56 protein-coding genes and 1 riboswitch (2 of these 57 cut by a window edge) are annotated in these 57,671 nt (G+C 52.8%); of the genes, 8 read left to right on the top strand and 48 right to left on the bottom strand.

Features of this window, described 5'->3' with window-relative positions; genetic code table 11:
• The 3 genes in view from egtD to ACO0LM_RS14905 are tightly spaced (at most 19 nt apart) and all read left to right on the top strand, a layout consistent with a single transcriptional unit that may run on beyond the window.
• Positions 1-405 carry the 3' portion of an L-histidine N(alpha)-methyltransferase gene (gene egtD, locus ACO0LM_RS14895; protein WP_423038062.1) on the top strand. It extends 564 nt beyond the left edge of the window, so only the last 405 of its 969 coding nucleotides appear in the window; the start codon falls outside the window, past its left edge; its stop codon occupies positions 403-405.
• A gap of 19 nt (positions 406-424) precedes the next feature.
• Positions 425-1,636, top strand: a complete 1,212-nt coding sequence (egtB, locus tag ACO0LM_RS14900) for an ergothioneine biosynthesis protein EgtB (RefSeq protein WP_423038063.1) — start codon at positions 425-427, stop codon at positions 1,634-1,636.
• A gap of 5 nt (positions 1,637-1,641) precedes the next feature.
• Complete coding sequence (locus ACO0LM_RS14905; protein ID WP_423038064.1) at positions 1,642-1,932, top strand: DUF427 domain-containing protein; 291 nt, start codon at positions 1,642-1,644, stop codon at positions 1,930-1,932.
• Positions 1,933-1,991: 59 nt separating this feature from the next.
• On the opposite strand, the gene ACO0LM_RS14910 is transcribed toward ACO0LM_RS14905, so the two are convergent.
• The 4 genes from ACO0LM_RS14910 to ACO0LM_RS14925 all read right to left on the bottom strand — a co-directional run bounded on the left by ACO0LM_RS14910 (position 1,992) and on the right by ACO0LM_RS14925 (position 5,191).
• Positions 1,992-2,501, bottom strand: a complete 510-nt coding sequence (locus ACO0LM_RS14910; protein WP_423038065.1) for a DUF1269 domain-containing protein — start codon at positions 2,499-2,501, stop codon at positions 1,992-1,994.
• Between the two features lie 152 nt (positions 2,502-2,653).
• On the bottom strand, positions 2,654-3,568 hold the full coding sequence (locus ACO0LM_RS14915; RefSeq protein ID WP_423038066.1) for a hydroxymethylglutaryl-CoA lyase: 915 nt from the start codon (positions 3,566-3,568) through the stop codon (positions 2,654-2,656).
• Between the two features lie 160 nt (positions 3,569-3,728).
• Positions 3,729-4,643: a fatty acid desaturase family protein gene (locus tag ACO0LM_RS14920; RefSeq protein WP_423038067.1), complete on the bottom strand. Its 915-nt coding sequence runs from the start codon at positions 4,641-4,643 to the stop codon at positions 3,729-3,731.
• A 14-nt stretch (positions 4,644-4,657) separates the two neighbouring features.
• Positions 4,658-5,191: a hypothetical protein gene (locus ACO0LM_RS14925; protein ID WP_423038068.1), complete on the bottom strand. Its 534-nt coding sequence runs from the start codon at positions 5,189-5,191 to the stop codon at positions 4,658-4,660.
• A gap of 225 nt (positions 5,192-5,416) precedes the next feature.
• Between ACO0LM_RS14925 and ACO0LM_RS14930 the strand changes: the two genes are divergently transcribed.
• Positions 5,417-7,306 (top strand): ATP-binding protein, encoded by a 1,890-nt coding sequence (locus tag ACO0LM_RS14930; RefSeq protein ID WP_423038069.1) that lies wholly within the window; start codon positions 5,417-5,419, stop codon positions 7,304-7,306.
• Positions 7,303-8,646, top strand: coding sequence for a sigma-54-dependent transcriptional regulator (locus ACO0LM_RS14935; protein ID WP_423038070.1), 1,344 nt, complete (start codon positions 7,303-7,305; stop codon positions 8,644-8,646). The genes ACO0LM_RS14930 and ACO0LM_RS14935 overlap by 4 nt, the downstream gene beginning before the upstream one ends.
• 6 nt (positions 8,647-8,652) lie before the next feature.
• On the opposite strand, the gene ACO0LM_RS14940 is transcribed toward ACO0LM_RS14935, so the two are convergent.
• The 32 genes from ACO0LM_RS14940 to ACO0LM_RS15095 all read right to left on the bottom strand — a co-directional run bounded on the left by ACO0LM_RS14940 (position 8,653) and on the right by ACO0LM_RS15095 (position 42,502).
• On the bottom strand, positions 8,653-9,090 hold the full coding sequence (locus tag ACO0LM_RS14940) for a chemotaxis protein CheW (protein WP_423038071.1): 438 nt from the start codon (positions 9,088-9,090) through the stop codon (positions 8,653-8,655).
• Positions 9,091-9,092: 2 nt separating this feature from the next.
• Positions 9,093-9,551: a chemotaxis protein CheW gene (locus tag ACO0LM_RS14945; protein ID WP_423038072.1), complete on the bottom strand. Its 459-nt coding sequence runs from the start codon at positions 9,549-9,551 to the stop codon at positions 9,093-9,095.
• Between the two features lie 23 nt (positions 9,552-9,574).
• Positions 9,575-13,579 carry a hybrid sensor histidine kinase/response regulator gene (locus tag ACO0LM_RS14950; RefSeq protein WP_423038073.1) on the bottom strand — a complete coding sequence of 1,335 codons (4,005 nt, stop codon included), beginning with the start codon at positions 13,577-13,579 and terminating at the stop codon, positions 9,575-9,577.
• Positions 13,580-13,684: 105 nt separating this feature from the next.
• The gene (locus ACO0LM_RS14955; protein WP_423038074.1) at positions 13,685-15,490 is read right to left on the bottom strand and encodes a methyl-accepting chemotaxis protein; all 1,806 of its coding nucleotides are present in this window, start codon (positions 15,488-15,490) and stop codon (positions 13,685-13,687) included.
• Positions 15,491-15,603: 113 nt separating this feature from the next.
• Positions 15,604-16,149 (bottom strand): chemotaxis protein CheW, encoded by a 546-nt coding sequence (locus ACO0LM_RS14960; protein ID WP_423038075.1) that lies wholly within the window; start codon positions 16,147-16,149, stop codon positions 15,604-15,606.
• Positions 16,150-16,169: 20 nt separating this feature from the next.
• On the bottom strand, positions 16,170-16,535 hold the full coding sequence (locus tag ACO0LM_RS14965; protein WP_423038076.1) for a response regulator: 366 nt from the start codon (positions 16,533-16,535) through the stop codon (positions 16,170-16,172).
• Positions 16,536-16,608: 73 nt separating this feature from the next.
• Positions 16,609-17,547 (bottom strand): response regulator, encoded by a 939-nt coding sequence (locus tag ACO0LM_RS14970; protein ID WP_423038077.1) that lies wholly within the window; start codon positions 17,545-17,547, stop codon positions 16,609-16,611.
• A gap of 39 nt (positions 17,548-17,586) precedes the next feature.
• Positions 17,587-17,671, bottom strand: a riboswitch (cyclic di-GMP riboswitch).
• Between the two features lie 188 nt (positions 17,672-17,859).
• A complete protein-coding gene (locus ACO0LM_RS14975) occupies positions 17,860-18,588 on the bottom strand; it encodes a pyridoxine 5'-phosphate synthase (RefSeq protein ID WP_423038078.1) in 729 nt (242 codons plus the stop codon).
• A gap of 254 nt (positions 18,589-18,842) precedes the next feature.
• Positions 18,843-20,861 (bottom strand): acetyl/propionyl/methylcrotonyl-CoA carboxylase subunit alpha, encoded by a 2,019-nt coding sequence (locus ACO0LM_RS14980; protein ID WP_423038079.1) that lies wholly within the window; start codon positions 20,859-20,861, stop codon positions 18,843-18,845.
• Positions 20,862-21,004: 143 nt separating this feature from the next.
• Positions 21,005-22,033, bottom strand: coding sequence for a biotin synthase BioB (bioB, locus tag ACO0LM_RS14985; RefSeq protein WP_423038080.1), 1,029 nt, complete (start codon positions 22,031-22,033; stop codon positions 21,005-21,007).
• A gap of 11 nt (positions 22,034-22,044) precedes the next feature.
• Positions 22,045-22,752 carry a dethiobiotin synthase gene (gene bioD, locus ACO0LM_RS14990; protein ID WP_423038081.1) on the bottom strand — a complete coding sequence of 236 codons (708 nt, stop codon included), beginning with the start codon at positions 22,750-22,752 and terminating at the stop codon, positions 22,045-22,047.
• Positions 22,752-24,038, bottom strand: coding sequence for an 8-amino-7-oxononanoate synthase (bioF, locus tag ACO0LM_RS14995; protein ID WP_423038082.1), 1,287 nt, complete (start codon positions 24,036-24,038; stop codon positions 22,752-22,754). Before bioF ends, bioD begins: the two co-directional genes overlap by 1 nt.
• Entirely contained in the window at positions 24,035-25,372 is a 1,338-nt protein-coding gene (gene bioA / locus ACO0LM_RS15000) for an adenosylmethionine--8-amino-7-oxononanoate transaminase (RefSeq protein ID WP_423038123.1), read from the bottom strand. Before bioA ends, bioF begins: the two co-directional genes overlap by 4 nt.
• 60 nt (positions 25,373-25,432) lie before the next feature.
• Positions 25,433-25,960 (bottom strand): DUF1569 domain-containing protein, encoded by a 528-nt coding sequence (locus ACO0LM_RS15005; RefSeq protein WP_423038083.1) that lies wholly within the window; start codon positions 25,958-25,960, stop codon positions 25,433-25,435.
• A 35-nt stretch (positions 25,961-25,995) separates the two neighbouring features.
• Entirely contained in the window at positions 25,996-26,775 is a 780-nt protein-coding gene (locus tag ACO0LM_RS15010) for an enoyl-CoA hydratase/isomerase family protein (RefSeq protein ID WP_423038084.1), read from the bottom strand.
• 34 nt (positions 26,776-26,809) lie between these two features.
• On the bottom strand, positions 26,810-28,468 hold the full coding sequence (locus ACO0LM_RS15015) for a S1C family serine protease (protein WP_423038085.1): 1,659 nt from the start codon (positions 28,466-28,468) through the stop codon (positions 26,810-26,812).
• A gap of 4 nt (positions 28,469-28,472) precedes the next feature.
• The gene (locus ACO0LM_RS15020; RefSeq protein ID WP_423038086.1) at positions 28,473-29,033 is read right to left on the bottom strand and encodes a hypothetical protein; all 561 of its coding nucleotides are present in this window, start codon (positions 29,031-29,033) and stop codon (positions 28,473-28,475) included.
• A gap of 219 nt (positions 29,034-29,252) precedes the next feature.
• Complete coding sequence (locus ACO0LM_RS15025; RefSeq protein WP_423038087.1) at positions 29,253-29,510, bottom strand: hypothetical protein; 258 nt, start codon at positions 29,508-29,510, stop codon at positions 29,253-29,255.
• A gap of 40 nt (positions 29,511-29,550) precedes the next feature.
• The gene (locus ACO0LM_RS15030) at positions 29,551-30,483 is read right to left on the bottom strand and encodes an alpha/beta hydrolase family protein (RefSeq protein WP_423038088.1); all 933 of its coding nucleotides are present in this window, start codon (positions 30,481-30,483) and stop codon (positions 29,551-29,553) included.
• A 188-nt stretch (positions 30,484-30,671) separates the two neighbouring features.
• Positions 30,672-31,145, bottom strand: a complete 474-nt coding sequence (locus tag ACO0LM_RS15035) for a hypothetical protein (protein WP_423038089.1) — start codon at positions 31,143-31,145, stop codon at positions 30,672-30,674.
• Between the two features lie 15 nt (positions 31,146-31,160).
• Positions 31,161-32,783, bottom strand: a complete 1,623-nt coding sequence (locus tag ACO0LM_RS15040; RefSeq protein WP_423038090.1) for a carboxyl transferase domain-containing protein — start codon at positions 32,781-32,783, stop codon at positions 31,161-31,163.
• Between the two features lie 8 nt (positions 32,784-32,791).
• Entirely contained in the window at positions 32,792-33,175 is a 384-nt protein-coding gene (locus ACO0LM_RS15045; protein ID WP_423038091.1) for a YchJ family protein, read from the bottom strand.
• A 2-nt stretch (positions 33,176-33,177) separates the two neighbouring features.
• Entirely contained in the window at positions 33,178-33,573 is a 396-nt protein-coding gene (locus ACO0LM_RS15050; protein ID WP_423038092.1) for a rhodanese-like domain-containing protein, read from the bottom strand.
• A gap of 89 nt (positions 33,574-33,662) precedes the next feature.
• Positions 33,663-34,796: an acyl-CoA dehydrogenase family protein gene (locus tag ACO0LM_RS15055; RefSeq protein ID WP_423038093.1), complete on the bottom strand. Its 1,134-nt coding sequence runs from the start codon at positions 34,794-34,796 to the stop codon at positions 33,663-33,665.
• A gap of 58 nt (positions 34,797-34,854) precedes the next feature.
• Complete coding sequence (locus ACO0LM_RS15060) at positions 34,855-35,523, bottom strand: SDR family oxidoreductase (protein WP_423038094.1); 669 nt, start codon at positions 35,521-35,523, stop codon at positions 34,855-34,857.
• Positions 35,524-35,670: 147 nt separating this feature from the next.
• On the bottom strand, positions 35,671-36,852 hold the full coding sequence (locus ACO0LM_RS15065) for an acetyl-CoA C-acetyltransferase (protein ID WP_423038095.1): 1,182 nt from the start codon (positions 36,850-36,852) through the stop codon (positions 35,671-35,673).
• Positions 36,853-36,933: 81 nt separating this feature from the next.
• Positions 36,934-38,715: a bifunctional isocitrate dehydrogenase kinase/phosphatase gene (gene aceK, locus ACO0LM_RS15070; protein ID WP_423038096.1), complete on the bottom strand. Its 1,782-nt coding sequence runs from the start codon at positions 38,713-38,715 to the stop codon at positions 36,934-36,936.
• A 14-nt stretch (positions 38,716-38,729) separates the two neighbouring features.
• Positions 38,730-39,665 (bottom strand): pyridoxal-phosphate dependent enzyme, encoded by a 936-nt coding sequence (locus tag ACO0LM_RS15075; RefSeq protein ID WP_423038097.1) that lies wholly within the window; start codon positions 39,663-39,665, stop codon positions 38,730-38,732.
• Between the two features lie 26 nt (positions 39,666-39,691).
• Complete coding sequence (locus tag ACO0LM_RS15080; RefSeq protein ID WP_423038098.1) at positions 39,692-40,876, bottom strand: isovaleryl-CoA dehydrogenase; 1,185 nt, start codon at positions 40,874-40,876, stop codon at positions 39,692-39,694.
• A gap of 257 nt (positions 40,877-41,133) precedes the next feature.
• The gene (locus ACO0LM_RS15085; protein WP_423038099.1) at positions 41,134-41,604 is read right to left on the bottom strand and encodes a PaaI family thioesterase; all 471 of its coding nucleotides are present in this window, start codon (positions 41,602-41,604) and stop codon (positions 41,134-41,136) included.
• Positions 41,605-41,724: 120 nt separating this feature from the next.
• On the bottom strand, positions 41,725-42,039 hold the full coding sequence (locus ACO0LM_RS15090; RefSeq protein ID WP_423038100.1) for a hypothetical protein: 315 nt from the start codon (positions 42,037-42,039) through the stop codon (positions 41,725-41,727).
• Between the two features lie 67 nt (positions 42,040-42,106).
• Positions 42,107-42,502: a MerR family transcriptional regulator gene (locus tag ACO0LM_RS15095; protein ID WP_423038101.1), complete on the bottom strand. Its 396-nt coding sequence runs from the start codon at positions 42,500-42,502 to the stop codon at positions 42,107-42,109.
• Positions 42,503-42,699: 197 nt separating this feature from the next.
• Between ACO0LM_RS15095 and ACO0LM_RS15100 the strand changes: the two genes are divergently transcribed.
• Positions 42,700-43,773 (top strand): MBL fold metallo-hydrolase, encoded by a 1,074-nt coding sequence (locus ACO0LM_RS15100; protein ID WP_423038102.1) that lies wholly within the window; start codon positions 42,700-42,702, stop codon positions 43,771-43,773.
• A 38-nt stretch (positions 43,774-43,811) separates the two neighbouring features.
• Here the strand turns inward: ACO0LM_RS15100 and ACO0LM_RS15105 are convergent, their stop codons facing one another.
• The 7 genes from ACO0LM_RS15105 to ACO0LM_RS15135 all read right to left on the bottom strand — a co-directional run bounded on the left by ACO0LM_RS15105 (position 43,812) and on the right by ACO0LM_RS15135 (position 49,436).
• On the bottom strand, positions 43,812-44,285 hold the full coding sequence (locus tag ACO0LM_RS15105; RefSeq protein ID WP_423038103.1) for a nuclear transport factor 2 family protein: 474 nt from the start codon (positions 44,283-44,285) through the stop codon (positions 43,812-43,814).
• Between the two features lie 14 nt (positions 44,286-44,299).
• A complete protein-coding gene (locus ACO0LM_RS15110; RefSeq protein WP_423038104.1) occupies positions 44,300-44,647 on the bottom strand; it encodes a GFA family protein in 348 nt (115 codons plus the stop codon).
• A 71-nt stretch (positions 44,648-44,718) separates the two neighbouring features.
• Entirely contained in the window at positions 44,719-45,141 is a 423-nt protein-coding gene (locus ACO0LM_RS15115; RefSeq protein WP_423038105.1) for a VOC family protein, read from the bottom strand.
• 134 nt (positions 45,142-45,275) lie between these two features.
• Positions 45,276-45,788: a hypothetical protein gene (locus ACO0LM_RS15120; RefSeq protein ID WP_423038106.1), complete on the bottom strand. Its 513-nt coding sequence runs from the start codon at positions 45,786-45,788 to the stop codon at positions 45,276-45,278.
• A gap of 14 nt (positions 45,789-45,802) precedes the next feature.
• Positions 45,803-46,624 carry a glutaminyl-peptide cyclotransferase gene (locus ACO0LM_RS15125; protein ID WP_423038107.1) on the bottom strand — a complete coding sequence of 274 codons (822 nt, stop codon included), beginning with the start codon at positions 46,622-46,624 and terminating at the stop codon, positions 45,803-45,805.
• 479 nt (positions 46,625-47,103) lie between these two features.
• Entirely contained in the window at positions 47,104-48,360 is a 1,257-nt protein-coding gene (locus tag ACO0LM_RS15130; RefSeq protein ID WP_423038108.1) for a diguanylate cyclase domain-containing protein, read from the bottom strand.
• 227 nt (positions 48,361-48,587) lie between these two features.
• Positions 48,588-49,436, bottom strand: a complete 849-nt coding sequence (locus tag ACO0LM_RS15135; RefSeq protein ID WP_423038109.1) for a hypothetical protein — start codon at positions 49,434-49,436, stop codon at positions 48,588-48,590.
• 668 nt (positions 49,437-50,104) lie between these two features.
• Between ACO0LM_RS15135 and ACO0LM_RS15140 the strand changes: the two genes are divergently transcribed.
• Entirely contained in the window at positions 50,105-51,175 is a 1,071-nt protein-coding gene (locus tag ACO0LM_RS15140) for an aspartate-semialdehyde dehydrogenase (RefSeq protein ID WP_423038124.1), read from the top strand.
• A 77-nt stretch (positions 51,176-51,252) separates the two neighbouring features.
• On the top strand, positions 51,253-52,146 hold the full coding sequence (locus ACO0LM_RS15145; RefSeq protein WP_423038110.1) for a DMT family transporter: 894 nt from the start codon (positions 51,253-51,255) through the stop codon (positions 52,144-52,146).
• 106 nt (positions 52,147-52,252) lie between these two features.
• Here ACO0LM_RS15145 and ACO0LM_RS15150 read toward each other — a convergent pair whose 3' ends face one another.
• The 5 genes from ACO0LM_RS15150 to ACO0LM_RS15170 form a co-directional block, all read right to left on the bottom strand.
• Complete coding sequence (locus ACO0LM_RS15150) at positions 52,253-54,652, bottom strand: TonB-dependent receptor plug domain-containing protein (protein ID WP_423038111.1); 2,400 nt, start codon at positions 54,650-54,652, stop codon at positions 52,253-52,255.
• 247 nt (positions 54,653-54,899) lie between these two features.
• The gene (locus tag ACO0LM_RS15155) at positions 54,900-55,763 is read right to left on the bottom strand and encodes a helical backbone metal receptor (protein ID WP_423038112.1); all 864 of its coding nucleotides are present in this window, start codon (positions 55,761-55,763) and stop codon (positions 54,900-54,902) included.
• Positions 55,711-56,490, bottom strand: a complete 780-nt coding sequence (locus ACO0LM_RS15160; RefSeq protein ID WP_423038113.1) for an SDR family oxidoreductase — start codon at positions 56,488-56,490, stop codon at positions 55,711-55,713. The genes ACO0LM_RS15155 and ACO0LM_RS15160 overlap by 53 nt, the downstream gene beginning before the upstream one ends.
• Before the next feature lie 43 nt (positions 56,491-56,533).
• Positions 56,534-57,301, bottom strand: coding sequence for a thiol:disulfide interchange protein DsbA/DsbL (locus tag ACO0LM_RS15165; RefSeq protein WP_423038114.1), 768 nt, complete (start codon positions 57,299-57,301; stop codon positions 56,534-56,536).
• A 27-nt stretch (positions 57,302-57,328) separates the two neighbouring features.
• Positions 57,329-57,671, bottom strand: partial view of an SPOR domain-containing protein gene (locus ACO0LM_RS15170; RefSeq protein WP_423038115.1) — the 3' portion only. 299 nt of this gene lie beyond the right edge of the window; 343 of the gene's 642 nt are visible here — the last part of the coding sequence; its start codon lies beyond the right edge, outside the window; its stop codon occupies positions 57,329-57,331.

Here is a 57,671-nt window from a genome sequence, read left to right on the forward strand (position 1 = left end):
GGCGGCATTTTGATTGGGGTTGACCTGATCAAGGACAAGGCCTTGCTGGATGATGCCTATGCCGATACCCTGGGTGTAACGGCAGCCTTCAATCTCAATTTGCTGCGCCATATCAATCATTTGCTGCACAGCGATTTTGATGTGCGCCAGTGGCAACATGAGGCATTTTTTAATACCGCCAAATCACGCATAGAAATGCATTTGCGGGCGAGGGAAAATATCCACGTCAGTTGGCCAGGCGGATACCGGAATTTCATCAAGGATGAACACATTCATACCGAAAACAGTTATAAATACAGCATAGACAGTTTTGTGAACTTGCTGACGGAAGCAGGCTTTTCATATGTCAGCCACTGGACCGATACCAATGCGTGGTTTGCCGTGATTTATGCCAAAGCTGCCTGAACACCAGGAGAACCATCTCATGCAGTACGCAAACCTCATTGATCGCTGGCAGCAGGTACGTCAACGTTCGGTCAGCATTGCGGCCCCCTTGTCGGCAGAAGATTGCACGGCCCAATCCATGCCTGATGCCAGCCCCATCAAATGGCATCTGGCACATACCACCTGGTTTTTTGAAACCTTCATCCTGGAACAGTTTGAAGCGCATTTCCAGCCCTTTCACCAAGACTTCCGCGTCCTGTTCAATTCGTATTACAACGGCATAGGCGACAAACATCCGCGCCCGCAGCGCGGCCTGCTGACGCGGCCGGGGCTGGATATGGTGCTGGCTTACCGGCAGCAGGTGGATGCACGCATACGCCGATGTTGCGACAGCGTCACAGACCCGCATTTTTTTCAATTACTGGAACTGGGCCTGCAACATGAACAGCAACACCAAGAATTGATGTTGACAGATATCAAGCACCTGCTGTCCTGTAATCCGCTTTACCCTGCCCTGTATGCCAGCCCCGCCGACCTGCAACCTTCTGCGGCGACATGTACAGTGTTGACCTGGCAGAATTATGATGCCTGCCTGTGCGAAATAGGTCACCAGGGCAAAGGCTTTTGCTTTGATAATGAAAGCCCGCGTCACCGTCAATTTCTGGAACCCTTCCAGCTCGCTACCCGCCTGATCAGCAATGCAGAATACCTGGCCTTCATTGAAGATGGCGCTTACCGTCAAGCTGCGCTGTGGCTGGCCGAAGGCTGGGACTGGGTAGGCCGGCACAACTTGCAGCATCCACTGTACTGGCATGCAAATCCGCAAGGCTGGCAAGAATTTAGCCTGCATGGCCTGCAGCCCCTGCAACTGCAACAGCCTGTCTGTCACCTGTCGTATTTCGAAGCCAGTGCCTATGCGGTCTGGGCCGGGGCACGTTTGCCGACCGAAGCCGAATGGGAATACGCCGCCAGCCTACATGAAACAGAAGGCCAGTTGAGCCAGTTATTTGACTCTTGCTGGCAATGGACTTGCAGCAGTTACAGCCCCTACCCCGGCTTTATGCCAGCGGCTGGTGCAGTCGGTGAATACAATGGCAAGTTCATGGTCAACCAATATGTCTTGCGCGGCGCTTCTGCCTTTACCCCTGCGGGGCATAGTCGTAACAGTTATCGCAATTTTTTCCCGGCAACGGCGCGCTGGCAACTGACTGGCCTGCGCCTGGCCCGTTCACTGCAAGACCAAGAGGAGTAATCGTCATGCCCATCGCAAAATGGAAAGACACCGTCATCGCCGAGGCCAGTGATACCGAGATCGTGAAGGTTGAAGGCAATATATATTTTCCCATGCACCGAGTGCATCAGGAGTATTTGCGCGAAAGTGAAAAACACACGGTCTGCGGCTGGAAAGGCACGGCCAGTTACTATGATGTGATAGTCGACGGCCACACCAATACCGACGCCGCCTGGACTTATCCGGCACCCAAGGACGCAGCTAAAGAAATAACCGGTTTTATAGCCTTTTGGCGCGGTGTCGTAGTTATACCCTGACCAGTTAAACGCTAGTGCAGGACTAGTGTAGTGCTGCACTAGCTTCCAGCACATCCATTTCAGGGGAAAGCCGGAATATGTGGCTCTACCCCGCCATAACGAAAACCTGGATGCCTGGTGGCCATCATTTCTTCGGTCTGCACCACTTTGCTCAGTGGCACATCGACGATCAGCAAGACTTTCCCAGCTTCAATTTCTTCGGTAAAAGCTTTCAGGCGTGAATTGGGTATGGCAGCAGCAGCCATGCCCGACACCCAGGACCCAAATACGGCACCACCCAAACCTGCGACCAATAAGGCGATGGTGCGCATCTCCAGCCCTTCGGGCGGGAAAATCAATAGCAGACTACCCGCCAGCAAGCCGGTAGCCGCACCGATCACCATACCCAATTCCATGCCATGGATGAGATCGGTTTTTTGCAAAAAATTGGCTTCCGGCATGTCATGGGGCAAACTGTCTTTTGCCATGAAATGGATATATTTTTCCTCTATGCGTGCCAGTAATAACTCATCGAGTATGGCTCTGGCAGCAGGGATAGTGGGAAGCATGAAATAAAGACGACGGCGCATGATGGCCTCCTGTGATTTCAAAGGAGGCAGCAATGGAAGGATTGTTGCGACAAGGCAAAAGCAGGATGCTAGGCCTCCTGCTTAGTTATAGCAAAAATGGAGGAAAGATCAAAACATATCGCTTCCCTCTTTAGCCACTTCCCATGGATTGACTACGCTAGTCGTTTCGCTGCCAGTGCATTGCCAGCCCGGCTGACTGCCTTGCGCCCCAGGTGTGCAGAAATGAATTGCCCGGCGTCAACCACGGCATTCAAATCTATGCCGGTTTGTATGCCCAGGCCCTGCATGAGGAACAACACGTCTTCGGTGGACACGTTGCCGGTGGCCCCTTTGGCATACGGGCAGCCACCAAGGCCGGCGACGGAGGAATGGAAGATAGAAATCCCGACTTCCAGACTGGCATAGATATTTGCCAGTGCCTGACCATAGGTGTCATGGAAATGACCGGACAAGGCTGCGATAGGAAAATCTTCCGCTACGCGCTGCATGACAGTCTGCACCTGCCAGGCCGTGCCGACGCCGATGGTGTCGGCAATATCGATTTCATCGCAACCCAGGTCACGCATGCGTTTGACCACGTCAGACACACTATCTACCGCCACCTCACCCTGATAAGGGCATCCGAAAGAACAACTGATACTGCCACGCAGACGCAGCTTGTGCTGTTTTGCTGCCTGCGCCACATCACGGAAACGTTCTATCGATTCGGCAATCGAGCAATTGATATTTTTTTGTGCAAAAGCTTCCGAAGCTGAACTGAAAATCACCACTTCATCAGCACCAGCGGCCAGCGCAGCTTCAAAGCCCTTCATATTCGGTGTCAGCACAGAATAGATGACGCCAGGCTTGCGCGTGATGCCAGCCATGACTTCTGTCGATGTCGCCATTTGCGGCACCCACTTTGGCGACACAAAAGAGGCGGCTTCTATATTCACAAAACCGGCTGCAGTCAGGCGATTGACCAGCGCGATCTTGACGTCAGCAGGTATGCTTTCTTTTTCATTTTGCAAGCCATCACGCGGACCGACTTCAACGATTTTGACTTGCTGCGGCAATGATGCATTCATCTGGTTTTTCCTTTAAGTGCTGGCAGCGCTGGTAGCCACTCATGCTGTCCAGCTTGCGCGTCTCACCCGGTTTACTTAAATTAAGCTGAAATCAGTTGAAACGCGTTCTGTAGCTGCATTTTACCCGCAGACCAGTAATTTGCCCGCAACGAAAAAATAATTACACGACATGCAACAGCGACACACCCATTTTCTCAAAGTAAGGGTCCAGCTTTCCTGCCAGACGTTGCAAATTGTAGCTGGGCACCTGCGGATACAGATGGTGTTCAAGATGATAAGACAGGTTGCATAGCAGGGCAGGAATAAGTTTGCCACGCAAGCTCCTGGCCTGACCCAGGACCGCATTGTTGGGTCTGAAGTGAGGCAACCACGCGGTGGTGATGGGGTACAGACAGCTACCCAGCCACATGAACACAAAATAAATCAATGGTGCCATCGTCCTTGAAGACAGTGCGATAGCCATGATCAGGAACAGAACAGGAATAGCCAGTTCAACCAGCATCCAGCGCCTTTGCGGCCTGCTTTTGGCCAGCCCATACGCATGCCGCCAGTGTTTAGCCAGATATACCGGACCAATTGCCAAGGCTTGCAGAAAACTCATATGGGCAGGGCTGCCTTCAAAATCATCCTCTTCCAGGCAGTGGCTGTGATGATGCAGATGTGCCTGGCGGAAGGCATGGCCGCTTTCCAGCAATACCAGACTCATGCCAAACAATACCCATTCTGTAGTGCGTGGCTTGAATCCGGCGGCCCCATGCAGTACATCATGGGTGAAGGTGACGGACACCAGAAAATGCACCAGAAAAATCAAGGGCAAAAGCACATACAGTTGCTGGATGTAAAGTGCCATAAAAGCGGCCAGTGTCAACCAGGGTAATAGTGGCCATATCGCCCGTTGCATCCTGCTTGCTGCCTGCAGGTCGCCACCCAGTTTACCCAGACTGGGTAAGCCGGCTTCACGACGATTGAGATGACCGTTGCCATATTCTGCTCGCGCTATCGGGGTGACTGGATGTGGATTAGCAGCGCGAACGCTGGCGCTAGTCGCGGGGTGATGCAGGCTGAAGGTAGTCATGCGTGCTCTCCCGCTTAAGCGCGCAACAAATTGGCGATGAAGAAATAGAAGTAGATGACGACTACTACCCATTCCACATCAAATTTGCTGATACCCCAACGCTGAAATGCACACTCAATCGCTGCATGCAGATGTTGGACAACCGAAGCCGGCATGCGGATAAGCGGGTAAATGAGCAACAGCGCCAGCACCCAGCCCCCAGGAACAAAAAACGAAAAAAATGCAGTCAGTCCCAGGACTATGCGATAGCCCGTCAACAAAAATAAATTGCGCGGACTCAAACCTGGCATGCGCAGACCCATTACATGCATGCTGAAAGTAAAATTTTCTCTTTTGACTTTGGGGATGCCAAACAGATACAGCGACAATATTCCATGAGCGATCAGCAGGCCGAAATCCAGCAACAGGCAATTGACGATATCGGCGCGAACAAAAAATTGTATGAGAGGGGTCGCCAGCATGGCCCAGGCCAGCACGCGGTTCAGCCTGACCAGATTGGCGCGCGACAGGATAGGAAAGTGAACGATGGAATTGGTATGTGTGTTCATGATGACTTTCTGGCGCAATAGATAAAAACGGTTCATATATGCGGCAGACCTGGTATGTGAAATGCAGGAGCTGCCTGATACCGTATTCGCAAGCGACATGCCATCTGAAGATTTTTCGTAAGCCCTTGTTTCTTAAAGAAATTAATACAAAGACCCAACACCAGCTGTAAGTTTGCTATATAGTTGGCCCCCAATGACTATCAAGATTGTTGACAGCTATCAGCCATGGATGCCTATAGACTTTATTTTTTCTCGCTTGCGCTGCAAGGCTGCATCAGCCCTTTGCTGGCTATCTGGCTGTGGGTAAAAGCAGGCCGGCAACCGGGCATGAAGGCGCTTGCCCTGTTCTGCATCTGGATAGGTATTTGGGCCTGCGGACAACTGGCGATCAATCTTGGCGATGACAGCCTGAGCCAGTTTGGCAAAATGCTGGTGAATACTGGCCCGCTGAATGCCGTCTTTTTCCTGCATTTTGTGTATAGCTTTCTGGGTTACTTGCGGACGCGGCAGTTGCTGATCTGGTATGCCATCGCGGCCACGATAGTGCTTGCCCTCGCGGTATTTGACATGGGGCAGTTATTACCCTGGCTGGAATTCAAACGCTATTATGTTTTTCCTGCCTGGGGCTGGATACCTGGGCTGTTCGTCAGTGGTTTGAGTATCTGGGCATATGTCGTGCTGTTACTGGCCTGGCCGGGGGCAGCACCTAAAAAGCGCCGGCAAATTATGGCGCTGTGCCTGTCTGGTGTGTGGGGGTCGGCATCGACACTGATGTTTCTGAATGCCTCATTCCAAATTCCGATTTTTCCTTACAGTGTGATCCTGCTGCCGTTTTACGCCGTATTGCTGGTGTTTGGCATACTGCGTTACGACTTGATGGCAGTCAATCTGTGGGCCAATCGCCTGCTCGCCTGGCTGGCGCTGGGCGTCATCACGGTTGCCATCGTCAGCCTGTTGCTGAGTGTGGTCGCCCGTACCGGCATTACAGCACTGGCAGCTATCCCGCTGTGGCAACTGTGGTTGCTGGGTACGGTCATGCTGTTAAGCATGGTGACGATGGAAAGACCGACGCGCCGCATCATGGAAAAACTGATCTTTCCGGGTGCCCATCTGGAAGCTGAAGTGCTCGTACAGTGGCGTCAGCAACTGGAAGCCGCAGGTAGTTGGGAACAACTCACCAGCATCGCCACCAGGCTGCTGGAAACCCATTTGCAACAGCCCATGCCTGTCCTGATCACAAGCGGCAATCAAATAGCAAACGTCTTGCCTGGACAGCCCTGCGTACATTGTTACCGTGACCCAGCCAATACCCCAGACCAGCCTGCCTGGAATTACACCTTGTCTGGCTGGGAAGGCGCCACGCCCAGCGTGCAAAAAGTGGGTGCGGTATTTGCCGAACTGCTGGTGGCGGCGGCAGGCCGGCTGGATCAGTTGTTGCGTTATGCGGAACAGGAAAAACAACGCCTGCAACAAGCCCACCTGCTGGAACTGGGCGGGCTGGCAGCGACGGTGGCGCACGAATTACGCAATCCCCTGAATATCATCAGCATGGCGGCAGTATCCTGCCCATCTGACACCCGCGCAGAAATTCGCACACAAATAGAAAGGGCTGATCACCTGATTCAGGATCTGCTCAGTTATTCGGGCGAAGTACGCCTGCACTGCCAGGATGTGAGCATGGCAGAATTGCTCAACAGCCTGCTGGCTGTACAAGCAAAAACCACCCTGGCGGCTGAGGTACAGATAGAGCTGGCGGTAGACCCCAGCCTGCTGGTCAGCATAGACCGCAACCGGGCTGAACAAATCCTGGGAAATCTGCTGAATAATGCCCTGGCCATGTTGCGCGGACGTCCCGACCCACGCATACGCATAGAAGCAGATGCCATTCCTGCGAGCGGTATGGCATGCTTGCGTGTGTGTGATAACGGGCCGGGTGTGGCACCCGACCTGGTGGCCGATTTATTTCAACCCTTCAAGACACGCAGACCAGGCGGTACCGGCCTGGGACTGGCGATAGTGCGCCGCCTGACAGAAGCACATGGTGGCACGGTGAGCCTGGTCGCTTATGCTGGCTGGAACTGCTGTTTTGAACTCAGCTTACCTCTTGCATCATGAGCATACAAAGTATCTTGCTGGTGGATGATGAACCAGCCTTTCAACGTCTGTGCGGTAACTGGCTGGCTGGTTTGGGCTACACCGTCAAACTTGCCGCGACGGCTGAGCAGGTACACGCACTGCTGGCCTGCAACAGCTTTGACCTGGTCTTGCTGGACCTGGCACTGCCGCCGACATTCACGCCGGATGAAGGCCTGAACTTGCTACCGCTGCTGGCCCCGGTACCGGTGGTGGTAATGACCGGTCATGCCGACCGTGAGCTGGCCTTGCGCGCCATCAGTCTGGGGGCCTGGGATTTTTTACCCAAGCCACTCGACCCCGACATCCTGCGCGTAGTGGTGGAAAGGGCCATGACCAAGCGCCGGCTGGAACGTGAGCTGGCAGAATGGCGTGGCAAAGCCCTGCCGGACGACAATACCATGGGGCTCATCGGTATCAGCAAGGAACTGGCCGAATTGCGTTCACTGGTCAGGCGAATTGCGCCTACCGACGTACCTGTCATGGTGACCGGCCCCAGCGGTACCGGCAAGGAACTGGTGGCACGTGCCCTGCATGCACATGGCAAACGGGCGGCCAAATCATTCATCGCCGTACACTGCGGTGCCATCCCTGCTGAATTATTCGAGAGTGAATTGTTTGGTCATCGAAAGGGCAGCTTTACTGGTGCAGACCGTGACCGCATCGGCCTGATTGCCGCCGCCGATGGTGGTACCCTGTTTCTGGATGAGATGGGTGAAATGCCGCTGGTCATGCAAGTCAAATTACTGCGGTTTTTGCAGTCCGGCAGCTTCTTTGCCGTCGGTGCGCGCGAAGAACAGCATGTCGATGTGCGCATAGTCGCAGCAACCAACCGTGATCTTGCGAGCATGGTGGAAGAAAAAAGTTTTCGCGATGATCTGTACTATCGCCTCAAAGGCATACAAATGCGCACCTCGGCATTGGCCGACCGGGCTGAGGATATTGCGCTCATCGCGCAAGCCATCTGTGCCAGATACTCACCACCGAAACGCCTTACCGCCACCGCGCTGGAATGGCTGAGCTCACGTCAGTGGCCTGGCAATGTCAGGGAATTGCAACACTGCCTGCAAACCGCAGCCGCGCTGGCCGGTGATCAGCCTGAGATTGCAGTAGACGATCTGGCACTGGCTTGTGGTGAAGTGTCGCCACCGGCACAAGATGAGGTCGCAGGTTTGCTGGAAGAGCAAGTGGCCAGCCTGGAAAGACGCCTGATCGTGACGGCGCTCGAAGACAGCAAACACAATCACACACATGCCGCCAGGCAGTTGGGTATTTCACGCGTAGGTTTGCTGAATAAAATGCGCAGGCATGGCTTGCGCTGAATAACCCTAGGCCGTTCCGGCGAATATGCGGCTCAGGTCCAATACCGGTATGCGGCTACCCTGTTGTTCAAAGCAGGAAATCGCCATTTCCTGCCAGGCTGGATGTTGGTCTTCCAGTTCGCTGGCCTGGCTATCATCCACCAGCACACGCACCGGCGGTGCCGATAAATGGATGGCTCCCAGACCGGCTGTATTGCTGAGCTGATCATGAAAAGCCACCAGGGCCAGGATGTTGCTGGTACAAGCCTGCCCACCCAGACGCAGGGGCAACTGCATGACCGGCACTACCCGTTTTTGCCAGAAAATCACCTCGCGCATATGGCTGGGTGCAAGCGGCACGTCGAAACTGTCGGGGGCGTCAATAATCTGGATCAGCTCGCGCTGACCGATGGCAACCCGTTGCCCATCCCCCACATCCAGCAGCCAGGCGCTAGCATTCGACATGGCTACACCTCCGGCTGCGGTCTCAGTGCCAAAGCCAGGGCACTGAACTGCAATAAACGTCCGGCATCAGTGACACAGGCCAGGCCAGATTCAAATGGCATCAGTGCCTGTACCGGCGTGTCATTGCAACGCATGGCCATGGGCAGCGAATAATCGACGATATCCAGCTGGGTCAGGACCCGCACGTCATCACACAGCAAACCAAGAAAACCGCTGCCGGTGGCCAGCATGACACAGGCACGGCGGGCCGGCGGCAAGCTTTCCAGCACGCGGAATTCAGCATCAATACACACCACGGGCCAGCGTTGCCCGAGGTAGGCAATACGGCCCAGCGCATGGGGTGGCGGCTCTTGCATATCCATGTCGACCACTGATTCCACTGCACAGATATCACCTTGTGGCAGCATCAGCTTCAAGCCCTCAATACGCAACAGGATACGATTTCTGGTTTCCTGTCTCATGCCCGGCATCATCGCGCCCATACTCATACCCCCGTCAGACGGTTAATATGCTGGAGCAAGGCATCTTCGCTGAAAGGCTTGACCAGATAAGCATCGACACCGGCGGAGTCACCCTGCTGACGGTGTTTTTGGGTGGAACGTGAAGTGATCATGATAATGGGGATGTGTTTTTTCAATTTGCGGGCACGCACATGGCTGGTCAGTTCCAGTCCATTCATGCGTGGCATTTCCATATCCACCAGTATCACGTCCGGCAAGGCTTCATCGATAAGGGCAACTGCTTCCAGTCCATCAATCGCGGTGCGCACTTCATAACCGGCATCACGCATGATCTGTGCACTGGCACGACGGGCTGACAGGGAATCATCAACCACCAGCGCAGTCCGCACATGGTTAGTCTGGGTCTGGGTCTGGGTTTGGCTGTTTACTGGCAAACCGGTCTCTTCATCCTCTACGTGCATGTCCTGCTGCATGGTGGCACGCAGTAATTCGGGCAAGTCTATCACTGGAGCGACACTACCATCACCCAGAATGACGGCACCGATAGTGCCCTGGATTTTTGGTACGTAGCGGCCAAATTTCTTGACCACGACTTCACGGCCATCGACCAGTTCCTGTACCTGTATGGCACAGGTGGCACCGGTATCGGTACTGATCAGCAAGACCGGATATCCATGTGCCTGGGTATCCCGGTTCCGGCCTTGCACGCCAAGCAAATCTTCGAGCTTCAACAGTTGATGTACCGCGTCGCCAACCCGATACACGGGCTGGTTCGCAATCATATCAATTTGCGCATCCGTGATGTAATGGATGTCGAGAATGCGACGGCTGGAAATTGCCATCATATTGCCACCTACCCTGGCCATCAAGGTATGTTCCGACAACAGACTGGCTGGCAAGCGCAACTCCACCACCAGCCCCTGACCGGCGACAGAACGCAAGTTTAGGGAACCTTTCATTTCCAGTATGCGGGAATGCACCATGTCCATGCCTATACCACGACCAGAAGTCTGGGTGCTGGCATCCCTGGTTGAAAAACCGGGCATCAGGATCAGCCTTGCCAGTTCTTCATCGGACAAAATACGGTCAGCACTGATGAGCTTCCGCTTCAGGGCGGTACGACGTATGGCGGCATAATCCAGCCCGGCACCATCGTCCCGACAACGCACGACGATGGAATTGCCTTCCCGGGCAAAACTCAGTTCTATCAATCCGGCAACCGGCTTCTGTTGCGCCAGCCGGCTGGCAAGGGCTTCTATGCCATGATCCACTGCATTGCGCAAGATATGCATCAAGGGGTCGGTCAGGTCATTCAGCATATTGCTGTCGATATTGGTATTCGCACCGAGAATAGTCAGGTTCACCTGTTTGTCCAGCAAGCGACAGGTCTGGCGCACGCTGCGTTGCAGGCGCGATACCACGGTTGTCACTGGTACCAGGCGCGTACGTATCACGGCATGCTGGTTTTCCATTTGCAGGCGGCGCTGCACTTCCAGCAATTCGGCCAGTGAGTGCAGTTGTTCATCGATATGATTCGACATTTCGAAGGCATCTGTTCGTGCTTCCACCAGTTGGGCAGTAATGGTATGCAGTTCGCTATAGCGCTCGAATTCCAGCGGATCAAAATCGCCATCGCTTATGCTGTTGTTGCTGCTATTGCTACTGTTGTTGCTGACGATTTTCTGGGGGCTGCTCATGCCACGCACATCAACCAGGTTTTCCAGATCGGCGATCAGTTTCTGGAACATGATGTCATGCTTCTGTATGGCTTTGGATTGTTTTTGTGTCTGCTTTAACTGCTCCTGGATTTGCGCATTGGAAATCACGTTTTCACCAGCCAGGCGCAGCAATTCATCGACCACCTTGGCAGGTACGCGCAGCATAGGCTCGGCAGCATGCGAGCCCGGTTCGACCAGATCCAGCACCACGCCTTCGGACTGGGCAACGGACATGACAGCAGACAGGCCCTGGCTTTCCTCCGGCACGACATCTTCGGCAATACGCTGGGCAACATGCTCACCACTATGCATCATGCGCACGTAATCACAGACTTGCTGCAAGACTTCCTGTGCCTGGGCCGGTGCCGGGCCGGCATCCATGACGGCTTCACCCATAGCTTCCAGGCAATCACCGGCTTCAGTCAAGATTTCAGACAAGGCACGGTCGGGCAAACTGTGCTGATTGCTTAATGCGATGAGTAAATCTTCCAGGTGATGGGTGAGATTGGCGATACCGGCAATACCGACGGTATTGGCCGCCCCTTTCAGCGTATGGGCGGCCCGCTTGGCCTGTTCCACGTCCTGCATTTTGCCTTCGCCACTGGCCAGTTTTTCTATGGCCGAGGTAAAACTGTTGACCTGTATCGGCAGCTCCTGCAACAGGCCATCGAATAATTCCGTGTTCAGATCATTCGGCAATTGTATTGACACATCAGCAGCACTGATGACGCTTGGTACACTGTCTTCCTGCACACTTTCTGCCAGCACTTTGACGTCGATGAGGCGGGCGAACAAACCGTCGTCCCATTGTGCGGCATCTACCGGCCAGGATGGGTCTATGACCAGTTCCATCAATTCCAGTGCAGGTACTTCTTCTGCCGGATGGTCGAGATAGGCAAGCAGTCTTGCCGGTAAAGTAGCCAGCAGCGCATGCTGGTGCGCGTTGGTTTTTTCATTCAGGGCAGATACCTGCTGTGCCAGGATGGTCAATACCTGTTGCAGGGCAGTCAGGCCTACCGATTCTGCGGTGGCACCTATGCGCAACAGGGCATCACTGTAATTTTGCAGAGCCTGCACCGTTTCTACGCTGGGGGCATCCAATACTTGCACGGCATTCAGATCTTCCGTCAGCATAGCGGCCATGAGACTGAACTCTTTGGCAAACAGCGCCAGCATGTCACTGCTGATTTCCTGCTTCAGGGCAGTAACCTGTACAGTAGCAGGCGCAGGTGTATCCACCCCCGCCGCCGCTGCCGCTTGCACCTGTATTTCTACTATTGCCTGCGGCCTATCAGCCTCAGGTTCTGCTGACTCCGGCTCCGCCATCCATGCGGCGTCATAGATGACATCCAGCAGGCGCGCCGTCAGGTCTGGATTGGACGGGTCGGCAATACCATCCATGAGCATCAGCGGGAAACGATTCAACAATCCCAGTTCAGTTTCGTTCACAGGGCGTGCCACTGTTGATCTTTGCGTCACCACACCGGCAAATGCATGGCAGGCATCTGCAATCGCTTCCATTGTCTGAGCGGACGCACAACTGGAGAACACCTGCAGTTGTGCCGCATAGGATTGCAGGGTAAGGGCATCATGTTCACCACCCTGGCCAAAGTGTTCATCAGCAACCAGGCTTATGATGAGGGCATCCATTGCATCATGCAGGGCGGATAGTGGGTCAGATGGCGCGTTGATATGTGCAGACTGCTGTGCGGCTTCCGCCAGGCTGAAGTTCTGCTCATTGTCAATCGCAGCTAGCGGTATGTTGTAGCTTGCTGTCGTGTAGGAGGCTCCCTCCAGGCTGGCGTCCATCAGCAGCTCATCCGAAGCAACCAGGAACAGGGGTGGCGGTTCATCCATTTCCTCATCGAAGGTGAGCGGGTCGCTGCACAACAACTGCCGCAATTCACAGGAATCAACCTGGTTCAAGGGCATGGGCCAACTGGCCGTGGACAGATGGGCGATCAGGGTTTCTATATTGCGGTCGCCATGATTCAATGCATGGCTGGCCAACAAGTCTGGCCATTCACTCAGCAGGAAATATTCTTCGTCGCTAAGCAGGCGGGTCTGGTTGTGCAGATTGATCAGATTGCGCTCTATCAGGGCGCACACCCAATGCAGGCCTGGCATATCAGCAGCACTGGCGGCGACACGTATGCGCCGCAACTGCTCGATATAACAGGACAATGCTTTGGTGACATCTGCCACATTGGCCGAATGGGTGGCCTCGGTCTCCATGACCTTGAATACCTCGTCCAGCGCACCGAGGACGACATGACTGAAATCTGTCGAATGGGTTTCTAGCTGTTCCATGATGCCTCAGACGAGTGATGGTGGAAAGGGTGGAAACGGTGAGAAAACCCGGCAGCCAACCAGGCTGCCTGCCGGCGAGCCAACTTGGTTCATATCAAACCACCATCAAGCCGCCAGTTTGAACACGCGCACGGTGGACAACAACATCCTTGCGTATTCCACCAGATTGGTGGTTTGGGTGGATTGTTCGTCCAGTTGCAGACTGGTTTCCTGATTGGTTTTCTTGATCTGTATCGCACGATCAAGCAGATCTTGGCTGGCCTTGGCCTGGCCATGGGATTTGATGGCAATCTTCTGTACCGATTCCACCAGTTCCGTAGTGGCGTTTTGGGTAGCCTGCATTTGCAGACCGGCCTGTTCTGCCAGGCGACTACCTTCCACCACCTGGGCAATGGCCGAGTTCATGGTGTTGACCGTATCGGATGTTTCCAGTTGAATATTGTTCACCAGGCCAGAGATTTGCAGTGTCGCTTGCCGCGCATTTTCAGCCAGCCTTTGCACTTCATCCGCAACCACCGCAAAACCGCGACCAGCTTCACCAGCAGACGCCGCATGCATACTCGCATTCAAAGCCAGGATGTGGGTACGTTCGGCAATCGCATTAATCAGGCCGACCACGCCGGAAATTTCTTGCGAACGTTCACCCAGGCGTTTAATCCGTTTTTCTGTTTCGCGTATGATTTCGCGGGTACTGTTAATACCACCCACGGTGCTGGTTACCGTATCCATCGCCAGTTGGGTGGAACGTATCGCATTATCCGCTGCACGGTTGCAAGTCTGTGCCAGGTCAGCAATACTGCGCATTTCTTCAGAGGCCGTCGACAAGGATAGGGTGGTGTGTTCCACTTCCAGCCTTTCTTCTGCCGCTGCAGCCATCACGTTATCGGACTGGGCTTTCACTTTCATCGTGGCTTCCGTCACGTCGGCTGAAATGTTGCTAACGTCGCGCAACACTTTCGCCGTTTCACTGGTCAGCATGTTCAAGGCATCGGATACCGCGCCAGTCACATCAGCAGACACCGGCACTTTGACGGTCAGGTCTTTACTGGCCAGTTGCGCCACCGCCTGCAACAGCACCAGTACGGATTCATTGAGTTTTTCATTTTCTTCTTCGATCGTCTTGCGGCTGGCTTCACGTTCATCCACCATCTTGTCAAACTGGCGCGAGAGTTTGCCAATTTCATCCGGATGATTGCTGCGCGCCCTGACATTGGCATCGCCCTGTGTCAGTTTCTGCATGACTGACACCAGATGTGACACCGGACGGGTAATACTGCGCGTCATCCAGTAAGCCACACCGGCAGCCAGCAAGATAGACAAGGCAGCCACCAGGAACAACACGTTCTTGGCGTTCAGGTAAGTCGTATCAGCCGCGGCACCATCGGTGTTCACCAGCTTGGTTTGATATTCGATCAGGTTATCCATGGAAGAAAACCATTTTTCCTGATCGGCCTGCAGATTACCCAGCAACCAGTTAGTGGCCTCGGCCTTCTTGCCTTCTGTCGCCAGGCGCAGGAATTCCCTTTGTGAAGCGCCGTATTTATTACGTGCATCCGTCGCTGCCTGGAAGATGCCTTTTTCTTCTTCACTGGCGATCAGTTTTTCAAAGCCAGCGATATTTGCATCCTGATTCTGCCTGCGTGACAAAATCAATTGTTGTTCTTTCTCGACCGCAGTCTGTTCATTCAACAGCAGCATGTTACGCATGGAACGCGCATTGGCATTGACGTTACCCAGCATCTTGTAAGCCAACACCACTTTTGGGTAGCTGCCTTCCACAATACGGTGGGTACCATCATTGATGGTTTTCAGATTGGACATCGCCAGCCAGGCGGTGACTGCCAGCAGCAACAACACGGCGGTAAAACCCAGGCCAAGCCGGATACCGATATTCGGAGTACGTAATTTCATTTTGCTCTCCACGAGAAAACATCAACAATGAACATCGATCAATTGTTCCGGCTTTGTTAGCAAAGGACAGGCGGGCTTATCCGTACGGCTGGTAAGGCTGTCCTGATCTGCATTTATCTGTTGCGACTGAGTTTGTCGAAAAAACTTTCGTGATTAAAATCCAGCCAGACCCGTTCATCCAGCATGTACGCAGCTGGCACATGTGCTTCCAGCGTAGCTGGCAATTGCGGCAACTGCGATATGCTGCGCAAACCCACCAGGGGTTGCGGATAGCTATCGATCACCATGCCAACGGCGTTGTCGCCTTTGTCCAGTATCAGGAACAATTTATTCGGCGTAATGTCTGACCTGCGGCCACCCAATACCAGCCCCAGATCAAAGATGGGTACCAGATTGCCGCGCAAATTGATCAGGCCCAGCAAAAATGCCGCTGTGCCGGGCAAGGGGGCCAATGCCTGCGCCCGTATGACTTCACTACCGACCTCGGCCCTGACCAGCAGGTTCAGGGACGCCAGGCGATAACCATAGCGCTTCCTTTCCACCACCGGTGCAGCATCGTTCCACAGCAAATCACCCGGTGGGGTAAAGCGCTGCAAGGCCATACTGGGCGGCAGCCATTCTTTGGCTGGCCCATTGCTGCTGGTGGAAAGTGCGCTCATGATGCGTCTCTTCAAAAATTTCAGGCAGCAATTTTGAGCTGATCAATGATCTGGTCAGCCGTATAGGGTTTGGAAACATAGCCTTTAGCGCCCTGCAACTGACCCCAGATGCGGTCAGCTTTTTGCGCTTTACTGCTGACAAAAACAATGGGAATGCCTTTGGTTGCCGGGTCCTGGCTCAGGCTGCGACAGGCTTCATAGCCATCCATTTCTGGCATGACGATGTCGAGAAAAATGATGGATGGTTTTTCTGCCTTGGCTTTTTCCAGCGTTTCTTTACCGCTGGACGCGGTCACGACCACATAGCCGGCATCGGTCAGTATGGTTTTTATATTGGCCAATTCAGCCATGGAATCGTCGACGACGAGGGCTTTTTTCATACTCATGATCTGCTCCTGAGATAGGTAGACACATTGCTAGAACCGTTCGGACGAACGGAATTTTGAAACAGGGATTGCTTCAGGTTCCCATGGCCAGGCCAGAGGGTTTTTCCATTGCAAAAGGAGCGTCGCCAGCAGTTAAAATTTTCTCCACCACGGCACGGAACTTGACATGCTCTACCGGTTTGGTCAGGTAGCTGCTGCAACCTGATAGCGACCCGCGTATGCGGTCGAAAGGAGAAGATTTGCTAGTCAGCATAATGACCGGCGTACGTTTGGTTTGAGGATGGCGGCGTATGATTTTACAAATCTCATACCCGTCTGCACCCGGCATGACGATATCAAGAAAGATGATGTCGTAGGTCTTTTTCTCCAACATTTGCAAAGCCTGTTCACCTGTTTCTGCGCAATCAGAAGCGATTTTCATGGAACGCAGTTCAAGATCAATTTTGATTCTTGCGGTCGGACTATCGTCGACAATCAAAGCACGATGACCTGTTTGCAATACAGAGGTCGCTGCGGGTTTCTGAACCAAAGTTTGTACAGCAGCCGTAGCCGTCTGTACTGGTGGCGCAGAGACAGCAATTGTATGAACTGCAGGTGCTACAGTAGGTGCTACGACGGGTGGCATGGAAGGCATGATGCGATCCAGTTCATCAGCGACCTGATCCAGCAGGGCCAACATTTTGGTCGGAACCAAAGGATGCAATAAATGATATTTTCCCGGTGTCGCCTGTCCGGCATTGGAAATGAATACGGTGGCTGGCTCAGGGATATTCCGTATCACAATCAAGGCCTGTAATGCAGCACGGGCCTGCATATTCTCAGGATCAAGAATGACGATATCGGGATCGGCAACCTGGGCCGCATCAAACAAGGCATATGAATGCCTGCGTCCGCTTGCCATGGTTAAACTGAGTACGCTGCGAACCAGGCGAAGTTCGTAATCTGACAATCCAAAAACACCAATAAGGACTTTTTTGGAAGCGCCGGAAAGCGCCATAGGATGACTGTTCATGAGCGACCTGCCCTTTAACGAAAAACCGCATGCGCGGATTACGACATCTGGCTACCCTGCGATAGTTTGCGAGGGCCCTCTAGTTTTGCGTCCCACTCTTTCGAATGGTTTGCCCTTGCACAGGCATTGCTGTCCTGTACCAGTCACTACTGCCTGACGACCTGTTGGGCGAATAAACGAAAACACCAGGGACACGGCACCAACAGCCACTTTGTGGCCGCTGCGAATTCAATGTAGTTCAATTAGTTGCAGCATTCAAGGGAAAATTTTACATTTATTTACTTTTCATTTTTTTTGTAAAATACATAAAATTTAGCACGCTCGGCAGATTTTTGAATATTTTGTCAATACATCCTGCATACCTGATTCTATGCATTCAACGATGACGGCATGGCCTATGGATACTTCAAGAACGCCAGGGATGCTGAGGAATTTGGCAAGATTATCCAGATTCAGGTCATGCCCGGCATTCACGCCCAGGCCAGCATCCTGAGCGCGTTTTGCTGCAGCGAGAAAGCCCTGGAAAATCACCTCAGCGTGTGCGCTGCCAAAATGTTCAGCATACGGTTCGGTATATAACTCGACACGGTCCGCACCCAGTTCCCTGGCCAGATGCAGATCCATGTTGTCATAATCAACAAACAGGCTGCTGCGTATACCCATGGCCTTGAGTTCAGCCAGCACCGGACGTAAAAAATCCGCATCCTTGCGCAAATCCCAGCCATGGTCTGAAGTCAGTTGATCCGGCGCGTCTGGCACCAGCGTGCATTGCGCGGGTTTGTTGCGCTTCACCACATCCAGAAATTCCGGTGCCGGATAACCCTCGACATTCAATTCCACGCCACGTGCCTGACAAAGCGCACCCAGAGTTTCCACATCCGAATAACGCGCATGTCGCTGGTCCTGACGCGGATGCAGAGTAATGCCCTGCGCCCCCAGATCCAGGCAGCGGGCGGCAAAGGCCTGTACATCCGGGTAGTTACGGCCACGTGAATTGCGCAGCAGGGCGATTTTGTTGATGTTGACGGAGAGGACGGTCATGGTGATTCCAAAGTCGGGCCAAAGTAATGAAAATCGTGGTGAAAGATTTTTCTGGTTCAAATATTTATCATGGACTTGCTTGCCGTTTTGTACAAGTAACACAGCGAGGTGATTTGTTGGCGTATCTGTTTTTTTACTCCTTCCCCTTGAAGGGGAGGGAATATTTGAAATTTTGAAGATTTCATCGTAAAAAAGCCAGCACAACAGTGCTGGCTTTACAGTACAAACTTCAGGCAAGCTTACTGCTGGAAAATTTACTGCTGGAACGCCAGCAACTGCGCCCCTTCGGTGACCTGATCACCTATCGCATACAAGACTTCATCAATCACGCCGTCATGCGGTGCCGAAATCGTATGTTCCATCTTCATGGCTTCCATGATCAGCAGGGCATCGCCCTTCTTCACTTCCTGTGCCTTGTTGACCAGCACAGCAACGATCTTGCCTGGCATGGGTGCCGTCAGGCGACCTGCCTCTGCCTCGGCTTCACCGGCATGGGCCAGTGCATCAATGTAATGCAAGTCTGTGTGCCTGCCCTGGCTAAAGACGTGGAAGTGTTCACCATCACGCACCACGGTGGCAGCCACAGTCTGGTCTGCAATCTTGATGACGATGTCATTCTCATCCGCCAGTGCCAGTCTGACCTTCACAACAGCATCAGCAGCACCAGCGGCATCACCAAGCTGCACTTGCCAGCCATCGGCCAGATAAGTCACTTGCACCAGGTGCGTCTGTTCTTCTTCCATGAACTGCAAGTTTCTTTGCATCAGGCTATTCATGCGCCAGCCATGGCTGGATCGCCAGGGGTCACTTTTGTTACTTGAGGATTTTTCTGAATTCAGCAAGGATACGACCGCCAGTGCCAGCGTCGTCAGGCTGGCTGCTGCCGGTGCCGGGAATAATTCTGCCTGATTGCGTTCTATCAAACCCGTATCGAGATCAGCGCCGAAAAAAGCCGTACTGGTGACCAGGCGCGAAAGGAAGGCGATATTGCTATGCAGGCCAACGATCTGGTATTGCGCCAGCGCCTGCGCCATACGCGCCAATGCTTCTTTCCTGTCCTTACCCCAGACTATCATCTTGGCGATCATGGGGTCATAGAAAGGCGAAATCGTATCGCCTTCACGAACACCACTATCGATACGGAAAGCTGCCGGATCAGCAGCGCCACCGAGTTCAAAATTCACGGCAACGGGGGTGCGGGCATGGCGTAATGTACCTATCGATGGCAGGAAACCTTTTTCCGGATTTTCTGCATAGACGCGTGCTTCTATGGCGTGGCCATGGATCTTCAATTCATGCTGTTGCAGTGGCAGTTTTTCACCAGCAGCAACACGCAATTGCCATTCGACCAGATCCGTGCCAGTGATCATTTCCGTCACCGGATGCTCGACTTGCAGACGGGTATTCATTTCCATGAAATAGAAAGAACCATCCTGGTTGGCAATGAATTCCACTGTCCCGGCACCCACATAACCCACCGCCTTTGCAGCAGCGACGGCAGCATCACCCATGGCAGCACGGCGCTCTGCTGTCATGCCGGGCGCAGGTGCTTCTTCCAGTACTTTTTGATGGCGACGCTGTACCGAACAATCACGCTCAAACAGGTAGACACAATTGCCATGGGTATCGGCAAACACCTGGATTTCTATATGGCGCGGCCTTTGCAGGTATTTTTCTGCCAGCACTTTATCGTCACCGAAAGAATTGATGGCTTCGCGTTTGCAAGAAGCCAGCGCATCCTTGAAATCAGCCGACTTTTCAATCACACGCATGCCCTTGCCACCACCGCCCGCGCTGGCTTTCAGCAAGACCGGATAACCGATACGGTCTGCTTCGGTATGCAAGAAATCAGCATCCTGGTTGTCACCGTGATAGCCAGGCACCAGTGGTACATTGGCTTTTTCCATCAAGGATTTAGCGGCAGATTTGCTGCCCATGGCTTCGATGGCTGATGCGGGCGGGCCGATGAAGGCGATACCATTTTTTGCGCAGGCTTTGGCAAATTCACTGTTTTCTGACAGGAAACCATAGCCGGGATGTATCGCCTGTGCACCAGTCGCCAGGGCGACTGCGATGATCTTGTCAGCCCGCAGATAACTTTCCTTGGCCGCCGCCGGACCGATCAGCACGGCTTCATCACAGACAGCAACATGTTTGGCGTTGGCATCCGCCTCGGAATACACCGCGACAGTCTTGATACCCATACGGCGTGCGGTAGCAGCAACACGGCAAGCAATTTCACCACGGTTGGCGATAAGGATTTTGGTAAACATGTCTCTAACCTTTTGGGCGGATGTATTGACTACGATAATTGATCACGGTTTTCTTTACCAGAAAAAGGCTTCGCCTTCCTCTGTGTCTCCATCTTTTCTCTTGGTGCTCAAATAAGCTCTGTGCTGAAGAAGTAAGGTCTTCCTCAAGAACAACTACCAGCCTTCGCCTCGACCTTGCCGCGCGTTTTCAAGCCCAGTTTATCCAGCAAGACACGGTCATCCTGTGCTTCCGGATTGGCCGTGGTCAGTAATTTGTCGCCATAGAAAATCGAATTCGCACCCGCCAGGAAACACATGGCCTGCACTGCTTCCCCCATCTGGCGCCGACCGGCAGACAGGCGCACCCGCGCCTTCGGCATGGTGATGCGTGCGACGGCAATCGTGCGCACAAATTCCAGCGGATCGAGTGGGTCCAAACCATACAAAGGCGTGCCTTCCACCTGTACCAGATGATTGACAGGTACCGATTCAGGGTAGGGATTCAGGTTCGCCAATTGCGCAATTAAACCGGCGCGCTGACGACGTGATTCACCCATGCCGACGATGCCACCGCAACAGACCTTCAACCCGGCACTGCGTACATGACCCAGGGTATCAAGCCTGTCCTGGTAATCACGGGTAGAAATGACATTGCTGTAAAACTCGGGCGCGGTATCGAGATTGTGGTTGTAGTAATCCAGGCCAGCGTCTTTCAAACGCTGTGCCTGCTCTTCTTTCAGCATACCCAGGGTGGCGCAGGTTTCCAGGCCCATGGCCTTGACTTCGCGCACCATGGTTTCAACTTTTTCCATGTCGCGGTCTTTGGGTGAACGCCAGGCGGCACCCATGCAAAAGCGGGTCGCGCCGTTTTCACGCGCGGCTTTGGCGGCGTCCAGCACTTCACGCACATCCAGCATTTTCTTGGCTTCGACACCGGTGTCATAACGTGCCGCTTGCGGACAATAACTGCAATCTTCTTCGCAGCCGCCAGTCTTGATGGACAAGAGCGTCGCCAGTTCGACATCGCCATCCGGGAAGTTGGCGCGGTGTGCAGTCTGTGCCCTGAACATCAAGTCATTGAAGGGTAAGTCAAACAGGGCCAGCACTTCATCCACGGGCCAGGTTTCCGCTTCGATTTTCTTGACCGGTGGCTGGAATTGCACGGCTTGCAAAGTCGTATCAGTAGCTTGCATCTTTGTTTCCTTCACTTCAATACACTCAAATCCAGATACGAGGCGGCGCTCAGCGCTTTCTGGTGTTCCGGAACGTTCAAACGGGGAATATGCCCAAGCAATGGCGCAGCAAGGCGCGTACGCAGGGCATTGATATTTTCATCCATGTACAGCATGGATGAATCGACGGTATTGGCGACCCAGCCGCATAGCGTCAAGCCACGCGCCCGGATGGCCTCTGCCGTCAACAGGGCATGGTTGATGCAACCCAGGCGCACACCCACCACCATGATGACCGGCAAATCCAGTGCCTGTGCCAGGTCAGCGGTCGTTACTTCCGTATTCAGCGGCACACAGAAACCACCCACACCTTCCACCACCACGGCATCTGCCTGTGCACGCAATTGCTGATAGCACTGCAGTATGTGCGGCAGGGTGATATCCACTTTTTCCAGTGCGGCCACAATATGCGGTGCGGCCGGCGCTTGCATCAGGTAAGGGCAAACCAGTTCCTGCGACGCAGCGACATTGGCTGCTGCCATCAGGGTATCTACATCTTCGTTGTGCCAGACGCCATCACGCAGGCTGGCACCGGCAGCAACCGGCTTCATGCCGACGGCACGCCAGCCCTGAGCCTGCATCGCATGCAACAGGGCAGCACTGACCAGGGTCTTGCCGATTTCCGTATCGGTACCGGTCACAAACAAATGCTGATGCACATGATGCAGATCGGTCGCCATCAGGCTACCTCCGCAAAACATTGGGCGACATAGCTCATCTGGTCTAGCCGATTGATGGCCTGCACCAGTTGCAATACCTGTACTTCAGTATGTGCCGCCGACAGGGTCACGCGCAAACGCGCTGTCCCTGGCGGTACGGTAGGCGGGCGTATGGCGCCTACCCACAGCCCCTGATCCATCAGGTTGCCGGCCGCTCTTAACATGTCGGCATTGTCACCGATGACGACGGGTTGTATCGCGGTATCCGACGGCATGCCCTGCCAGACTTGCAGGTGCAGGCCATTGCGGAACAGGGCAATCAGTTTTTGCAAATGGGCACGTCTTTGGCGGCCTTCTTCACCGGCGATGATGTCAATACTGGTCAACAGTGCATGCGCCAGCGCTGGTGCGGCTGCCGTGGTGTAGATGTACGCACGCGCCCGCTGTACCAGCCATTCAATGACGGTGGCGTCAGCGGCAACAAAAGCACCGCCAACACCGGCAGCCTTGCCCAGCGTACCCATGTAAACCAGATTGGGGGAACTGATCTGCAAATGTTCGAGCACGCCAAGACCATGCTCACCCAATACGCCAAAGCCATGCGCATCATCAACGATGAGCCAGGCATCATAACGCTCGCAAATTGCCAGCAACGGTGCCAGTTCAGCGATATTGCCATCCATGCTGAAAACGCTGTCGGTGACGACCACCCTGTGCTTGGTCTTGCATTGTTGCAGCATGCGTTCCAGCGCTGTGTAATCACGGTGCGGGAAAACCTGCACCGTCGCCCGTGACAGGCGTGCGCCATCGATCAGGGACGCATGATTCAGGGCTTCGGAAAATACCGTCGTATCCTTGTTGATTGCCAGCGCCGTGATGACAGCCAGGTTGGCCATATAACCGGTACAAAAGTACAGGGCGCGGGCATTCTCTATATACGGTGAGACAAACTCTGCCAGGCGGTCTTCCAGCACGGCATGGGCGCGGCTATGGCCGCTGATCAGGTGCGAGGCACCACTACCTACGCCATACAGTGCAGCACCTTCCTGCAAGGCTTCTGCCAGTTTGGGGTGTGCAGCCAGGCCCAGGTAGTCATTGCTGCAAAACGCCAGCAAATCACGGCCATCGGCGCGCAGGCTGGGGGCAGACGGTGTTTCTACCGTGCGACGTTGACGCAATAAATGCTTTTGACCCAGCACGTCGAGTTCTTGCTGCAGGCCCTGTACCAGCGACCGGCGCTGACCGGCGATACGTAGATTGCTGGCAGCATTGCCAACGCCTGTTCCATTCTTGATGACATCTGTCATGCCATTACCTCTTCAAATACTTGTTTGGTCTTGTTTGCCAGCAAACTCATTTCATCCTGTTCCAGGATGTAGGGCGGCATCATATACACCGTGCGGCCTATCGGTCGCATTAATAATTCATGCTTCAACGCCGCCGCAAAAAAGCGGCGTGAAAATGTCGTTGCGCGTTCGGCATCATCCACCACCGCATCAAAGGCGATGATCATGCCTTGCTGGCGGAAGTGCCGCACGCGGGTATCGGTTTTCAACTCAGCAAAAGCTGCATTCAAAAATGCAGCCTTGACACGATTCTTTTGCAAGACATCGTCGTCTTCAAAAATGGCCAGGGTCGCCAGCGCCGCCCGGCATGCCAGCGGATTGCCGGTGTAGGAATGCGAATGCAAGAAACCACGCCGCACATCTGCATCATAAAAAGCCTGATACACGGTATCCGTCGTCATCACCAGTGACAAGGGTAGATAACCACCGCTGATGCCTTTTGACAGGCACAAAAAGTCTGGCCATATCTGTGCCGATTCACAGGCAAAGAAAGTGCCGGTACGGCCACAGCCTACGGCTATTTCATCCGCAATCAGATGTACCTGATACTGGTCGCACAGTTCGCGCAGGCGCTTCAGATACACCGGGTCATGCATGGCCATGCCGGTGGCACATTGCACCAGCGGTTCTATGATGACGGCAGCAATCTTGCCTGCTCTTTCCTGCAATTTTGCTTCCAGTGCGGCGGCGGCGCGCAAAGCGACATCAGCGGCAGTTTCACCCGCTTCAGCCAGACGGGCATCGGGTGAAGCCACCACATGCGCACGCTGCAACATGGGGCCATAAGCCTCGCGGAACAGGCTGACATCAGTCACTGCCAGCGCGCCCACGGTTTCACCATGGTAGCTGCCCTGTATGCAGATGAATTCCTGCTTGTCTGTCTGGCCGCCATTGCGCCAGGCATGGAAACTCATCTTCAGGGCGATCTCGACTGCCGATGCACCGTCCGAAGCATAGAAACAATGGCCAAGTGCATGATTACTCAATGCCGATAATTTTTCTGATAACTCGATGACAGGCGCATGGGTGAAACCGGCCAGCATCGCGTGTTCCAGCTTGTCGAGCTGGTCTTTCAATTCGGCATTGATACGGGGGTTGGCATGGCCAAACAGATTCACCCACCAGGAACTGATCGCATCCAGGTAAGGCTTGCCTTCCATATCAAACAGCCATGCACCACGGCCATGGCTGATGGGGATCAGCGGCACGGTTTCATGATGCTGCATCTGGGTACACGGATGCCAGACATGCTGCAGGCTGCGTGCTACCCAGTCATTTTTTTGATTCAAATTTATTCCCGACACATTTATTCTACTAAGCTAACTACTGGTAACTACTGGTTACTGCATACGGTCTCAAGCCTGAGACTGTATAAGCTTCAAATGATTTTCTATATGCATGACATGGGCCTTGGCAAATTCTGCCTTGCTCAGGCTGCCATAGGCAAAATGCGGCTTGATCTCGCCTGCATACTGTTCAAATTTCTGCAATGCTGCGATCACCATGTCAATGGCTGCATTGGCATCACCACTCTCGGCGATGGCAGGCGCGCCTGGTATCGGTTCGCTCAAATTATGCGTCATCGCACCGGCCACTGAAAAAGCATAAAACGCTGCCGCACCGGCTGTGTTCTGGAACGCTGGCGATTTCATTTCCGGGTAACCCGTCATCGAATAGTCTATGCTTTGGGCCAGGTGCACAAACACCTTATGTGGTGACCAACCGCTGGTGCTGGTCAGCTTGCCCGCTTTCATGGCAGACAGGCGCGCCTGCATCTCAGCCACAGTGGTAATCACCACAGTCGATTTGCGATAACTGGCCACACCGGCAACAGCAAGCAGGGACGTGGCAAGACCGGTCAACAGTACTGTTCTTTTTTTCATGTTTGCTTTGCCTCCTTCCGCCTATTTTTTCAACATTAAATCAGCCAAGCCGGTTTGCGCTTCTCCAGGAAGGAGCGTACACCTTCACGGCCTTCATCAGACGCCCGTATCTGCGCGATGCCTTCCACCGTTGCCGCCATCAGTGCCGGAGTCAACTCGCGGCTGGCAACAGCCTGCACCAGGCGCTTGGCCTGTCTGACCGCATTTGGGCTATTGCTGACCAGGGCCTTGACGATCTCGTCCACCCTGGCATCCAGCGCCTCTGCCGTCACCAGCTCATGCACAAAGCCTGTGCGATGCGCCTCAGCCGCAGTAAACCGCTCGGCAGTAATGAAATAACGACGCGCAGCATTTTCGCCCATGGCCTTGATGACATAGGGCGAAATCGTCGCTGGTATCAGGCCCAGCCTGACTTCGCTGAGACAGAAATTCGCTGTATCCACGCTGACAGCAACATCACAGGCCGCCACCAGCCCCATGCCACCGGCATAACAATCACCTTGCACTTTAGCAACAACTGGTTTGCTACAGATATAGATGGTATGCAACATTTCCGCCAGTTGGCCGGCATCCGCGAGGTTTTCCTCATGGGTGTAATCGGCCATCTTTTTCATCCAGTTCAGGTCTGCCCCTGCACAAAAAGCAGGACCATTCGCGGCCAGCACAATAGCACGAATGCTGTCATCCTTATCCAAATCACGGAAAACCTCAGTGATTTCAGCTATCGTTGTTTCATTAAATGCATTCCGTACGTCAGGGCGATTCAGCGTGACTGTCACAACAAAAGCGTCATTTTTGAGGATTAGATTACTCATATTCTTTTCACCTGAATTGCCTTATTTAAATACATTATTTTTTGGCGGAATCATCAGCTTCTTTGCCGGTATAGACCACTACGCCATTTACGGCATATAAATAGCAGCGTCGCTTGTAATAATTTTCGCATTCTTGCAAGATGCGCACATGGGGTTCAAGTGAGACTTTGGGATCTTTTGGATTCACACCATACGAAGAAAATCCGCCTCCCGCTTCGGTGACGGCAAAAGCTCTGGGGAAGCTTTGCTGTAGAAAATCTTCATAGGACTTGCGTGCACCAAATTTGTCCAACTTGCCGACATCGCTGATATCTGCATAAGTTGTTGCTGGCGGCACCGGCGAAGTAAAAAGATAGGCATCTATCCCTTTTACATACTTGAATACCACATCGCCGTCTACAGCATAGAGTGCGCAAGTTTGCTTGGTTTTTCGTTCGCACAGCGTCAATGCGCGCACATGTGGTTCTGGGAAATCGGGACTTTTGACATCAAAACCCGATGCCCAGTACCAAATCCCCTGAGGACCAACAGCAAAAGCACGAGGAAACGCCTTGTTCAAGAATTCTTCATACCCTTTTCTTGCGCCAAATGCGTCTAATTTTTTCACGTCACTGATATCAGCATAAGAACTTGGTGCGGGCACAGGTGTTCTTTTCAAATAGACCGGATTATTGGAATCAGTCACTTTCTTTTCCTGATACACAACGATGTCATCCACTGCATACAAGCTGCAATGACGCTTATGAAATGCCTCGCATTCTGTCACAACCCTTGCATGTGGATCAGCAGGCAATGTTGCATCTTTAGGCGTAGTGCCATTGGTAGAAAACCATCCTCCCCCATCGGCAAGCGCAAACGCACGCGGCAAACCTTTTCCGAGAAATTCTTCGTAACCCTTCCTGGCTCCAAATTGCTCCAGTTTTGCCACATCCGATATGTGTGCGAAACCAGAAGCCGGCGGTATCGGCGTTCTTACGGCAGATGCTTGCCTTGCTTCAGGTTTAATGTTGCCACCGCCTGCAGCGGCGCTGTTTTCAAACTTTGCCAATGCAGCAGCACTACGTGCTGGTAATTCACGTAATAAATTTGAAGGTATGGCCAAATTCAGGTTTTGTCCTTTTGCATATCCCGCAGCAGTAATACCAATTAATCTCCCTTCTTCGTCAAATAAGCCTCCACCACTCGACCCAGGTGAAATCGGTGCTGAAATCTGTATATACCGCAGTATGTCTTTGTCGTCCTTACGCAAGGACGATATCAAGCCATCACTTAAAGTTCTCTCCAGGCCGATCGGATTACCTATGGTGTAAATGTGCTGCCCCACAGCAAGTTTGTTGCTATCACCAAGAGCAACAGCGGGTGCCTTGAGGTTGCGTGCTGTAATCTGGCATAAGTCACGTTCCACATCGATATATTGCAACTTTGCTTCTAAGGTGACATTTTCCTGTTTGATACTTATCTTTTTCGCTTTTGCGATAACGTGACAATTGGTAATCAGCGCTTCCGGTTCAATCACAACGGCGCTACCCAGTGCAAATTCTGCACCCAGCGCATCCTGACTCGAAACGCGCCATACACTGGGAGCGGTACTGGCATAAAATTTATCTGGAGCCATCGCACTTGCCTGACTGGTCAACAAGCTTAGCAAAAATATTCCGCTTGCTAACTTGATAGTCGACGAAAATTTCAACATATAGTCACTTACCTGGCAAAAGATCTTTGAAGTCATCCAAGCTCGGTTTGTTGACTACTGCAGTAACTCGCTTAGCTGAACTCAAAGGCTCGCACATCTGATTTTTGGGCTGGCGTCTCAACAGACTTTGTTCGATTTGAGGTGCATTTGGGTTACTGATGTCATAGACGATGACAGAGCAACCTTGCTCATCAAGTTTTCCCTGTAACTGATAAATATGTCCTGATACAGGTTGGAATGACTCAATGACCTGGCAAACCTTGCCATTTCCCCCACCGATAAAACGTGTTGTAAGCAAAGCGCCTGTTTTTATCGAAGTAGTTAAATTGCTGTTCGATCCTTGCCCTGCTGCAACAACCCGTGGGCCTGTGCAATTAACGGCGTCATCATAAATACTGAGCGAATAAGCAAAACTCTGCAAAGCATCTGCCTTAAACAGCAGTTTTGCAGTTGCGGCACCGCTCGGGGCCACATAGGAGGGTGCCGTCCCACATGCAGAAATTAACATTGACACAACAAAAAGGGGCGCTGTGCGCAAAAAGACGGTATTTTTCCGCTTTATCATAGGTAACATCCTTCAAATTCTGTAAAAAACAACCACTATATATTGAAGAGCAAACATTATTCAACCAAGCTAGCGACAAGTTCCGCTTGACATACAGAGTCCAGGTGTTTTTCCCTGTTTTAGGGCGTCTTGCTCTAATTTGCTTACTGTTTATTTCTTCAAAGGCAAGTACATCGCACTTTTTACAGAACGGGTAACCAGCGGTACGATAAACGTCGCCTACACATCCGTCGCAGCATCCAGAACGTACGCGTGACCGGCGCGTGGTACGAAGCTGAAATTGACTTTTCCAGCATCATCGATAATGTCCTTTGCCCTGGAGCAAAATTTGGCGCCATCATAGATGAACAAGTTAAATTGCCCCTTCGCCGCCGTAATCCTGACCGCCAGATCAGCTACCAGCCCGCTTTGCGGAGCTACATAAGGTGTTTTTACTTCGGGCTGACGAAGACTGGGGAAGCGTGCAAGATTGATCATCTGCTTGTATTGTTTATTTTTTAATCAAAGGGCAAATATACTATTTGCCAGCGGGGAAACCGTTTTCATCCAGGAAACGGCTGACGACAGGTTCCCATATCTTCATACCAGATGCAAACAGGGTATGACCATCCTTGGCAAAGGCTGGCAACAAGATATATTCGGCCTTGCCCCCAGCTTTCACAAAGGCGGCATGCCAGGCCTGGCTATACCTGGGGCCGAAATATTGATCATTTTCGGTGTAAATCCATAGCATGGGTGCCCTGGTGCTGGCACCAAAAGTGCCATACATTTTTTCCAGTTTGCCTGGCTGACAAGGTTCACCCGGACGCTCAGCAGGAATACCACCCGCACCCCCGGCAAAATTGATAGCCGCCACCAAGCCAGCCGGATTTTTAGCCGCTGTCGCCACCGTGCTATATCCACCAACAGACTGGCCGACGATCAATACCCTGCTGGCATCAACATGGCTCTGCTTTTTTGCATACTCAAGCACGGCCAGAATCTCGGTACTGGCTGCTTCGGCCGCTGGCCCATAGCTTTTGTTATTGCAACTGCCACTTTCTTCCGGATCAGGCGTGGTTCCCTTTTCACCATAGCCTATCCGTGTAGGCTCAAAAACAGCAAAGCCGCGCTTGACGAAAAACCTGACCTGCTGGGTATACCGGAAACGTGGCGGCTCAGCACGATTTGTCGCGCTATGACCATGGTTCAAGATGACTACGGGGAAGGGCCCGGGTCCCGCCGGTTTGAACGCCGTCACCACCACTTCACCAGAAATATCACGCCCATACATATCTTTCACGGCGACCGTTAGCGTGCTGACCGTTTCACTGATATCCGTCGCCCATTTAATTGGCGCCTTCGCTGGCGCAGCCTCTTCTTGCGGCACGGCAAACGCCATCGTATTTGCACCCGTCAGACACAACAGGCAAGCTGTATAAAAAACGGATTTTTTAAAGATAATGGACATGGCTTAGCTCACATGCAAGGCATTGCGTACATAAGGGCAATTCAGCGTGAGTTTCGTCACGCATTTCGCCACACATTTCGCCACTTTCAACTCCAGCACATCCAGGCTTCCCATTTCCATACGGCCCTTTCTATTCGTTCTCATCGTTGACAGGTACACGCGCTGATTGAATGCCTGCCCTTCGGTGTTTATTGTTTGAAGTACGGACAGGTATTTTCCCCGCTATCCCGGTAGATCATGGAAACAGGCAAGGGTGTTTTCATATCCGTTTTATCCCATAATTTGACATTGCAATGACCCGTAGTCGTTACGGTATCCAGTACATATACATGATCGGTTTTTCCGAAAAAGCTGAATCTTATGGAACACGAGGCGCGGTTATTCATCTCCACATACCGTAAAGTCGTCAGTTTTTCGGCAGCTACTTTAATTTTCGAGACAATAATCTTGTTTTTGTCACTGACTATCGATTGCTCACCAGAACATGATTCCGCATTTTCGTAGGTATTCAAGTAAAACAGCGTTCCGAGGGCCGGCCGCATTCTCACTACCATTTCAGCAGTGTTTCCGCTGCGCGGTTCAACATAGGGTGGAGTGGTGCAGGCACCCAGGATCAGGGCAGCAACAATAATCAACAGACTCGGCTTAAAAATTTTTTCCATGATCGCTTTCGCTATTTACATGCGGAACACACCAAACTTCACATCCGGTATCGGCGCATTCAATGCTGCCGACAAGCCCAGGCCCAGCACCATGCGGGTATCCGCCGGATCAATGACACCATCGTCCCACAGGCGGGCCGATGCATAATAAGGATGACCCTGATGCTCGTACTGGTCTTTGATAGGTTGCTTGAAAGCGGCTTCTTCTTCGACTGACCAGCTGCTGCCCTTGCCTTCTATGCCATCGCGTTTTACTGTCGCCAATACACTGGCCGCTTGCTCGCCACCCATGACGCTGATACGCGCGTTCGGCCACATCCACATGAAGCGTGGAGAGTAAGCACGGCCACACATGCCATAGTTACCGGCACCAAAACTGCCGCCGATGATGACGGTGAACTTGGGTACATTCGCCGTCGCCACTGCCGTCACCATTTTGGCACCGTTACGGGCAATGCCTTCGTTCTCATATTTACGACCCACCATGAAGCCGGTGATGTTTTGCAGGAACACCAAAGGTATCTTGCGCTGGCAGCACAGTTCTATGAAATGCGCGCCCTTCAACGCCGATTCAGAAAACAAAATACCGTTATTGGCAATGATACCAACCGGCATACCATGGATATGCGCAAAACCGCAGACCAGGGTAGTGCCGTAGCGTGCCTTGAATTCATCGAAATGGCTGCCATCGACAATGCGGGCAATCACTTCACGCACATCAAAAGGCTTGCGTGTATCGACCGGAATGACGCCATACAATTCTGATGCCGGAAATTTCGGTTCTTCGACTTCTTTCATGACCACGGTTTGTGGTTTCTGCCGATTCAGGTGCGAGACGATGGTACGCGCCAGTGACAAGGCATGTGTATCATTTTGCGCCAGGTGGTCCACCACGCCAGACAGGCGGGTATGCACATCGCCGCCACCCAGGTCTTCAGCACTGACGACTTCACCGGTGGCTGCTTTCACCAGCGGTGGTCCGCCAAGGAAAATCGTGCCCTGGTTCTTGACGATAATCGATTCATCACTCATTGCCGGCACGTAAGCGCCACCAGCAGTACACGAACCCATGACCACGGCGATTTGCGGTATGCCCCTGGCTGACATGTTTGCCTGGTTGAAGAAGATGCGGCCAAAGTGATCACGGTCCGGGAAGACATCATCCTGATTCGGTAAATTCGCACCACCACTGTCGACCAGATAAATACAGGGCAGGTTATTCTGTTCGGCGATCTCTTGTGCACGCAAATGCTTCTTGACGGTCATCGGGTAATAGGTACCGCCTTTGACGGTAGCATCATTACAGACAATGATGCATTCCTGCCCGGCCACGCGGCCTATGCCGGTAATCACACCGGCAGAGGGGGCGGCATCGACATCATTTTTTTCCTTGTACATGTCGAAGGCGGCAAGTTGCGAAAACTCCAGAAAAGGCGTACCCGCGTCGAGCAGCATTTGCACGCGGTCACGCGGCAGCAATTTGCCACGCGCCAGATGTTTTTTACGCGCATCGTCACCACCGCCTAAAGCAATTTTGGCGATCTTTTCTTTCAGGTCATCCACCACGGCTTGCATGGCCGCTGCATTGGCCTTGAATTCTTCAGAGCGGGGATTGAGCTTGGAATCTAAAGTTGTCATTATTTTTTTCACTTTTCTGGAAAACTGCCATCCACGTAAAACCATTTACCGTCATACCGCACAAAGCGACTGAGTTCATGCAATCTGTGTGCCTTGCCACCTATCTTGTAACGGGCAACAAATTCGACTGTCGCGGCATCACCATCAGACTTGAATTTCTTCACTTCCAGGCCCAGCCATTTGGTTGGTTCATCATGCGTAATGCGTTCCCTGGGGCAGGTTCTTTCATCCCAGGTGGCACGCAAATAAGCTTCATCATTCAGGGTGTAGGCACAATAGCGTGAACGCATCAGTGCTTCTGCCGTCGGTGCCACGGTTGCGCCGCTGATGTATGGGCCGCAACACTGTTCAAGATTTTTATTCGAGCCACAAGGGCATGCTTTACTGCTCATTATTACTTTTTACTTTCCTTGATGGCGACTGGGGCACCAGCTGCCTTCCAGGCGGTAAAGCCACCGTCAATATGGGCCACATTTTCCAGGCCCATGTCTTGCACGGTCTTGGTTGTCAGGGCGCTACGCCAGCCGGCGGCACAAAACAGGATAAATTCTTTTTTCTCGCCGAACACGGGTTTGAAATACGGTGAATCCGGGTCCACCCAAAACTCTATCATGCCGCGTGGTGCATGATAAGCACCGGCGATGATGCCCTCGCGTTCCAGTTCACGGATATCGCGTACATCAATGAATTGCACATTGACGTCTGCCAGCTTGGCCTGGGCTTCCGCCACGCTATAGGTTTTGATCTCGGCGTGGGCTTCATCGACCAACTGCTTGTAACCTTTTTTCATGTTGTCTCCGTTATTTTTAAGACCTCTCTCCACAGAGGCTCAGAGACACAGAGGAGAACTTAAGAGAAAATCTCTGTGTCTTCTATAGACTAACCAGCCAATGCGCGTCCAATCAGAATTTTTTGTATATCTGACGTACCTTCATAAATCTGGCAAACCCGCACATCACGGTAAATACGCTCTACCGGGAAGTCGCTGACATAGCCATAGCCACCGTGGATTTGTATCGCATCCGAGCAGACTTTTTCAGCCATTTCCGAAGCAAACAGTTTTGCCATCGCGGCTTCTTTCAGGCAGGGCTTCCCGGCATCTTTCATGCTGGCTGCATGCCAGATCAACTGGCGTGCAGCTTCCAGTTGGGTCGCCATGTCAGCCAGTTTGAATTGCACGGACTGGTGTTCAAAGATCGCTTTGCCAAAACTGGTCCTGTCTTTGGCATAAGCCAGTGCTGCTTCAAATGCTGCGCGCGCCATGCCTACCGATTGCGAGGCGATGCCTATGCGGCCACCTTCCAGACCGGACAGGGCAATCTTGTAGCCCATGCCTTCTTCACCTATCAGGTTTTCTGCCGGGATGCGACAATTCTCGAACAGGATTTGTGCGGTGTCTGACGAATGCTGACCCATCTTTTGCTCCAGGCTGGCGACGATATAGCCCGGCGTGCTGGTCGGCACCCAGAAAGCGCTGATGCCCTTCTTGCCTGCTTCTTTATCCGTGACGGCCATGACAATGGCGACATCGGCATATTTACCGCTGGTGATGAATTGCTTGACGCCATTGATGACATAATGATCGCCATCGCGCTTTGCTGTCGTGCGCAACTCGGATGCATCGCTGCCTGCATGGGGTTCGGTCAGGCAAAAGGCACCCAGCATGTCGCCTTGCGCCAGCGGTGTCAGCCATTGCTTCTTTTGTGCCTCATTCGCATACATCATGGCGATGCTGCAGACCGGGCAATTGTTGACGGATACCACGGTAGAAGTACCGCCATCACCGGCTGCGATTTCTTCCAGCACCAGCGCCAGCGACAGATAATCCATGCCTGCGCCACCAAATTCTTCTGGCACGGCCACACCATAGGCACCCATTTGCGCCAGTTCTTTCAATTCTTCTGCCGGGAAATGATGTTCCCTGTCCCAGCGTGCCGCATTGGGCACCAGACGTTCCTGGGCAAAGCTGCGCACGGCGTCGCGTATCATTTCGTGTTCTGGTGTGAGTAGCATGATGGTTCTGTTTTCTATTCTATGATGCTGTGCTATGGACGCTGTATTTGTGACCCAATTACCAGCCGTGTTCAGCCCCGGTGTATTCCAAATATTTGCCATTGTCGGCTGGCTTGAGTGCAGCCAGTGTCTGGCGTATGCCGGCAACGCTGACATCCACAGTGATTTCTGCGCCACTGCCACCCATATCAGTTTGTACCCAACCTGGATCCATGGCGACACAAATCGCTTTTTCGGTACTCAGCGAAACATCCTTGAGCACAGAATTCAATGCCGTCTTGCTGGCGCGGTATAACCAGCCAGCCGGATTGCTGCGTTCGCCTATGGATGCCATGCTGGAAGAAAGCACCGCCAGCCTGCCCCGGGTTTTTTCCACCAACGGCAGCACGATGGGCAATATGCGCATCGCAGCCCATACATTCGTATGCATGACAGCATCAAACTGTTGCTGGTCGGGTGCTGTCAGGCCGTCTGTCCGTGGTCCAAACACACCTGCGTTCAAAATTGCCACATCCAGCTTTTCATCATTCAGATGCCGACCCAGACCGGTACAGTCATTCAGATTCGTTACATCCAGCGACAGGGCTTCACAGCCTGCTGACTGCAAAGCCGCCAGATCTTCTTCCTTACGTGCGGTGGCGATAACACGCCAGCCTGCTGCCTTGTATTGCAGGGCCAGTTCATGGCCGATACCGCGCGATGCACCGATGATTAAAGCGACTGGCATAGAGTTTCCCGGTTAGTTTAGCTCCTTCCCCTTCAAGGGGAAGGTTGGGATGGGGATGGGTTTCTGACGCAATTTAGTTCGCGGTCAGTCAACCAAACCCCATCCCCACCCTCCCTTGAAGGGGAGGGGATTCGAAATTAATTTCGCTTAAACCATCTCAATTGCGAGCGCTGTCCCTTCCCCGCCACCAATGCAGAGCGAAGCCACACCACGCTTCTTGCCCTGCTTCTTCAAGGCACCCATCAGGGTAATAATGATGCGCGCACCAGAAGCACCAATAGGATGACCCAGCGCACAGGCACCACCATGTATATTGATCTTGTCATGCGAAATACCCAGATCCTTCATCGCTGCCATAGGCACGGCAGCAAAAGCTTCATTGATTTCGAACAAATCCACATCTGCTGTCGTCCATCCCAGTTTCTTGTACAGCTTCTGGATAGCCCCGACCGGGGCGGTGGTGAACCAGCCGGGTTCCTGTGCATTGCTGGCATGACCGAGGATTGTTGCCAGTGGCGTCAGGCCCAGTTCTTTCGCTTTCGATGCGCGCATCAATACCAGTGCAGCGGCACCGTCATTGATGGAAGAGGAAGAAGCAGCCGTAATCGTGCCATCTTTTTTGAATGCCGGTTTCAGTGAAGGGATCTTGTCCAGCTTGGCTTTCAGCGGGCCCTCGTCCTTGTCGATGACGACGTCGCCATTGCGGCCAGATACCGTCACTGGTGCGATTTCCCATGCGAAAGAACCATCAGCAGTTGCCGCCTGTGCACGCTTGACAGAGGCAATCGCAAACGCATCCTGGTCTTCACGGCTGAAATTATATTTGGCTGAACAGTCTTCGGCAAAGGTGCCCATGGAACGGCCCTTGTCGTAAGCATCTTCCAGACCGTCGAGCATCATGTGGTCATACATCATGCCATGACCTATGCGATAGCCGCCACGTGCCTTGGGGATCAGGTAAGGGGCATTGGTCATGGATTCCATACCGCCAGTGACGATCACTTCATTGCTACCGGCGCTGATGGAATCAAAAGCCATCATGGTCGCCTTCATGGCCGAGCCGCACATCTTGGACAGGGTGACGGCACCGGTGGATACCGGCAAACCCGCCGCCAGCAAAGCCTGACGTGCCGGCGCCTGGCCCTGGCCTGCCATCAGGCAATTCCCAAACAAGACTTCTTCTACCAGTTCCGGCTTGACGCCAGAACGCTCAACCGCCGCCTTGATGGCAACGGCACCCAGCTGGCTGGCCGTCAGCGAAGAAAAATCGCCCTGAAAAGCACCCATGGGGGTACGCGCGGCACCAACGATTACGATAGGATCATTCATCTTGTTCTCCAAAAATAAAAGCAGATTGACTGCCTGACTGATGAGGGGTGGCTCGCCATGAAACGGGCAAGCACATATTTTCTAAGTCGTACTGCTGGCCTGATTACAAAAACGGATTTCCTGCGGATACGGGAACACGTCATCCACTTTGCCATCGACGATGCGCTTCTTGCGGGCCTGCCAGTACTCGGCGGTCAGCAAATCCGCGTGATGCTTCATAAAGTATTCTTTGACGTTCTTGTTCCCCAGCAGGAAAGTGCCAAACTGCTCGGGGAAGACATCGTTTTTGGCGACCGGATACCAGGGCTCGGCAGACATCTCGTCTTCTTCATTGCGCGGCAAAGGTATCTTGCGGAAATTGCAGTCGGTGATGTATTCGATTTCATCATAGTCATAAAACACGACACGGCCATGGCGGGTCACCCCAAAATTCTTGTACAGCATGTCACCGGGAAAGATATTCGCTGCCACCAGATCCTTGATGGCGCTGCCATATTCTTTCAAGCCATGTTCCATGGCAGCCATGTCACCACTTTGTTCGGCTTCGGTCAGCCAGATATTCAGCGGTGTCATGCGGCGTTCTATGTACAGATGCTTGATGACGACTTCATCATCATTCACTTCCAACAACGATGGGGCATATTGCCTGATCTCGGCCAGCAATTCTTCCGAGAATCTTGCGCGTGGAAAAGCCACATCCGAATATTCCAGTGTATCTGCCATGCGGCCCACGCGGTCATGGTTTTTCACCAGCAGGTATTTTTCCTTGATTAATGCCTTGGTAGTTTCCTTGGGAGGCGGAAAACTGTCCTTGATGAGTTTGAACACATAGGGAAAAGACGGCAAGGCAAATACCAGCATGACCAGACCACGTATGCCGGGCGCGGCTTCTATGCGGTCGGATGAGTATTTAAGGTGGTGCAGGAAATCGCGGTAAAACAAATTTTTGCCATGTTTTTGCAGACCTATCATGGTGTAGATTTCGCTACGCGGCTTCTTGGGCAGGATGCTGCGTATGAATTGCACATAAGCCGACGGCACTTCCATGTCCACCATGAAATAAGCACGCGTGAAAGAAAACAAAACCGTGATCAGCATGCTGTCAAAAATCACGGTATCAAGCACCAGTTCACCCTTGCGTTTGTGCATGACAGGCACGACAAACGGGTATTCACGATTGCCGTTGATGCCCTTGCCTATGATGTAGGCAGATTTGTTGCGGTAGAACAGACTGGCCAATACCTGTATCTGGTGGTTGGGTTCCAGCTTGGCGGTACCAAAATTCTCACGCAGACGCGCTTCCACCAGAGCCACATCGCGGTCCAGGTCTTCAAATTTTGCTTTCAACTGGAAATTGGTGACAATGCGCTTGATGGTAAAGTTCAGGCCATCTGTCGCCGGGTAATACACGCGATAACTGGGCGGTGTATCTTCGCTTTCCAGATATTCGGTCGAGGTTGCCGGGCGCACAAAGATGAAATCATTGTGATAATAATTTCTGTGCAGCAGTTTGGTACAGACGGTATTGAAAAAAGTCTCTGCCAGTTCCGGGCGCAGATGATCAATCAGCATGCCCATGTAATGCAGTTTGACTTCGCGCCAGACTTCGTCGCTGAGGTCTTCTTCTGCATATTCATCTTCCAGTGCCTGCACACATTCGCGTACGCGTGTGTCGTAATAACCGATACGTTCACGTGCGGCGATTTGTGCGGCGCGCCAGTCACCTGTTTCAAATTGCTGTTTTGCCCTTTGGCTGCTGGCCCTGAACAGGTGGTAATGCTTGTCAAAACCATCGAGTATCGACTTGGCGATGTCAAAGGCTATCTGCGAAGACAGCAACTTGGGGAAATGGGTGTTGGGCATGGTCTGGGCTCACATCAGTTGACTGCGGGCTGGAACTGGTTTTTCCAAGCCTGTAGTTTACCCAAATCCACGGCAATACCGCCACAAACCACGATCAGTGGTTTTTTAAACTTGGCCAGCACTGGCAGGTTCTGGTAAGCGACTGCCAATGCCGCACCACAGGCCGGTTCCACCAGGGCCAGCATATCGTCGGCAAAGTCCAGGCAAGCCTGCACGGCCTGGGCATCACTGATGGTGACGGTGTGGATAATGCGCTTGCGCGTCCAGTCAAATGCCTGTTGCGCCACCTTGCGCGCACCCAGGGTGCTGGCGATGGAAGTAATCGCCGGCAAAGTCACCAACTCACCAGCCTGCACCGCTGCGTGCAACGACGCCGCGCCTGCGGTTTCCGAGGTGATGATGGGGATGTGGCCCAGGCCGTTGCGTTCCAGCCCCAAAGCAATGCCGCTCAGCAAGCCCCCGCCACCGACCGAACAGATGACTACATCAAAATCCAGCTTGCCTGCCACTTCATCGATCAGCGTCGCATTGCCATCCCAGATATCGGCGTGGTCAAACGGTGGGATGTAGACAGCACCGGGCTGTTCACACAGGCGCAGCGCAGCTTGATTGGTTTCATCCCAGACACCACCTTCAACGATGACGGTTGCACCTATCGCACGAATCGCGGCACGTACGCTTTCATGCGTAGTCTGTGGCACCAGGATGGTAGTTTGTACGCCCAGCGCAACACCCGCCACGGCAGCCGCAAAACCGGCGTTACCGCCAGAAGGGCAAACAAAATGCCTGGCCCCGTTGGCAGCAGCACGCTGGCACATCAGGCCTATGCCGCGCAATTTGAACGAGCCGGAAGGCTGGGTGTTTTCCATCTTCAGCCAGACTGGCTTGCCCAGGCTGGCAGACAGCCGCCGGTGTTCAAGCAGAGGCGTAGAAATATGCAATTGCGTCATAAATTGACCAGTGTAGCGTAATTGGCTTATTTGGTTTCAGCAAACAATTCACGGCCTATCAGCATACGGCGTATCTCGCTGGTGCCGGCACCGATTTCATACAGTTTGGCGTCGCGCCACAGGCGACCGACCGGGTATTCGTTGATGTAGCCATTGCCGCCCAGGGTCTGGATTGCCTCCCCCGCCATCCAGGTAGCTTTTTCTGCGGAATACAAAATCGCCCCGGCGGCATCCTTGCGCAGGGCGCGTACTGCTTCTGGCGTGGTTGCGCGGTCACAAGCCTGGCCAACTGCATACACATACGCCTTGCAAGCCATCATGGTGGAATACATATCCGCCAGCTTACCCTGCATCAACTGGAATTCACCAATAGGCTGGCCGAATTGCTTGCGGTCATGCACATAAGGTACTACCGCATCCATGCAAGCTTGCATGATGCCCAAAGGGCCGCCGGACAAGACTGTGCGTTCAAAATCCAGGCCAGACATCAGGACATTGACACCTTTGCCCAAGCCACCAAGCACGTTTTCTGCTGGTACTTCGCAATCCTCGAACACCAGCTCGCCTGTGTGTGAGCCGCGCATGCCCAGTTTATCGAGCTTTTGCGCAATGCTGAAACCTTTAAACCCTTTTTCTATGAGGAAGGCTGTCATGCCACGCGGCCCCGCTTCCAGATCACTCTTGGCATACACCACCAGGGTGTCGGCATCCGGACCGTTGGTGATCCACATCTTGGTGCCATTCAATACCCAGCGGTCACCCTTCCAGTCAGCGCGCAGCTTCATGCTGACCACGTCGGAACCGGCATTCGGCTCAGACATGGCGAGCGCACCTATATGTTCACCAGTAATCAGTTTTGGCAGGTATTTGGCTTTTTGCTCTTCCGTGCCATTGCGCTTGATCTGGTTGACGCACAAATTTGAGTGGGCACCATACGACAGGCCCACAGAAGCCGACGCACGCGAAATTTCTTCCATGGCAATGATATGCGCCAGGTAGCCCATATTCGCGCCACCGTATTCTTCACTGACAGTCACACCCAAAATACCCAGATCACCCATTTTGCGCCACAAATCCATGGGGAACTGGTCGCTGCGGTCGATCTCGGCTGCGCGTGGGGCGATTTCTGCTGAAGCAAATTGCTGCACGGCTTCACGCAAAGCGGCGATATCTTCGCCATGATCAAAAGTCAAACCTGGTAAATGGAGCATGTCGTCCTCACACTTTTATAAAATTAAAATTCGCTGGCTTATGCGAGCTTATATTCAAGCATGCCAGCCATAGTACTGCTTTCAGCTGCCAACAAGAACCGGCACCAGCCTTTTAGAACGTGTTTACGATCTGTAGCGAGCGAGCGTCAGCGGGAGTGAAGAGCCGCGCAAAAAGCGGAATGTACACTTGTACATGAGCATTTTGAGCAGCGCATGAGCCCCGATCACGCCCGCGCAGTAAGATCGTGAACATGTTCTTAGATTTTTGAATCCGCCTTGGATATAACAAACAAAGTCTGCTGCATGATGGCACAGAGTTTTTCCTTACCCTCATGTACGACAAAAACCTCAGCGCTGGACACCACCAGGGTTTTACCTGCCTTCAATACCTTGCCACGGGCAATCAGGGTATCGCCCTTGCCTGGCGCAACAATATTGATCTTGTATTCTGCAGTTAAGCACTCACTCACCGGCAACAGCTGTGTATTCCCAGCGTAACCCCCGGCTGCATCAGCAATAGTACCGATGACGCCACCATGGAAATAACCATGCTGCTGGCTCACAGCTGTGCTGAAAGGCAGACTGATTTCACAGGCACCAGGGGTAATGCTGGTCAGGCGGGCATTCCAGGCCATCAATGCGCCTTGCGCATTGAAGCTTTCCAGCAAGCTCAGGGCCAGTTTGTGATCCAATGCAGCGGCTGTCTGATATGTTGCCTGATTACTCATAAAATCTCCATAGCGACGGAAAAACCAGCTCAGGCAAAAATAATACGACTAATTGACGTTTACGTAAACGTCAATTCAACAATTTGATGCTTTTCAGTTTGACTATCCCCTGCCCACCCATTATTTGGCGTTGACCTGAGGACGGAAAAAATGGCGGGATACATTCCATACACCACATAAAAATGCCAGGTAAAGCGCACTTACGCCGTAAATGACGCCCATTTGGTGGTCATTGCCGCTGTTGATCTCGAACAAAGTGGCAGCAATGGTCTTGTGCGACATAAAAACGCCGAAACACAAGGTCAGCAATAGCAAACATACACCCATCAATATCAACCGCAGGGCATTTTTTAGGGAAACTTTTTCCGGATAGCGTGCTGCATAAAAGACGAAGCCGACCGAAAAAAATTGTAGATTGAGCAATAATTTAAGCATCTTTGCCTGCTTTCTTCAAATCGAGATTGCACATGGGTCCATACTTAAGTCAGCACGTCAGTCAACACTATGTCGGCCGGGTCGCGGTCTGCACCAACAGGTTGCGGCTTTCTTCTTCATGCGCGCTGATTTCTGCCAGCATGACTTCTATGTCTTCGCGCTGCTGCTCCAGCGCTGCCCTGTGCCTGGCCAGCACCACCAGAAAGCTCTGTAGCTGTACCTCGGTATCCTTGGGGGAGCGGTACATATCGACCAGGCTTTTGATGTCCGACAGGCTCAGGCCCAGGCGTTTGCCACGCAGGGTCAGTTTCAGATGGGTGCGTTCACGCGCGGTATAGATGCGATTGCGCCCACCTGGCCCTTCGCGGCTGGGGCTAAGCAAACCCTGGTCTTCATAAAATCGTATCGCACGCGGCGTAATGTCAAATTCACGGGCAAGGTCGGTAATAGTGTAAGTGGCCATGGTCAAAGTCTGTTGAAAAAACACAGAAAAGATTTTCTGATTACAATTTGTCGTTAACTACAGTTTACGTTAACGTCAAATATTTTTAAATCGCATTGTAGGCTATTCCAGCGCTTCTGGAGTCGCGCATAATATTAGAACTGAGCAACCACAGAGATGCTCATGCGCTCACAATAACAACAGAGACAGGTCAGGCCATGAACTTACTGGAACAGCAACTGCACTATCCTTTTGGCGAAACCCTGCCAGACACCGCCAAAACTATGGAAATCGCCCCGGGGGTACTGTGGATACGCATGGGCCTGCCATTTGCGCTGAACCATATCAATCTATGGCTGCTGGAAGATGAAATTGACACCGGACAGGGACCGGTACATGGCTGGACCGCCATCGATTGCGGCATCGCCAGTGATGCCACGCGGGATGCCTGGGAAATCCTGTTTGGTGACCTGAACAACCACCTGCGTGGCCTGCCCATCGTTCGCGTCATCGCCACCCACTGCCACCCCGACCATATAGGACTGGCCGACTGGCTGTGCAGCCGCTGGAATGCACAACTGTGGATGACAGCGGGCGAATATGCGTTTGCCCGCATGATGTCGGCCAGCCTGCCCGGTGCGGATGGTACGGCGATGTTCCCGCATTTTCGCAAACATGGCCTGGTCGATACCGCCATGCAAGAACAGATACAGGAAAGAAAGAACCATTACACCCGGCTGGTACCGACCGTACCGACCGCCTACCACCGCCTGCAGGAAGGCATGGCTGTCATCATCCATCAGCGCCACTGGCAAATCATCTGCGGCTTTGGTCATTCACCCGAACATGCTTCGCTGTATTGCGCCGAATTGAATATCCTGATCTCCGGCGACATGCTGCTGCCGCGCATTTCCACCAATGTCTCGGTGTTTGCGATAGAACCGGAAGCCAATCCAGTACAGCAATACCTGGATTCACTGCAAAAATACCTGCCGCTGCCGGAAGATGTACTGATCCTGCCGTCGCATGGCAAACCCTTCAAGGGCCTGCACACGCGCGTACAGCAATTGCAAGACCATCATGCCGAGCGACTGGAAGAAGTCAAGGCGGCCTGTGCGACAGCACAATCCGCCATGGGCATCGTCCCCATCATGTTCCGTCGCCCGCTGGATGCCCATCAACTGACTTTTGCCATAGGCGAAGCGCTGGCGCATTTGCACAAGCTCTGGTATGACGGTATCTTGCACCGGGAACAGGGCAGTGACGGGGTCATGCGTTTTGTGGTGAAATAATTCTTGATGTGTACTGCCCCCAACATTGGCTTACCTGCTTATGGCTGAGGGATTTTGCTGATTTGCACGCTGACTATTTTCCATTTGCCATTGCGCTTGATATAGATGTCGATATAGCGGTAATGCGATTTGAAAGGCTTGCCATCATAACGCCCGGTCATCTGGGTACGGCCACTGAGCAGGGCGACATTGTCGTACAGGCGCACTTCAAAATCTTCAACTGTATAGGGATCCAGCACCAGTTTGTCTGACACTAATCCATCGACGAAACTGGTCTTGGTTTCGATATTACCACTGCCATCGATCTGACGGAAATCTTCCGTCATATTGGATTCAATTGCGGCTCTGTCCTTGCGTATTATGGCCTGATCCCAGGCATCCGACAGCCGCTTCAGTTCGGCTACCACTGCGGCGCGGTTTTGATCTACCGGATCAGCCGCATAAACAGGCAGCGAACACAGACTGACAATAGCCAACAACGCCCAAAGCTGGCCCAGGTATTTTTTCATCATCAGTTTCAATTCTCTTATAAAGCGCGGCCATCATATTGATGCACAGGTATAGCCGCCAGATCAATATCTTCCAGGCAGCGGATGTTGATGGCTGCCACGCGATTGCCTTTGGGGTCTACGCCTTCAGCATAGGGATGCATGCCGCAGGTAGGGCAAAATTTATGATGTATCACATGCTTATTGAAATCGTAAGTACTGGCTGCATCTTCAGGTGTAGTCAAGTGTAAATGATCACGCGGCACAAACCACAGCAATGAACCCTTGCGCTGACAGATGGAACAATTGCAGGCGAGTGCACTTTCTATCTCGCCTTCTACTTCAAATGCGATTTTGCCGCAATGGCAGCTACCTTTATGCATCATATACAAGCCCCCCAAAATGAGAAAAAGTGGTTCATAGCAAGAAAACAGTGGGCCAGTTCAGCCCATCTGGTTTAGCTTTGCCAGTATTCACCAGGACGATAATCGCCGAAATACCAGAGATGGCCTTCCGGGTCGAGCACCATATAACCGCGCGCGCCATACTCTTCCGTTTGCAAGGGACGTACCAGTTTGGCGCCGGCAGCAATGGCCACCGCGTGATGGGCATCCGGGTCAGCCACATACACACTCAGCGCCTGCGAAATACCGGTCAAAGACCGGGGGCTGACATGGTGGGTTTCTGCCTTGGGAGAACTGATCATGATCACGCCTGTGCCCAGGCTCAATTCGGAATGTTCTATGCGATTACCTTCCCCCGGCACGACAAAACGGCAGGTAAAGCCAAAAGCCCGCACCAGCCAGTCTATGGCGGCAGGCGCATCATCATAAATCAGGCTGGGATGGATATCGGAGGGGGTGCGATAAGACGGGGACATGCTGCGCTCCTGAAGACATGCGTTGGGGGACATGCGTTGAGACTTGTCTGAAAACTGATTGCCACAAGAACTCACTTTATATACAAAAAAGCAAGTTACTGCAAGCATATACGCAATCTGCTTATGTGTCCGTATTACTTTTGCGCATCCCTTTCACGGCAACTGAGTGTCGCATAATCGACTTTGGGTAATTTATTCCTGATGCCATAGGTCTTCAAGGTGCCGATCACATCCGCATGCGGGGTCAAAGTACAGGCATTCTTTTCCGCAAAATCCTGCATGGTCCTGGTGTCGCCATTGACCTGTACCACCAGGCCCAGGCCAGGGCTGACACAACAGCCGACATAGGTATCCATGTATTCTTCTTCCAGCAAAACCAGTGGATGTCCCAAGAAACTGGCTGGTTTGCGCAAGAGATAAAAATCGACATAATCAGCGCGCGCGTCAGCCTGTTTACTCAGTATGCCCGCACGCTTGTAAGCGACAATCACTGGTCCGGATTTCGCCAGTCTTTCCGGGCCATTGTTTTTGATCGAAAGAGCGTTGACAAGGTGCTTTTCCAGCGCAGATTCAGCCGCCAGACTGGAAGACGAAAGTGCGCCCAGCAATGCGCCAAACAACACTGTCTGATACAAGAATTTTTTCATGGTAGCTATCTGTATTAACGTTTGACCAGACGGATTTCATAAATCCGCGGCCACAGCTTGCCGGTCACAAACAGCCGGTCATGTGCGGCGTCGTAGGCGATGCCGTTAAGCACGTCAGGATTGCTCATCATGCGCTCACGTATGGGTAACAGACCGCTGAGGTCTATCCAGGCAGTCACATTGCCGGACTTGGGATCTATGCGGGCGATCTTGTCGGTTTGCCAGATATTGGCGAACACTTCGCCCTTGACCCATTCCAGCTCATTCAACTGATCGACCGGTTTGCCACGAGCCGTCACCTTGATCCTGCGTACCTCGGCCAGGGTTTCGGGGTTCAGGAAGCGCAATTCTGCCGTGCCATCGCTCATGATGATTTCACTGTCATTGCGCGCCAGCCCCCAGCCTTCACCCTTGTAGGTAAATTCCTTTTGAAAGGCAAAGCTGTTCAGGTCCAGTACATAGCCCGCCTGCGATGTCCAGGTAATGCCGATCAGGCGGTTATCCCAGTAAGTAATGCCTTCACCAAAAATTTGCTTGGGCAAGTCGATCTTTTGCACCACTTCACCGGTTTCCAGTTTCACCTTGCGTACCGATGAATGCCCCTGCAAACCAGTGCTCTCATACAAAAAGCCATCCTTGTAAAACAGGCCCTGGGTGAAGGCATTGGCGTCATGCGGATAGCTGTTCACTACCTGATAACCATAGGTGGGCAAGGCGGATGTGATAGCCGACGTCGCCGTGGCCGCCCTGGCTGGCAGGCAAACTGCCATGCAACACACGACCATCCCGGCCAGCAGGTTGCGGAATGAATGGTGGGGCATCTTGCTATGTGTCATGCGTCTATCCTGGATGTAAAAACCTGTTTACGATCTTACTACGCGGACGTGATCGGGGCTCATGTGCTGCTCAAAATGCTCATGTACTTAATGTACATTCCGCTTTTTGCGCTGCTCTTCACCCCGCTGACGCTCGCTCGCTACAGATCGTAAACACGTTTTAAGATCGGGTACAAGATTGTCCGGCGTCAAACGGGAAAGAATAGATATTTTTTGTGGACCTGTCACCCAGTTTTACTTAACGTGACAAATAAGTCCCCTGTCATTGAGAGCGGGCCAGGATGGTTTATCCAGTTGCTCGTAGACAGGGCTGGCAATGCGCGCCAATTCTGTTTTGCTGATACTGCCAGACATGGCATAGCCAAATTTTCCGTCTAACTGGTGAACTGTTACAGTCAACTGGCTCACGGAGCTTACAAAGGGATCAACCTCAGGCAGCGCCGTTTTATTCCGGCTTCACGAGAATTAATCAAATTTTTTTACGAGGCTGTCGCCACCATCACGCAATTGCGCCCGGCAGCCTTGGCAGCATAGGTGGCATCGTCGGCGCGCTTGAGCAAATGCTCCCTTGTTTCCTTGCCATCCCACTGTGCCAGACCAAAACTGCCTGTCACTGCAGGCGGGTTTTCTGTCACTTGCTGCTCCATCCGTCGACGTAAATTATCAGCCACCAATTTCGCAGCAGCCAGCGTGGTGGCAGGTAACAGCAAAGCAAATTCTTCGCCGCCTATGCGCGCCAGATGATCGACGGAACGTAGTGCCTGACTGATCGTGGTAGCTGTAGTACGCAAGACCATGTCTCCCTGGGCATGACCATGGGTGTCATTGATTGCCTTGAAATGGTCAAGGTCAAATACCAGGAGTATCAAAGGTGTCCCATGATAACGTGCTGCGTCCAGCTCCATCTGGAAACTGTCCATGAAAGCGCGACGATTCATCAGACCTGTTAGCGCATCGGTACTTGCCAGCCGGTTCAGCGTCACATTTTGCAGACTCAGCGGATTGAGCACCCAATATTGCAACAGAATGTTGAGGGTAATAAACAACAGGACGAAGACGCCCACCAACGGCCATAAAAAATTCCTGAACGCAGCAGCACTACGTTCATTTGAGCGCTCGAGAGGGATGGTAACGATCTGCACACCAACGATATCATTGAGCTTCCAGCCATACCCGTGGCTGCTGCCATAGATATTGACCATGGCTGGCGGCGCGTCTTGCACACGACCATGACAAGCCATGCAGGATGCCTCCTGGATTTGAATTGGCCGCAGCAGGTGCAGCGTCTGATCCCGAATATGTACTGCCGCATTATCATCGGTATACGGGATACTGCCGTCGCGATATTTCTCTATGACCTCTTTCAGCCAGGCTTCTTGCGGCACATTTGCCAAATTGAGAGGATTCAGCACGGCCTCTTTGTAGTGATAGCCCGGGTATGATTCAAACAGGATACGCAAGGTTTCAGTTGAGGCAAAAGAGGGTATCCCCCCTGCCCTGAATTCGTCTGGTGGTAACTGATCAAAATTGGGGCTGATGTGCTTGGAAGAAAATGACCGCACTGCAAATGCGGCACGCAAAGCGAGCGTCGCCTCGTGCTTTACTTCTTCCAGCGTCGATTTTTGTACCTCATGTTTGTAATACACGGTAGCCGTCACTAACGCCAAAGCGAAAGTGAGCAACAACACCAGATTGAATTTGACACGGAAACTCATAAGCGCACCCAGTCTATCCATACCTACTCATTCTCCCAGAATAGATCAGGAAAAAGTAGAAAAGACAGGTAGTTTGCAGTTTCTTGCAGTTGGGAAGGAAATGTGTTGCATCCACCAGCAAGAATGCTGTCATTTTGAAAATAACATTACCGTGCCAGCATGGGTAAGCGCAATAGCAAGCGAAATAGCAAGAGCGATGAAAACTGCCCGCGCCACAATCAGCGCAGGCATCTGACCAATTCAAGGCATCAGACCGCAGCCCTGCTGGCAGCAGAAGCCAGATTATACGGGTCAGCCGCTGCGGCGGCATTCGGTCCCTGGTAGCCAGCGAAAGCGGCGTAGGGTGAAGCCAGCAAAGTCTGTTTGCGCATTTCCATATTCTTCTGGTTCCAGACAGCATTGTCAGCGCCCAGTTTTTCGTAGGCAGTCTCGTAGGCTTGTATCTGCACCGTCCATGCTGCCGAACCATAAGCTGCGGTAGGCAAGGCCACCGACAGTGGTGAATCAGGACGCGGGTCCGGGTTGAATACCAGGTCGGACGCCAGCAAGTTAGGGCCACCGCCTGGATTGCTTGCTTCCACAAAGGCAGAAGGATTCGTCGGATCGTACACGCGGTACGGTGCATGCGTAGTATTGATGGCGGCGGCCGGTGCCGCTGCTGGCGGCGTTGCTGCAGTTGCCTTGGCCGACGTGGATGCCGCATTGGTGGCAGCGGTGGCAGCGGTGACTGTGGTAGCTGCGGCTGTAGTGCTGGCCGCAGCGGTCGAGCTGGCAGCAACGCTGCTGACGGCATCACTGGTCGCTGATGCCGCCCGTGCCGGTGCCGGCGTAATCTTGTTTTGCAATTGCTGCTGCAAGGCCGCCAGCGTTGCCTGTATCTGGCCCGCCAGGTCAGAAGCCGTACCAGTACTCTCGCCAGACACTGCTTCTTTCAGCGCCGATACGACCGTGTCTTTGGTCTCTGGTTTAACCGCCGCCTGAAAAGCCGCCTTGAATTTGTCGGCACTGTTTTCTGCATCACTGATTTTGGATTTCCACTTGTTTTGCAGTTCCTGCACATCACCGAAAAACGCTTTTAAACTCATAAGATCATTCATATACCCCCCTTGGGATTCCAGTCTGAGCACAGCGGTTTCGCTGTTTTTATCTTCCAATTACCACGAGCTTAAAAATAACAAAGAAAACCGCCACAGGATGCGTATAAAAGAGGCAGATCTCACCCTCAATTCCTGCTTTTAAACAGGGCCGGCATGGGCTGCACCTTCATTTCTGTATGTTTGATGCACGTTTAATACACGTTTGATACGCAACAGGAATGAAAACAGGCGCTTAAATAGTGATTTAAACCCCGTGATGCATCAAAAATGTAATTTAAATAAATAAAATAGGACTTACACAAAATTGTCCCAGCAAGGAGCTGCAACGCTTTGGGGGTGGTTTTGCGTAAGTCCTATAAAAATACAAAGCATGTGGCTTGATCCATGCGACTAGGCCTGATACCATCAATTCATGAAAAGCGCATTGACATTGACATCCCCGTTGAGCATTACCACCACCATCACATCTACGGTGGGTTAGCGCTTTTTCATTTTTTCTGCAACCCGCCTACGAGGCGGGTTCATATTGATTGATGCCTGTCTCCTGGTTAAATTTTAAGGAGATTTACATGGCATCACATTCTGGCAATCAAGCTTATCAACATTCCACTAGCACTCCGCCACGACAGACAGGTTCTGCATCGTCCTTACAGCGTTACCCGGACGGTATGCATGTGGGTATAGTCGGGGCAACAGGCCTGGTGGGTGAATTCATGCTTAGCCTGCTTGAAGAACGCAATTTCCCGGTGAGCTCGCTGCGTTTGTTTGCGTCTGCGCGTTCTGCCGGAAAATTTCTGGCCTGGAAAGATACCCGGATCATCGTCGAAGATGCGGCGACGGCCGACTACTCCGGCCTGGATGTGGTCTTTTTCTCGGCTGGAGGAGAAACCGCATTGCGGCTGGCACCAGTGGTCGCTGCTGCAGGTGCCATCGTGATCGACAATTCGTCAGCATGGCGGATGGACCCTGCGGTGCCGTTGGTGGTTGCAGAAGTCAATCCCCACGATCTCGAAAAAATCCCCAAAGGCATCATCGCGAATCCAAACTGCACCACCATGGCGGCAATGCCTGTGCTGAAACCACTGCATGATTTGGCGTGCTTGCGGCGTTTGATCGTCAGCACTTATCAGGCCGTTTCGGGCGGAGGTGTGGCCGGGGTGGAGGAGTTGGCTAGCCAAATACAAAAAGCAAGTGATGACTGCACCAGGCTGGTCAATGATGGTGCTGGTATAGACTTCTCCGCGCCAAAGAAATGGCTGGTTCCGATTGCATTTAATGTCGTCCCCTACAACTATCAGCTTGTCGAAGATGGCTACACCGAAGAAGAGATCAAGCTCCGTAATGAAAGCCGCAAGATTCTTGGCATTCCAGAATTAAATGTATCTTGCACCTGTGTACGTGTGCCAGTATTCACCGGGCACTCACTTTCCATCAATGCTGAATTTGAGAAGAATATCTCTGCAGATTCGGCGCTTGAGTTATTGCACAGCGCTCCTGGTGTAGTCGTCACTGAAGTGCCCAATCCTTTGATGGCAACTGGGCGCGACCCTGTATTCGTGGGACGGATACGGCGCGATCCCACGGTAGAACATGGCCTCGCCCTGTTCGTCAGCGCAGACAACCTGCGCAAGGGCGCCGCTCTGAATGCTATCCAGATTGCAGAAATTCTCTACGAACAAGGTTTGCACAGTGTTCACAAAGCAAAGCACAAAGCAAAACACAAAACAAAAGTTAATTAGATCGCTGAAAGGCAGTTGAAAAACCAGGGACATTATTTTGGTGTAGGCTAACAGGCTTTTGCACAAGCTACACCATCGTGAACAAAGCTCTCGTCACCACTTACCTGAAACTCGTTTGTGTTGCCCTGTTCTGGGGCGGCACTTTCATTGCCGGGCGTCTGGTCGCCAAGGAGATTCCGCACATGATTGCAGCCTTCATCCGGTTTGCCGTGGCCAGCATCCTGTTGCTACTGCTGGCGTGGCGGCTGGAAGGTGGCTTGCCGAAACTGACGCGGCAACAGATGCATGCCACGTTTTCCCTGGGCGCTACCGGTATTTTTTTGTATAACCTGTGTTTTTTTGCCGCGCTGGAGCGCATGCCCGCTGGCCGCACGGCGCTGTTTGTAGCCCTGAACCCTATCGTCACCGCACTGGCACTGGCCACGCTGTTTGGGGAAAGGCTGAGCAAGATACGCTGGCTGGGTATCCTGATTGCCTTTGCCGGTGCGGCTGTGGTGATCACCCGTGGTGATTTGCTGGGGGCCGCACATGATTTGTCGCAATCCGTCGGCAAGGGTGAACTCTTCATGCTGACGGCGATTTGTGGCTGGGCAGCCTACACCATCATAGGCAGGCATGCGCTGAAAGGCCTGTCGCCGATTGCTGCCACCACCTATGCCTCACTTTGGGGCCTGTTGTTGCTGGGCATAGGTGCGGTGCTGGAAATACCACGCTTTGAGCCGTCTCACATGAGCCTGCAGGTTATCGCCGCGCTGGTGTATCTGGGTGCTTTTGGTACAGTCATCGGCTTCGTCTGGTATTACGAAGGCGTCAAAAGCATAGGGCCGGCCCGTACCGCTGTCTTCAATAATCTCGTGCCTGTATTCGGCATCAGTCTGGGGGCACTGATCCTGGGTGAGCCCATACTGACATCCATGATCATAGGCGGCCTGCTGGTCATCGCCGGGGTGACGCTGACTAACAAGACCTGAATTGCCAGGATTAAATCCTACCTTCCTGGCAAGAAAATAAAAAAAACCGGCCATTCGCAGACCGGTTTTTTAGAGAGGTAAATCCCTCACCCCGAAAAAACTTCTATCAGAATTTCTTCCACAGCTTGATGAAGTAAGACGCGCCACCCAGACCAAACTGTACGCTGTCATAGTAAAAACCATTGTCCGTTTCGTTCGGGTCCTGGCGTGTAGGTTTGACATTGAACACATTATTGCCACCGATAGTCAGCTTGGTGGTGTCATTGAAGGCATAGGTCAGGGACAGGTCAGCCGACGTTTTCGGTTCATAGTAAGCATTTGGAACACCGGCCGCCGTGCCCGAGAAGGTGCCCAGGGTTTGTGAACCGTAATGGATGACTTTGAACTCGCTTGCCCATGGGCCCTGGTCATAATTGAAGGCAAGTGTGGCTTTCATCCTTGGGCCGCCCTGTTCGATGAACAGACGTTCACGTTCGGATAACAAGACATCTTCATAGCCGCGCAGGGATGGTGGTGCCTGTACCTTGGTGACTTCTGTCTTGCTGTAATTCAAACCCAGATAAGTCGACAGCCTGCCACTACCCAGGCTGGTTTTATGCGATGCCGTCAGATCCAGGCCCTGGGTCTTGGTGTTGACGGAATTCACGAAAAACTGTGCCTGCCCCACACCCAGCGCCGACAGCGTGGTACCCAGTGCCGGGTAATTGTCTGCATCAAAACGGCCTGACAAGACAATGCGGTCCGCAATATCAATGCGGTACAGATCCGCCGTCATCGAGAAGGTACTGCTTGGTTTGTAGGTCAGGCCAAAGGTGTAGTTCTTGGAAGTTTCATCCTTGAGTTTCGGTATGCCAGCAGCATTGGCAATCGCACCACCATTCGGTGCCAGCACCACATCCATGGGCTTGCCGCTGATGAAGTCGGTGAAGGTGGAGGAGAAATACACCTGCTGCAAGGACGGTGCACGGAAACCGGTGCTCAAAGAACCGCGCATCAACACTGCATCGGATACCTTGTAGCTGGCCGCCAGTTTGCCCGTCAGGGTGGAACCGAAATCGCTGTAACGTTCACCCCGCATGGCAGTCTGCACTTTAAAGCGATTAGTCACATCGGTTTCCACATCAACATAGGCAGCGATGCTGTTTCTGTTCTTGTCGGTACGATCACTTGGCTGGAAGCCGGGGAAGCCCTGGCTACCGGCATTGCCACCAAACCCGACACCGTCGACATCATTGTAAGAGCCGGCTTCACCGGCAAAAATCTTGTAATTTTCACGGCGGTATTCCGCACCAAATGCGACGTTGACGCCATTCATGAAACCATCGAAGAAACGGCTGAAATCCAGGTTGGTGGTCGCTTGTGAAAATGAGAAGCCACCAGCATCAAAACGATTCGGGCTGATACCCTTGCCACCGGCCAGCAAATCCTTGTTGGCGATGGAAGCATTCAGGGTATTGCTGGTGGTGTACTTGAGTTCATTGAAGCCATAGGTCTGCGACAGGTCGGCGCGCCATTCGCCGATATCCCATTTATAGCCTATGGTGCCGTAGATATCATTGATGTCGCCATTGATGTAAGGCACAAAACCATTTGGATACATGGCAGCAGAGTTGCGGGAAGGGATATCGTCAGAACCTATGCCACCGCGGGCAAAGGCGGCGGAAGACGCCTTGCGCTGTTGCGTACCCAGGGTGAAGTACAGTTTGTCACTGCCGCCGTTAGGCACTTCACCGTTCAGGTAGACGGTAGGACCGGTCACCTTGGTATCGCCTATGGTACGCGGATTACCCGGATCGGCGCGGTTGGAACGACCACGGTCGGTATATTCAACCGTAATGCCCAACACCCCTTTTTCACCCAGGGCGATGCCGCAATACGCGGACGGCAGATAGTTTTTACCATCGCCGGCAGAATACTGGCTGTAACCAAAACTGGCTTCGCAGCCCAGGCTTTTCTTCAGGCTGATATCCATGACACCGGCAATCGCGTCGGAACCATATTGCGCAGCAGCACCGTCACGCAAGACCTGGACATTGCTGATCGCCATCACCGGGATGGCATTCAGGTCGGTGCCGGTATTGCCGCGATTGCGGGCACCAAACAGATTCACCAGCGCAACCGTATGCCGGCGCTTGCCATTCACCAGCACCAGCGTCTGGTCAGAACCCAGGCCACGCAGGGCAGCAGAATCCACCAGATCGGCACCGTCGGCACCGGTCTGGCGGGTGGAATTGAAGGAAGGGGAAATATTCGCCAGTGTCTGCGCCAGGTCAAATTGACCACCCTGCTCGGCCGATTTTGAAATGGAAATAAAATCGACAGGCAAAGGGGTTTCCGTGGCGCTGGAATTGACACGACGCGAACCGATGATGGTTGCCGTCTGCATGCCAGGCTCAGTCGCTGGGGTGGCTGCGGGTGCAGCGGTGGTTTGTGCTGCGGCCATGCCTGGTATAAATACGGCTGCGGCGCTTGCACCATACAGGGCAAGCAAAACTGCTTTTTTCATCTTAAGCACCTTAAGCATCTTACTCATAACGAACTTCTCCAAGAATTGTTAAAAACCTTTACTGGCATGCCCAGAAGTATGGTTGTCATGACAATGGAGTGTCAATCAAAGTGCTGATCAGTGTGGCATTTTTGCTTAAATGATATGTATCTATTGCGAAAAAGCTGCTAATGCGCTGAATTGCATTACCTTGTTGTAAGAATCTTTACGATCTTACAAGGCAGCGCAAGCAAGTCGATTTGATCTGTCAGGCCAGTTGTTTCAGATAATGCAAGCCGGCTATGGCGCGGCTGCCGTACCAGGACAGCATTTCGCCATCCACCAGTTGCACTGGCAGGCCTAACTGTTTTTCCAGCGCATCCACATGGGCGTCGGTAAAGCGATAGGGTTCGCTGGACAACAGCACGCCGTCAATTTCGCGCAGCATCTCATCATTCCAGCGAAAAACCGGGTAACGCGCGGTGCTGTGCGGTGGCGTCCAGGTTTGCCAGCCTATCAAAGCCAGCATGGCTGAGATATAGGTAACAGGGCCAACCGTCATCCACGGGTCTTGCCAGATGCAATACACCAGCCGGCGTCTGGCAGACTGTTCAGACCGGGCCGATAACACAGGCAGTGTCGCATACACCTCTTCAAAACGCTGACAAAGTTGCAATGCCTGGGCCTGGGCAGCAAAGATATTGCCCAGCAACTGATATAACGCCAGATTGTCACGCGGTGTCAGTGGATGGGTGACGACGATATGCGGCACGAATTCGGCCAGGGCATCCACCGTCGGCTTTTCGTTTTCATCGATATTGACGATCAGATGCGTGGGGGCCAGTTTGCGTATCTTGTCGATATTCACATCCTTGGTGCCGCCTATCTTGGGAATGGATGCCAACAATTCTTTAGGATGGATGCAAAAACCGGTGCGTCCGACCAGGCTGGATGACAAGCCCAGGTCACACAGCAATTCGGTAATCGATGGCACCAGGCTGACGATGCGTGGCGTCGTCGTACAGGGCGTATGGACGGTACCAATGGCATCCGCCAGCAAAGCAGGCAGTTGCACGCTGTCAGTCACCGGCTGCACGCGGCTTGCGGCGTGCTCTGGCAAAAACAGCGTCATACAGCCAGTTGGGCAAGATGCGCATCAGCTTGGCGACCACGCCCATTTGCCAGGGAATGATGCGGTAAGAATCAGCACGATCGATTGCGGCTACTGCTGCTCGCGAAAATGCCTGTACCGGCATCAGGAAAGGCATGGGATAGGGGTTGTCGCGTGTCATCGGGGTATCGATATAACCGGGTGCAATGGTGACCACACGTATGCCGCTGTCCCGCAACTCTACCCGCAAGGATTCACAATAGCTTATAACGGCAGCCTTGGATGCAGAGTAAGCACCCGCTCCGGGCAAGCCACGTATGCCGGCGACACTGCCTATGCCCACCAGGCGACAGTCGGTCTGCCTGGCGTAATTTTTCATGGCACCGATAAATGGGGAAAATGTTGCCACCGTCGCCATCAGGTTGGTTTGCAAGACACGGTCAAATACCTGGGTGTCTTCTGCATATTCACTGAGGGTGCCGACTGAGATGCCGGCATTGGCAATCACCACATTCACCTGCCCCACCGCCTGCATGAAATCTGTCGCGGCTTTCGCCAGGACGGCATGGTCCGTCACATCCACAGCATAAATATGGTGGCGGCCCGGGTCCGGCAAACTTTGACGTAATTCTTCCAGCGCTTCGCCGCGCCTGGCGACCAAAGCCAGGGTCGCCCCTTGCTGCGCATAGACAAGTGCCAGCGCAGCACCTATGCCGGATGAAGCGCCGGTAATAAAGACAGTTTTCATGGCGTCCAATGAAAAAATCCGCCAGCACGGCGGATTCTGTTATTTATTTTTTCTTGGCGGGGGCTTTTGCCGGGGCTGCTGCCGCTGTCGATGCTGCGGCTGCAGCAGCAGGGGCAGTTGACGCCGAAACAGCCGCCGCGGCTGGAGCATTTCTTTCTTTCTGGATTTTCGTAATCAGAAAATCCATCACCTGCAAGACCGAACGGTTTTGTTCTTCTTCCGTCACCCGTGGCATCCTGGTTACCGACATCACCGGCGAAGTGGTATAGCGACCATCAATCGCAATGAAGGGCACGCTATCTGCCTGATAAGCGTCCGCCAGTTGGGCCGCCCGGTTCAACTTGCTCTGGATGGAAAAAGAACTATAGATATCGGCAAATTTTTGCTTGTCGAGGCCGGATTTGCTCACAAACTCCATGACTTCGGCATCGCTTTGCAGGCGGTTGTGGTCAATGTGGAAGGCATTGAAAGCCTTCATATGGTATTCGTCCGCCTTACCCATGGCTTCCATGGTGAAATACAGTTTTTGCTGCGGAACCAGTCCATGGAAATTCACATGCACGCGTTTGAAGACAATATTGTCACCCTGTTTTTTCACCCATTCAGCCATCAGGGGTTCCAGCGCATTGCAGTGCGGGCAAAAGTAACCGAAAAATTCGATGACTTCAATTTTCTTGCCAGTTTCAGTCGGCTGTGGGCGCTTGAGCAACTGATATTCCACACTGGCTTGTGGCATGGTGGGGGAAGCGCCCGCAGTCGCCATCAGACTCATGCCGGCAAGCAGCAACACATAACGAAAAACTCGGTTCAACAATGACATCATATTTCCTTTACAGGTTTATCTCACAGTACGTACCACGGCAACATCGACACTATTCTCAGACAGGCGAGCGCGCATACGGTTCATTGTTTCTTGCTGAGCAAATGGTCCTATGCGCACGTGATACATGGTGCCGCTATCCGATGTTTTTTCTACTATGCGTGCCTCGAAACCGATCAAAGCCAGTTTGGCCCGGCTGTTTTCGGCTGCGGTCTGTTCCTTAAACGCACCAACCTGCAAAAAGTAAATATATTTTTCATCGCTGCCATCCGCTTTGGCTGCATCCGCTGCCTTGTCTGCCGCTTTTTCAGCCGCAGTTTTCACTTCTGGCTTGACGTCAGCGGGCTTGACTGGCGGTGGC

The sequence above is a fragment of the Undibacterium sp. Di26W genome (assembly GCF_049340265.1).
Lineage (GTDB): Bacteria > Pseudomonadota > Gammaproteobacteria > Burkholderiales > Burkholderiaceae_D > Undibacterium.

Excerpts from the sequence above, each read along its gene's own strand:
- egtB (WP_423038063.1), top strand. The coding sequence starts at position 425 with ATGCAGTACGCAAACCTCATTGATCGCTGGCAGCAGGTACGTCAACGT.
- ACO0LM_RS14905 (WP_423038064.1), top strand. The coding sequence starts at position 1,642 with ATGCCCATCGCAAAATGGAAAGACACCGTCATCGCCGAGGCCAGTGAT.
- ACO0LM_RS14910 (WP_423038065.1), bottom strand. The coding sequence starts at position 2,501 with ATGCGCCGTCGTCTTTATTTCATGCTTCCCACTATCCCTGCTGCCAGA.
- ACO0LM_RS14915 (WP_423038066.1), bottom strand. The coding sequence starts at position 3,568 with ATGAATGCATCATTGCCGCAGCAAGTCAAAATCGTTGAAGTCGGTCCG.
- ACO0LM_RS14920 (WP_423038067.1), bottom strand. The coding sequence starts at position 4,643 with ATGACTACCTTCAGCCTGCATCACCCCGCGACTAGCGCCAGCGTTCGC.
- ACO0LM_RS14925 (WP_423038068.1), bottom strand. The coding sequence starts at position 5,191 with ATGAACACACATACCAATTCCATCGTTCACTTTCCTATCCTGTCGCGC.
- ACO0LM_RS14930 (WP_423038069.1), top strand. The coding sequence starts at position 5,417 with ATGGATGCCTATAGACTTTATTTTTTCTCGCTTGCGCTGCAAGGCTGC.
- ACO0LM_RS14935 (WP_423038070.1), top strand. The coding sequence starts at position 7,303 with ATGAGCATACAAAGTATCTTGCTGGTGGATGATGAACCAGCCTTTCAA.
- ACO0LM_RS14940 (WP_423038071.1), bottom strand. The coding sequence starts at position 9,090 with ATGTCGAATGCTAGCGCCTGGCTGCTGGATGTGGGGGATGGGCAACGG.
- ACO0LM_RS14945 (WP_423038072.1), bottom strand. The coding sequence starts at position 9,551 with ATGAGACAGGAAACCAGAAATCGTATCCTGTTGCGTATTGAGGGCTTG.
- ACO0LM_RS14950 (WP_423038073.1), bottom strand. The coding sequence starts at position 13,579 with ATGGAACAGCTAGAAACCCATTCGACAGATTTCAGTCATGTCGTCCTC.
- ACO0LM_RS14955 (WP_423038074.1), bottom strand. The coding sequence starts at position 15,490 with ATGAAATTACGTACTCCGAATATCGGTATCCGGCTTGGCCTGGGTTTT.
- ACO0LM_RS14960 (WP_423038075.1), bottom strand. The coding sequence starts at position 16,149 with ATGAGCGCACTTTCCACCAGCAGCAATGGGCCAGCCAAAGAATGGCTG.
- ACO0LM_RS14965 (WP_423038076.1), bottom strand. The coding sequence starts at position 16,535 with ATGAGTATGAAAAAAGCCCTCGTCGTCGACGATTCCATGGCTGAATTG.
- ACO0LM_RS14970 (WP_423038077.1), bottom strand. The coding sequence starts at position 17,547 with ATGAACAGTCATCCTATGGCGCTTTCCGGCGCTTCCAAAAAAGTCCTT.
- ACO0LM_RS14975 (WP_423038078.1), bottom strand. The coding sequence starts at position 18,588 with ATGACCGTCCTCTCCGTCAACATCAACAAAATCGCCCTGCTGCGCAAT.
- ACO0LM_RS14980 (WP_423038079.1), bottom strand. The coding sequence starts at position 20,861 with ATGTTTACCAAAATCCTTATCGCCAACCGTGGTGAAATTGCTTGCCGT.
- bioB (WP_423038080.1), bottom strand. The coding sequence starts at position 22,033 with ATGCAAGCTACTGATACGACTTTGCAAGCCGTGCAATTCCAGCCACCG.
- bioD (WP_423038081.1), bottom strand. The coding sequence starts at position 22,752 with ATGGCGACCGATCTGCATCATGTGCATCAGCATTTGTTTGTGACCGGT.
- bioF (WP_423038082.1), bottom strand. The coding sequence starts at position 24,038 with ATGACAGATGTCATCAAGAATGGAACAGGCGTTGGCAATGCTGCCAGC.
- ACO0LM_RS15005 (WP_423038083.1), bottom strand. The coding sequence starts at position 25,960 with ATGAAAAAAAGAACAGTACTGTTGACCGGTCTTGCCACGTCCCTGCTT.
- ACO0LM_RS15010 (WP_423038084.1), bottom strand. The coding sequence starts at position 26,775 with ATGAGTAATCTAATCCTCAAAAATGACGCTTTTGTTGTGACAGTCACG.
- ACO0LM_RS15015 (WP_423038085.1), bottom strand. The coding sequence starts at position 28,468 with ATGTTGAAATTTTCGTCGACTATCAAGTTAGCAAGCGGAATATTTTTG.
- ACO0LM_RS15020 (WP_423038086.1), bottom strand. The coding sequence starts at position 29,033 with ATGATAAAGCGGAAAAATACCGTCTTTTTGCGCACAGCGCCCCTTTTT.
- ACO0LM_RS15025 (WP_423038087.1), bottom strand. The coding sequence starts at position 29,510 with ATGATCAATCTTGCACGCTTCCCCAGTCTTCGTCAGCCCGAAGTAAAA.
- ACO0LM_RS15030 (WP_423038088.1), bottom strand. The coding sequence starts at position 30,483 with ATGTCCATTATCTTTAAAAAATCCGTTTTTTATACAGCTTGCCTGTTG.
- ACO0LM_RS15035 (WP_423038089.1), bottom strand. The coding sequence starts at position 31,145 with ATGGAAAAAATTTTTAAGCCGAGTCTGTTGATTATTGTTGCTGCCCTG.
- ACO0LM_RS15040 (WP_423038090.1), bottom strand. The coding sequence starts at position 32,783 with ATGACAACTTTAGATTCCAAGCTCAATCCCCGCTCTGAAGAATTCAAG.
- ACO0LM_RS15045 (WP_423038091.1), bottom strand. The coding sequence starts at position 33,175 with ATGAGCAGTAAAGCATGCCCTTGTGGCTCGAATAAAAATCTTGAACAG.
- ACO0LM_RS15050 (WP_423038092.1), bottom strand. The coding sequence starts at position 33,573 with ATGAAAAAAGGTTACAAGCAGTTGGTCGATGAAGCCCACGCCGAGATC.
- ACO0LM_RS15055 (WP_423038093.1), bottom strand. The coding sequence starts at position 34,796 with ATGCTACTCACACCAGAACACGAAATGATACGCGACGCCGTGCGCAGC.
- ACO0LM_RS15060 (WP_423038094.1), bottom strand. The coding sequence starts at position 35,523 with ATGCCAGTCGCTTTAATCATCGGTGCATCGCGCGGTATCGGCCATGAA.
- ACO0LM_RS15065 (WP_423038095.1), bottom strand. The coding sequence starts at position 36,852 with ATGAATGATCCTATCGTAATCGTTGGTGCCGCGCGTACCCCCATGGGT.
- aceK (WP_423038096.1), bottom strand. The coding sequence starts at position 38,715 with ATGCCCAACACCCATTTCCCCAAGTTGCTGTCTTCGCAGATAGCCTTT.
- ACO0LM_RS15075 (WP_423038097.1), bottom strand. The coding sequence starts at position 39,665 with ATGACGCAATTGCATATTTCTACGCCTCTGCTTGAACACCGGCGGCTG.
- ACO0LM_RS15080 (WP_423038098.1), bottom strand. The coding sequence starts at position 40,876 with ATGCTCCATTTACCAGGTTTGACTTTTGATCATGGCGAAGATATCGCC.
- ACO0LM_RS15085 (WP_423038099.1), bottom strand. The coding sequence starts at position 41,604 with ATGAGTAATCAGGCAACATATCAGACAGCCGCTGCATTGGATCACAAA.
- ACO0LM_RS15090 (WP_423038100.1), bottom strand. The coding sequence starts at position 42,039 with ATGCTTAAATTATTGCTCAATCTACAATTTTTTTCGGTCGGCTTCGTC.
- ACO0LM_RS15095 (WP_423038101.1), bottom strand. The coding sequence starts at position 42,502 with ATGGCCACTTACACTATTACCGACCTTGCCCGTGAATTTGACATTACG.
- ACO0LM_RS15100 (WP_423038102.1), top strand. The coding sequence starts at position 42,700 with ATGAACTTACTGGAACAGCAACTGCACTATCCTTTTGGCGAAACCCTG.
- ACO0LM_RS15105 (WP_423038103.1), bottom strand. The coding sequence starts at position 44,285 with ATGATGAAAAAATACCTGGGCCAGCTTTGGGCGTTGTTGGCTATTGTC.
- ACO0LM_RS15110 (WP_423038104.1), bottom strand. The coding sequence starts at position 44,647 with ATGATGCATAAAGGTAGCTGCCATTGCGGCAAAATCGCATTTGAAGTA.
- ACO0LM_RS15115 (WP_423038105.1), bottom strand. The coding sequence starts at position 45,141 with ATGTCCCCGTCTTATCGCACCCCCTCCGATATCCATCCCAGCCTGATT.
- ACO0LM_RS15120 (WP_423038106.1), bottom strand. The coding sequence starts at position 45,788 with ATGAAAAAATTCTTGTATCAGACAGTGTTGTTTGGCGCATTGCTGGGC.
- ACO0LM_RS15125 (WP_423038107.1), bottom strand. The coding sequence starts at position 46,624 with ATGACACATAGCAAGATGCCCCACCATTCATTCCGCAACCTGCTGGCC.
- ACO0LM_RS15130 (WP_423038108.1), bottom strand. The coding sequence starts at position 48,360 with ATGGATAGACTGGGTGCGCTTATGAGTTTCCGTGTCAAATTCAATCTG.
- ACO0LM_RS15135 (WP_423038109.1), bottom strand. The coding sequence starts at position 49,436 with ATGAATGATCTTATGAGTTTAAAAGCGTTTTTCGGTGATGTGCAGGAA.
- ACO0LM_RS15140 (WP_423038124.1), top strand. The coding sequence starts at position 50,105 with ATGCATGTGGGTATAGTCGGGGCAACAGGCCTGGTGGGTGAATTCATG.
- ACO0LM_RS15150 (WP_423038111.1), bottom strand. The coding sequence starts at position 54,652 with ATGAAAAAAGCAGTTTTGCTTGCCCTGTATGGTGCAAGCGCCGCAGCC.
- ACO0LM_RS15155 (WP_423038112.1), bottom strand. The coding sequence starts at position 55,763 with ATGACGCTGTTTTTGCCAGAGCACGCCGCAAGCCGCGTGCAGCCGGTG.
- ACO0LM_RS15160 (WP_423038113.1), bottom strand. The coding sequence starts at position 56,490 with ATGAAAACTGTCTTTATTACCGGCGCTTCATCCGGCATAGGTGCTGCG.